The organism is Streptomyces sp. CB01249, from assembly GCF_001905735.1.
Lineage (GTDB): Bacteria > Actinomycetota > Actinomycetes > Streptomycetales > Streptomycetaceae > Streptomyces.
In genome coordinates, this window is record NZ_LISW01000011.1 from 1 (window position 1) to 48,508 (window position 48,508).

At 49.9% G+C, this 48,508-nt stretch carries 66 protein-coding genes and 1 pseudogene; 24 read left to right on the forward strand and 43 right to left on the reverse strand.

Features of this window, described 5'->3' with window-relative positions:
- The first annotated feature begins 209 nt into the window (after window positions 1-209).
- Window positions 210-404 (forward strand): YlcI/YnfO family protein, encoded by a 195-nt coding sequence (locus tag AMK18_RS33725; RefSeq protein ID WP_001421937.1) that lies wholly within the window; start codon window positions 210-212, stop codon window positions 402-404.
- 164 nt (window positions 405-568) lie between these two features.
- On the opposite strand, the gene ybcW is transcribed toward AMK18_RS33725, so the two are convergent.
- Complete coding sequence (gene ybcW, locus AMK18_RS33730; protein WP_001031427.1) at window positions 569-775, reverse strand: protein YbcW; 207 nt, start codon at window positions 773-775, stop codon at window positions 569-571.
- Window positions 776-1,060: 285 nt separating this feature from the next.
- Between ybcW and AMK18_RS33740 the strand changes: the two genes are divergently transcribed.
- Window positions 1,061-1,471, forward strand: a complete 411-nt coding sequence (locus AMK18_RS33740) for a DUF1398 domain-containing protein (protein ID WP_012775990.1) — start codon at window positions 1,061-1,063, stop codon at window positions 1,469-1,471.
- Window positions 1,472-1,760: 289 nt separating this feature from the next.
- Window positions 1,761-2,054 carry a serum resistance lipoprotein Bor gene (gene bor / locus AMK18_RS33745; protein WP_000738492.1) on the forward strand — a complete coding sequence of 98 codons (294 nt, stop codon included), beginning with the start codon at window positions 1,761-1,763 and terminating at the stop codon, window positions 2,052-2,054.
- Window positions 2,055-2,085: 31 nt separating this feature from the next.
- Here the strand turns inward: bor and rzpD are convergent, their stop codons facing one another.
- From rzpD to AMK18_RS33840, 17 genes and pseudogenes are all read right to left on the reverse strand, one after another.
- Window positions 2,086-2,547: a prophage endopeptidase RzpD gene (rzpD, locus tag AMK18_RS33750; RefSeq protein ID WP_000092275.1), complete on the reverse strand. Its 462-nt coding sequence runs from the start codon at window positions 2,545-2,547 to the stop codon at window positions 2,086-2,088.
- The gene (locus AMK18_RS33755) at window positions 2,544-3,020 is read right to left on the reverse strand and encodes a glycoside hydrolase family 24 protein (RefSeq protein ID WP_000229403.1); all 477 of its coding nucleotides are present in this window, start codon (window positions 3,018-3,020) and stop codon (window positions 2,544-2,546) included. The genes rzpD and AMK18_RS33755 overlap by 4 nt, the downstream gene beginning before the upstream one ends.
- A pseudogene (locus AMK18_RS35460) lies at window positions 3,004-3,327 on the reverse strand (phage holin, lambda family). The gene AMK18_RS33755 and the pseudogene AMK18_RS35460 overlap by 17 nt, the downstream one beginning before the upstream one ends.
- A gap of 676 nt (window positions 3,328-4,003) precedes the next feature.
- A complete protein-coding gene (locus AMK18_RS33770; protein ID WP_001235459.1) occupies window positions 4,004-4,627 on the reverse strand; it encodes an antitermination protein Q in 624 nt (207 codons plus the stop codon).
- Window positions 4,624-5,289: a serine/threonine protein phosphatase gene (locus AMK18_RS33775; RefSeq protein WP_001271136.1), complete on the reverse strand. Its 666-nt coding sequence runs from the start codon at window positions 5,287-5,289 to the stop codon at window positions 4,624-4,626. Before AMK18_RS33775 ends, AMK18_RS33770 begins: the two co-directional genes overlap by 4 nt.
- Window positions 5,267-5,473 carry a phage NinH family protein gene (locus AMK18_RS33780; RefSeq protein WP_002901791.1) on the reverse strand — a complete coding sequence of 69 codons (207 nt, stop codon included), beginning with the start codon at window positions 5,471-5,473 and terminating at the stop codon, window positions 5,267-5,269. Before AMK18_RS33780 ends, AMK18_RS33775 begins: the two co-directional genes overlap by 23 nt.
- Entirely contained in the window at window positions 5,470-6,084 is a 615-nt protein-coding gene (locus tag AMK18_RS33785) for a recombination protein NinG (RefSeq protein ID WP_015979261.1), read from the reverse strand. The genes AMK18_RS33780 and AMK18_RS33785 overlap by 4 nt, the downstream gene beginning before the upstream one ends.
- Window positions 6,074-6,286, reverse strand: a complete 213-nt coding sequence (locus AMK18_RS33790) for a protein NinF (RefSeq protein WP_306424353.1) — start codon at window positions 6,284-6,286, stop codon at window positions 6,074-6,076. Before AMK18_RS33790 ends, AMK18_RS33785 begins: the two co-directional genes overlap by 11 nt.
- Window positions 6,241-6,423 (reverse strand): NinE family protein, encoded by a 183-nt coding sequence (locus AMK18_RS33795; RefSeq protein ID WP_000113775.1) that lies wholly within the window; start codon window positions 6,421-6,423, stop codon window positions 6,241-6,243. The genes AMK18_RS33790 and AMK18_RS33795 overlap by 46 nt, the downstream gene beginning before the upstream one ends.
- Entirely contained in the window at window positions 6,390-6,563 is a 174-nt protein-coding gene (gene ninD, locus AMK18_RS33800) for a protein NinD (RefSeq protein WP_000984218.1), read from the reverse strand. Before ninD ends, AMK18_RS33795 begins: the two co-directional genes overlap by 34 nt.
- Window positions 6,560-7,432 carry a phosphoadenosine phosphosulfate reductase domain-containing protein gene (locus tag AMK18_RS33805; RefSeq protein ID WP_000611491.1) on the reverse strand — a complete coding sequence of 291 codons (873 nt, stop codon included), beginning with the start codon at window positions 7,430-7,432 and terminating at the stop codon, window positions 6,560-6,562. The genes ninD and AMK18_RS33805 overlap by 4 nt, the downstream gene beginning before the upstream one ends.
- Window positions 7,429-7,869, reverse strand: a complete 441-nt coding sequence (locus tag AMK18_RS33810) for a recombination protein NinB (RefSeq protein WP_000736903.1) — start codon at window positions 7,867-7,869, stop codon at window positions 7,429-7,431. Before AMK18_RS33810 ends, AMK18_RS33805 begins: the two co-directional genes overlap by 4 nt.
- 73 nt (window positions 7,870-7,942) lie before the next feature.
- Window positions 7,943-8,233, reverse strand: a complete 291-nt coding sequence (locus tag AMK18_RS33815) for a protein ren (protein ID WP_000145933.1) — start codon at window positions 8,231-8,233, stop codon at window positions 7,943-7,945.
- Window positions 8,230-8,931 carry a replication protein P gene (locus tag AMK18_RS33820; protein ID WP_000788910.1) on the reverse strand — a complete coding sequence of 234 codons (702 nt, stop codon included), beginning with the start codon at window positions 8,929-8,931 and terminating at the stop codon, window positions 8,230-8,232. Before AMK18_RS33820 ends, AMK18_RS33815 begins: the two co-directional genes overlap by 4 nt.
- Window positions 8,928-9,827: a replication protein gene (locus tag AMK18_RS34600; RefSeq protein ID WP_000185505.1), complete on the reverse strand. Its 900-nt coding sequence runs from the start codon at window positions 9,825-9,827 to the stop codon at window positions 8,928-8,930. The genes AMK18_RS33820 and AMK18_RS34600 overlap by 4 nt, the downstream gene beginning before the upstream one ends.
- Before the next feature lie 32 nt (window positions 9,828-9,859).
- The gene (locus AMK18_RS33835; RefSeq protein WP_000251069.1) at window positions 9,860-10,153 is read right to left on the reverse strand and encodes a lambda phage CII family protein; all 294 of its coding nucleotides are present in this window, start codon (window positions 10,151-10,153) and stop codon (window positions 9,860-9,862) included.
- A gap of 118 nt (window positions 10,154-10,271) precedes the next feature.
- Window positions 10,272-10,472 (reverse strand): Cro/CI family transcriptional regulator, encoded by a 201-nt coding sequence (locus AMK18_RS33840; protein ID WP_000437875.1) that lies wholly within the window; start codon window positions 10,470-10,472, stop codon window positions 10,272-10,274.
- A gap of 100 nt (window positions 10,473-10,572) precedes the next feature.
- Between AMK18_RS33840 and AMK18_RS33845 the strand changes: the two genes are divergently transcribed.
- The 4 genes from AMK18_RS33845 to AMK18_RS33860 all read left to right on the forward strand — a co-directional run bounded on the left by AMK18_RS33845 (window position 10,573) and on the right by AMK18_RS33860 (window position 13,476).
- Complete coding sequence (locus AMK18_RS33845; RefSeq protein WP_000104864.1) at window positions 10,573-11,286, forward strand: LexA family protein; 714 nt, start codon at window positions 10,573-10,575, stop codon at window positions 11,284-11,286.
- Between the two features lie 112 nt (window positions 11,287-11,398).
- Window positions 11,399-12,238 (forward strand): protein rexA, encoded by an 840-nt coding sequence (locus AMK18_RS33850; RefSeq protein ID WP_000788349.1) that lies wholly within the window; start codon window positions 11,399-11,401, stop codon window positions 12,236-12,238.
- Window positions 12,239-12,253: 15 nt separating this feature from the next.
- Window positions 12,254-12,688: a protein rexB gene (locus AMK18_RS33855; protein ID WP_001245922.1), complete on the forward strand. Its 435-nt coding sequence runs from the start codon at window positions 12,254-12,256 to the stop codon at window positions 12,686-12,688.
- A 464-nt stretch (window positions 12,689-13,152) separates the two neighbouring features.
- Window positions 13,153-13,476 (forward strand): antitermination protein N, encoded by a 324-nt coding sequence (locus tag AMK18_RS33860; protein ID WP_001564525.1) that lies wholly within the window; start codon window positions 13,153-13,155, stop codon window positions 13,474-13,476.
- On the opposite strand, the gene AMK18_RS33865 is transcribed toward AMK18_RS33860, so the two are convergent.
- Window positions 13,477-13,989, reverse strand: coding sequence for a superinfection exclusion B family protein (locus AMK18_RS33865; protein WP_231912168.1), 513 nt, complete (start codon window positions 13,987-13,989; stop codon window positions 13,477-13,479).
- Window positions 13,990-14,225: 236 nt separating this feature from the next.
- On the opposite strand from AMK18_RS33865, the gene AMK18_RS33870 reads away from it, so the two are divergent.
- The 17 genes from AMK18_RS33870 to AMK18_RS33950 all read left to right on the forward strand — a co-directional run bounded on the left by AMK18_RS33870 (window position 14,226) and on the right by AMK18_RS33950 (window position 25,827).
- The gene (locus AMK18_RS33870; RefSeq protein WP_000213975.1) at window positions 14,226-14,426 is read left to right on the forward strand and encodes an antirestriction Ral family protein; all 201 of its coding nucleotides are present in this window, start codon (window positions 14,226-14,228) and stop codon (window positions 14,424-14,426) included.
- Window positions 14,427-14,608: 182 nt separating this feature from the next.
- A complete protein-coding gene (locus tag AMK18_RS33875) occupies window positions 14,609-14,977 on the forward strand; it encodes a DUF2528 family protein (protein ID WP_000065374.1) in 369 nt (122 codons plus the stop codon).
- A gap of 72 nt (window positions 14,978-15,049) precedes the next feature.
- Window positions 15,050-15,214 (forward strand): protease FtsH-inhibitory lysogeny factor CIII, encoded by a 165-nt coding sequence (locus tag AMK18_RS34710; protein WP_001198861.1) that lies wholly within the window; start codon window positions 15,050-15,052, stop codon window positions 15,212-15,214.
- On the forward strand, window positions 15,198-15,326 hold the full coding sequence (gene kil, locus AMK18_RS34715) for a host cell division inhibitory peptide Kil (protein ID WP_001007579.1): 129 nt from the start codon (window positions 15,198-15,200) through the stop codon (window positions 15,324-15,326). The genes AMK18_RS34710 and kil overlap by 17 nt, the downstream gene beginning before the upstream one ends.
- A 74-nt stretch (window positions 15,327-15,400) precedes the next feature.
- The gene (locus AMK18_RS33885) at window positions 15,401-15,697 is read left to right on the forward strand and encodes a host-nuclease inhibitor Gam family protein (RefSeq protein WP_000995451.1); all 297 of its coding nucleotides are present in this window, start codon (window positions 15,401-15,403) and stop codon (window positions 15,695-15,697) included.
- A gap of 5 nt (window positions 15,698-15,702) precedes the next feature.
- Window positions 15,703-16,488 carry a phage recombination protein Bet gene (gene bet / locus AMK18_RS33890; protein WP_000100844.1) on the forward strand — a complete coding sequence of 262 codons (786 nt, stop codon included), beginning with the start codon at window positions 15,703-15,705 and terminating at the stop codon, window positions 16,486-16,488.
- Entirely contained in the window at window positions 16,485-17,165 is a 681-nt protein-coding gene (locus tag AMK18_RS33895; RefSeq protein ID WP_000186853.1) for a lambda exonuclease family protein, read from the forward strand. The genes bet and AMK18_RS33895 overlap by 4 nt, the downstream gene beginning before the upstream one ends.
- Window positions 17,162-17,344 carry a DUF1317 domain-containing protein gene (locus AMK18_RS33900; protein ID WP_000149542.1) on the forward strand — a complete coding sequence of 61 codons (183 nt, stop codon included), beginning with the start codon at window positions 17,162-17,164 and terminating at the stop codon, window positions 17,342-17,344. The genes AMK18_RS33895 and AMK18_RS33900 overlap by 4 nt, the downstream gene beginning before the upstream one ends.
- A complete protein-coding gene (locus AMK18_RS33905; RefSeq protein WP_015979260.1) occupies window positions 17,317-17,508 on the forward strand; it encodes a DUF1382 family protein in 192 nt (63 codons plus the stop codon). The genes AMK18_RS33900 and AMK18_RS33905 overlap by 28 nt, the downstream gene beginning before the upstream one ends.
- Before the next feature lie 391 nt (window positions 17,509-17,899).
- Window positions 17,900-18,121, forward strand: a complete 222-nt coding sequence (locus tag AMK18_RS33915) for a TraR/DksA family transcriptional regulator (protein WP_000763367.1) — start codon at window positions 17,900-17,902, stop codon at window positions 18,119-18,121.
- Window positions 18,118-18,666, forward strand: a complete 549-nt coding sequence (locus tag AMK18_RS33920; RefSeq protein ID WP_001289873.1) for an ead/Ea22-like family protein — start codon at window positions 18,118-18,120, stop codon at window positions 18,664-18,666. Before AMK18_RS33915 ends, AMK18_RS33920 begins: the two co-directional genes overlap by 4 nt.
- Window positions 18,667-18,857: 191 nt before the next feature.
- Entirely contained in the window at window positions 18,858-19,139 is a 282-nt protein-coding gene (locus AMK18_RS35635) for a hypothetical protein (RefSeq protein WP_000026224.1), read from the forward strand.
- A gap of 295 nt (window positions 19,140-19,434) precedes the next feature.
- A complete protein-coding gene (locus tag AMK18_RS33930) occupies window positions 19,435-19,653 on the forward strand; it encodes an excisionase (protein WP_002414258.1) in 219 nt (72 codons plus the stop codon).
- Window positions 19,631-20,701, forward strand: a complete 1,071-nt coding sequence (locus AMK18_RS33935) for a tyrosine-type recombinase/integrase (RefSeq protein WP_000533640.1) — start codon at window positions 19,631-19,633, stop codon at window positions 20,699-20,701. Before AMK18_RS33930 ends, AMK18_RS33935 begins: the two co-directional genes overlap by 23 nt.
- A gap of 838 nt (window positions 20,702-21,539) precedes the next feature.
- A complete protein-coding gene (locus AMK18_RS33940; RefSeq protein WP_015979259.1) occupies window positions 21,540-23,117 on the forward strand; it encodes an AAA family ATPase in 1,578 nt (525 codons plus the stop codon).
- On the forward strand, window positions 23,114-24,004 hold the full coding sequence (locus tag AMK18_RS33945) for an HNH endonuclease signature motif containing protein (RefSeq protein ID WP_000735931.1): 891 nt from the start codon (window positions 23,114-23,116) through the stop codon (window positions 24,002-24,004). The genes AMK18_RS33940 and AMK18_RS33945 overlap by 4 nt, the downstream gene beginning before the upstream one ends.
- Window positions 24,005-24,594: 590 nt before the next feature.
- The gene (locus AMK18_RS33950) at window positions 24,595-25,827 is read left to right on the forward strand and encodes a hypothetical protein (protein WP_000162952.1); all 1,233 of its coding nucleotides are present in this window, start codon (window positions 24,595-24,597) and stop codon (window positions 25,825-25,827) included.
- A 128-nt stretch (window positions 25,828-25,955) separates the two neighbouring features.
- On the opposite strand, the gene AMK18_RS33955 is transcribed toward AMK18_RS33950, so the two are convergent.
- The 24 genes from AMK18_RS33955 to AMK18_RS34070 form a co-directional block, all read right to left on the reverse strand.
- Window positions 25,956-26,540 (reverse strand): tail fiber assembly protein, encoded by a 585-nt coding sequence (locus tag AMK18_RS33955; RefSeq protein ID WP_015979258.1) that lies wholly within the window; start codon window positions 26,538-26,540, stop codon window positions 25,956-25,958.
- On the reverse strand, window positions 26,540-27,484 hold the full coding sequence (locus AMK18_RS33960) for a phage tail protein (RefSeq protein WP_015979257.1): 945 nt from the start codon (window positions 27,482-27,484) through the stop codon (window positions 26,540-26,542). The genes AMK18_RS33955 and AMK18_RS33960 overlap by 1 nt, the downstream gene beginning before the upstream one ends.
- A 173-nt stretch (window positions 27,485-27,657) precedes the next feature.
- Window positions 27,658-28,863, reverse strand: coding sequence for a prophage tail fiber N-terminal domain-containing protein (locus tag AMK18_RS33965; protein ID WP_015979255.1), 1,206 nt, complete (start codon window positions 28,861-28,863; stop codon window positions 27,658-27,660).
- A gap of 64 nt (window positions 28,864-28,927) precedes the next feature.
- On the reverse strand, window positions 28,928-29,548 hold the full coding sequence (gene lom, locus AMK18_RS33970; RefSeq protein WP_001246632.1) for an outer membrane beta-barrel protein Lom: 621 nt from the start codon (window positions 29,546-29,548) through the stop codon (window positions 28,928-28,930).
- A gap of 61 nt (window positions 29,549-29,609) precedes the next feature.
- Window positions 29,610-33,008 (reverse strand): phage attachment tail tip protein J, encoded by a 3,399-nt coding sequence (gene gpJ / locus AMK18_RS33975; protein ID WP_000515495.1) that lies wholly within the window; start codon window positions 33,006-33,008, stop codon window positions 29,610-29,612.
- A gap of 60 nt (window positions 33,009-33,068) precedes the next feature.
- Window positions 33,069-33,701, reverse strand: a complete 633-nt coding sequence (locus tag AMK18_RS33980; RefSeq protein ID WP_000090889.1) for a tail assembly protein — start codon at window positions 33,699-33,701, stop codon at window positions 33,069-33,071.
- Window positions 33,638-34,381 (reverse strand): C40 family peptidase, encoded by a 744-nt coding sequence (locus AMK18_RS33985; RefSeq protein ID WP_000194780.1) that lies wholly within the window; start codon window positions 34,379-34,381, stop codon window positions 33,638-33,640. The genes AMK18_RS33980 and AMK18_RS33985 overlap by 64 nt, the downstream gene beginning before the upstream one ends.
- Window positions 34,382-34,386: 5 nt before the next feature.
- Window positions 34,387-35,085, reverse strand: a complete 699-nt coding sequence (locus tag AMK18_RS33990) for a phage minor tail protein L (protein ID WP_001152639.1) — start codon at window positions 35,083-35,085, stop codon at window positions 34,387-34,389.
- Complete coding sequence (locus AMK18_RS33995) at window positions 35,085-35,414, reverse strand: phage tail protein (RefSeq protein ID WP_000847379.1); 330 nt, start codon at window positions 35,412-35,414, stop codon at window positions 35,085-35,087. Before AMK18_RS33995 ends, AMK18_RS33990 begins: the two co-directional genes overlap by 1 nt.
- Window positions 35,411-37,972, reverse strand: a complete 2,562-nt coding sequence (locus tag AMK18_RS34000; protein WP_000840207.1) for a phage tail tape measure protein — start codon at window positions 37,970-37,972, stop codon at window positions 35,411-35,413. Before AMK18_RS34000 ends, AMK18_RS33995 begins: the two co-directional genes overlap by 4 nt.
- Window positions 37,965-38,399, reverse strand: coding sequence for a phage tail assembly protein T (locus tag AMK18_RS34005; RefSeq protein WP_000459457.1), 435 nt, complete (start codon window positions 38,397-38,399; stop codon window positions 37,965-37,967). Before AMK18_RS34005 ends, AMK18_RS34000 begins: the two co-directional genes overlap by 8 nt.
- On the reverse strand, window positions 38,381-38,803 hold the full coding sequence (gene gpG / locus AMK18_RS34010; protein WP_000479153.1) for a phage tail assembly chaperone G: 423 nt from the start codon (window positions 38,801-38,803) through the stop codon (window positions 38,381-38,383). Before gpG ends, AMK18_RS34005 begins: the two co-directional genes overlap by 19 nt.
- 15 nt (window positions 38,804-38,818) lie before the next feature.
- Complete coding sequence (locus AMK18_RS34015; RefSeq protein WP_001297108.1) at window positions 38,819-39,538, reverse strand: phage tail protein; 720 nt, start codon at window positions 39,536-39,538, stop codon at window positions 38,819-38,821.
- Window positions 39,539-39,566: 28 nt separating this feature from the next.
- Window positions 39,567-39,962 carry a phage minor tail U family protein gene (locus AMK18_RS34020; RefSeq protein WP_000683105.1) on the reverse strand — a complete coding sequence of 132 codons (396 nt, stop codon included), beginning with the start codon at window positions 39,960-39,962 and terminating at the stop codon, window positions 39,567-39,569.
- Entirely contained in the window at window positions 39,959-40,537 is a 579-nt protein-coding gene (locus AMK18_RS34025; protein WP_000975070.1) for a phage tail protein, read from the reverse strand. Before AMK18_RS34025 ends, AMK18_RS34020 begins: the two co-directional genes overlap by 4 nt.
- Window positions 40,538-40,548: 11 nt before the next feature.
- Entirely contained in the window at window positions 40,549-40,902 is a 354-nt protein-coding gene (locus AMK18_RS34030; RefSeq protein WP_000752979.1) for a head-tail joining protein, read from the reverse strand.
- An 11-nt stretch (window positions 40,903-40,913) separates the two neighbouring features.
- Window positions 40,914-41,312, reverse strand: coding sequence for a DNA-packaging protein FI (locus AMK18_RS34035; RefSeq protein WP_000158919.1), 399 nt, complete (start codon window positions 41,310-41,312; stop codon window positions 40,914-40,916).
- A gap of 41 nt (window positions 41,313-41,353) precedes the next feature.
- Window positions 41,354-42,379, reverse strand: a complete 1,026-nt coding sequence (locus AMK18_RS34040) for a major capsid protein (protein ID WP_000063280.1) — start codon at window positions 42,377-42,379, stop codon at window positions 41,354-41,356.
- Between the two features lie 55 nt (window positions 42,380-42,434).
- Window positions 42,435-42,767 (reverse strand): head decoration protein, encoded by a 333-nt coding sequence (locus tag AMK18_RS34045; protein WP_001297109.1) that lies wholly within the window; start codon window positions 42,765-42,767, stop codon window positions 42,435-42,437.
- A 9-nt stretch (window positions 42,768-42,776) separates the two neighbouring features.
- Window positions 42,777-44,096, reverse strand: a complete 1,320-nt coding sequence (locus tag AMK18_RS34050) for a S49 family peptidase (protein ID WP_000123343.1) — start codon at window positions 44,094-44,096, stop codon at window positions 42,777-42,779.
- Window positions 44,077-45,678 (reverse strand): phage portal protein, encoded by a 1,602-nt coding sequence (locus AMK18_RS34055; RefSeq protein WP_001359455.1) that lies wholly within the window; start codon window positions 45,676-45,678, stop codon window positions 44,077-44,079. Before AMK18_RS34055 ends, AMK18_RS34050 begins: the two co-directional genes overlap by 20 nt.
- On the reverse strand, window positions 45,675-45,881 hold the full coding sequence (locus tag AMK18_RS34060) for a phage head-tail joining protein (protein WP_000198149.1): 207 nt from the start codon (window positions 45,879-45,881) through the stop codon (window positions 45,675-45,677). Before AMK18_RS34060 ends, AMK18_RS34055 begins: the two co-directional genes overlap by 4 nt.
- Window positions 45,878-47,803, reverse strand: coding sequence for a phage terminase large subunit family protein (locus AMK18_RS34065; RefSeq protein ID WP_001027292.1), 1,926 nt, complete (start codon window positions 47,801-47,803; stop codon window positions 45,878-45,880). Before AMK18_RS34065 ends, AMK18_RS34060 begins: the two co-directional genes overlap by 4 nt.
- Complete coding sequence (locus tag AMK18_RS34070) at window positions 47,778-48,323, reverse strand: DNA-packaging protein (RefSeq protein WP_000453580.1); 546 nt, start codon at window positions 48,321-48,323, stop codon at window positions 47,778-47,780. The genes AMK18_RS34065 and AMK18_RS34070 overlap by 26 nt, the downstream gene beginning before the upstream one ends.
- Window positions 48,324-48,508: the final 185 nt, after the last annotated feature.

The window sequence follows — 48,508 nt, forward strand, 5'->3', positions numbered from 1 at the left end:
GTCGCCGCCCCGTAACCTGTCGGATCACCGGAAAGGACCCGTAAAGTGATAATGATTATCATCTACATATCACAACGTGCGTGGAGGCCATCAAACCACGTCAAATAATCAATTATGACGCAGGTATCGTATTAATTGATCTGCATCAACTTAACGTAAAAACAACTTCAGACAATACAAATCAGCGACACTGAATACGGGGCAACCTCATGTCAACGAAGAACAGAACCCGCAGAACAACAACCCGCAACATCCGCTTTCCTAACCAAATGATTGAACAAATTAACATCGCTCTTGAGCAAAAAGGGTCCGGGAATTTCTCAGCCTGGGTCATTGAAGCCTGCCGTCGGAGACTAACGTCAGAAAAGAGAGCATATACATCAATTAAAAGTGATGAAGAATGAACATCCCGCGTTCTTCCCTCCGAACAGGACGATATTGTAAATTCACTTAATTACGAGGGCATTGCAGTAATTGAGTTGCAGTTTTACCACTTTCCTGACAGTGACAGACTGCGTGTTGGCTCTGTCACAGACTAAATAGTTTGAATGATTAGCAGTTATGGTGATCAGTCAACCACCAGGGAATAATCCTTCATATTATTATCGTGCTTCACCAACGCTGCCTCAATTGCTCTGAATGCTTCCAGAGACACCTTATGTTCTATACATGCAATTACAACATCAGGGTAACTCATAGAAATGGTGCTATTAAGCATATTTTTTACACGAATCAGATCCACGGAGGGATCATCAGCAGATTGTTCTTTATTCATTTTGTCGCTCCATGCGCTTGCTCTTCATCTAGCGGTTAAAATATTACTTCAAATCTTTCTGTATGAAGATTTGAGCACGTTGGCCTTACATACATCTGTCGGTTGTATTTCCCTCCAGAATGCCAGCAGGACCGCACTTTGTTACGCAACCAATACTATTAAGTGAAAACATTCCTAATATTTGACATAAATCATCAACAAAACACAAGGAGGTCAGACCAGATTGAAACGATAAAAACGATAATGCAAACTACGCGCCCTCGTATCACATGGAAGGTTTTACCAATGGCTCAGGTTGCCATTTTTAAAGAAATATTCGATCAAGTGCGAAAAGATTTAGACTGTGAATTGTTTTATTCTGAACTAAAACGTCACAACGTCTCACATTATATTTACTATCTAGCCACAGATAATATTCACATCGTGTTAGAAAACGATAACACCGTGTTAATAAAAGGACTTAAAAAGGTTGTAAATGTTAAATTCTCAAGAAACACGCATCTTATAGAAACGTCCTATGATAGGTTGAAATCAAGAGAAATCACATTTCAGCAATACAGGGAAAATCTTGCTAAAGCAGGAGTTTTCCGATGGGTTACAAATATCCATGAACATAAAAGATATTACTATACCTTTGATAATTCATTACTATTTACTGAGAGCATTCAGAACACTACACAAATCTTTCCACGCTAAATCATAACGTCCGGTTTCTTCCGTGTCAGCACCGGGGCGTTGGCATAATGCAATACGTGTACGCGCTAAACCCTGTGTGCATCGTTTTAATTATTCCCGGACACTCCCGCAGAGAAGTTCCCCGTCAGGGCTGTGGACATAGTTAATCCGGGAATACAATGACGATTCATCGCACCTGACATACATTAATAAATATTAACAATATGAAATTTCAACTCATTGTTTAGGGTTTGTTTAATTTTCTACACATACGATTCTGCGAACTTCAAAAAGCATCGGGAATAACACCATGAAAAAAATGCTACTCGCTACTGCGCTGGCCCTGCTTATTACAGGATGTGCTCAACAGACGTTTACTGTTCAAAACAAACCGGCAGCAGTAGCACCAAAGGAAACCATCACCCATCATTTCTTCGTTTCTGGAATTGGGCAGAAGAAAACTGTCGATGCAGCCAAAATTTGTGGCGGCGCAGAAAATGTTGTTAAAACAGAAACCCAGCAAACATTCGTAAATGGATTGCTCGGTTTTATTACTTTAGGCATTTATACTCCGCTGGAAGCGCGTGTGTATTGCTCACAATAATTGCATGAGTTGCCCATCGATATGGGCAACTCTATCTGCACTGCTCATTAATATACTTCTGGGTTCCTTCCAGTTGTTTTTGCATAGTGATCAGCCTCTCTCTGAGGGTGAAATAATCCCGTTCAGCGGTGTCTGCCAGTCGGGGGGAGGCTGCATTATCCACGCCGGAGGCGGTGGTGGCTTCACGCACTGACTGACAGACTGCTTTGATGTGCAACCGACGACGACCAGCGGCAACATCATCACGCAGAGCATCATTTTCAGCTTTAGCATCAGCTAACTCCTTCGTGTATTTTGCATCGAGCGCAGCAACATCACGCTGACGCATCTGCATGTCAGTAATTGCCGCGTTCGCCAGCTTCAGTTCTCTGGCATTTTTGTCGCGCTGGGCTTTGTAGGTAATGGCGTTATCACGGTAATGATTAACAGCCCATGACAGGCAGACGATGATGCAGATAACCAGAGCGGAGATAATCGCGGTGACTCTGCTCATACATCAATCTCTCTGACCGTTCCGCCCGCTTCTTTGAATTTTGCAATCAGGCTGTCAGCCTTATGCTCGAACTGACCATAACCAGCGCCCGGCAGTGAAGCCCAGATATTGCTGCAACGGTCGATTGCCTGACGGATATCACCACGATCAATCATAGGTAAAGCGCCACGCTCCTTAATCTGCTGCAATGCCACAGCGTCCTGACTTTTCGGAGAGAAGTCTTTCAGGCCAAGCTGCTTGCGGTAGGCATCCCACCAACGGGAAAGAAGCTGGTAGCGTCCGGCGCCTGTTGATTTGAGTTTTGGGTTTAGCGTGACAAGTTTGCGAGGGTGATCGGAGTAATCAGTAAATAGCTCTCCGCCTACAATGACGTCATAACCATGATTTCTGGTTTTCTGACGTCCGTTATCAGTTCCCTCCGACCACGCCAGCATATCGAGGAACGCCTTACGTTGATTATTGATTTCTACCATCTTCTACTCCGGCTTTTTTAGCAGCGAAGCGTTTGATAAGCGAACCAATCGAGTCAGTACCGATGTAGCCGATAAACACGCTCGTTATATAAGCGAGATTGCTACTTAGTCCGGCGAAGTCGAGAAGGTCACGAATGAACTAGGCGATAATGGCGCACATCGTTGCGTCGATTACTGTTTTTGTAAACGCACCGCCATTATATCTGCCGCGAAGGTACGCCATTGCAAACGCAAGGATTGCCCCGATGCCTTGTTCCTTTGCCGCGAGAATGGCGGCCAACAGGTCATGTTTTTCTGGCATCTTCATGTCTTACCCCCAATAAGGGGATTTGCTCTATTTAATTAGGAATAAGGTCGATTACTGATAGAACAAATCCAGGCTACTGTGTTTAGTAATCAGATTTGTTCGTGACCGATATGCACGGGCAAAACGGCAGGAGGTTGTTAGCGCGACCTCCTGCCACCCGCTTTCACGAAGGTCATGTGTAAAAGGCCGCAGCGTAACTATTACTAATGAATTCAGGACAGACAGTGGCTACGGCTCAGTTTGGGTTGTGCTGTTGCTGGGCGGCGATGACGCCTGTACGCATTTGGTGATCCGGTTCTGCTTCCGGTATTCGCTTAATTCAGCACAACGGAAAGAGCACTGGCTAACCAGGCTCGCCGACTCTTCACGATTATCGACTCAATGCTCTTACCTGTTGTGCAGATATAAAAAATCCCGAAACCGTTATGCAGGCTCTAACTATTACCTGCGAACTGTTTCGGGATTGCATTTTGCAGACCTCTCTGCCTGCGATGGTTGGAGTTCCAGACGATACGTCGAAGTGACCAACTAGGCGGAATCGGTAGTAAGCGCCGCCTCTTTTCATCTCACTACCACAACGAGCGAATTAACCCATCGTTGAGTCAAATTTACCCAATTTTATTCAATAAGTCAATATCATGCCGTTAATATGTTGCCATCCGTGGCAATCATGCTGCTAACGTGTGACCGCATTCAAAATGTTGTCTGCGATTGACTCTTCTTTGTGGCATTGCACCACCAGAGCGTCATACAGCGGCTTAACAGTGCGTGACCAGGTGGGTTGGGTAAGGTTTGGGATTAGCATCGTCACAGCGCGATATGCTGCGCTTGCTGGCATCCTTGAATAGCCGACGCCTTTGCATCTTCCGCACTCTTTCTCGACAACTCTCCCCCACAGCTCTGTTTTGGCAATATCAACCGCACGGCCTGTACCATGGCAATCTCTGCATCTTGCCCCCGGCGTCGCGGCACTACGGCAATAATCCGCATAAGCGAATGTTGCGAGCACTTGCAGTACCTTTGCCTTAGTATTTCCTTCAAGCTTTGCCACACCACGGTATTTCCCCGATACCTTGTGTGCAAATTGCATCAGATAGTTGATAGCCTTTTGTTTGTCGTTCTGGCTGAGTTCGTGCTTACCGCAGAATGCAGCCATACCGAATCCGGCTTGTGATTGCGCCATCCCCATAGCAGCCATCACATCAGTACCGGAAAGAGAGTCAGAAGCCGTGGCCCGTGGTGAGTCGCTCATCATCGGGCTTTTTGGCGAATGAAATTTAGCTACGCTTTCGAGTCTCATGCGCCTTCTCCCTGTACCTGAATCAATGTTAGGTTTCCGCAGAACACTGCGCCGGTATCGATATACATTTGGTTGGCAAACTTGAGTGGTTTCACTGCTGGCGTATGACCAAAGATGAACGTGTCCGCGCCTTTGATTTCTTTCACGATCCCGTTTTGTGAGTTGCTGATTCGTTCGCGGTTCCAGATTACCTGCTGATGATCAACTGGCTTTCCAAACTCGTATTCGTCAAAGGGATAATCGGCGTGGCAGATAACATATTTTTTATCTTTGCTCACCAGTTCGATGATTAACGGAAGTTCATCTGCTTTATGGGCAAGAGCTTTAGCCAGAATTTCTTTGTCGTAATCGAGATTAAAGAACCAGCCACCGCCATTAAGCAGCCAGTGATTAACGTTTCCACGCTCTGATAAGCCATCAATCATCATTTGCTCATGGTTTCCACGTACAGCTCTGAACCAGGGGAATGTGATTAATTCCAGGCATTCAACGTTCTCTGCACCACGATCAACCAAATCGCCCACCGAGATAAGCAGGTCTTTTTTGTTGTCGAATCCAATCGTATCCAGTTTGTTCATCAGGTTCGTGTAGCATCCGTGCAGATCGCCAACTACCCAAATATTTCGGTATTTGCTGCCATCAATTTTTTCGTAATAGCGCATCTCTTTCACTCCATCCGCGATGAACCATGAGAACGTCGTTGACGATGGCGTGCATTTTCCCGTCTTTATCATCAACGTATTTTCTGACCGTACCGCGACTACATTTCAGTCTGCGTGCTACTTCTGTCTGATTTCCGTATGTTTCAACGAGCATGTCTGGAATGGTTTTTACTGAGAACGTCATGCGGCCTCACTTCTGCTATTTCGCAGGTCTTTGAGTTTCTGTTGGTACTCTGCCTTGATCGCCTTGCACTCTTCGATAGTCCAGCGATGGCGGTTATGGTTTGATTCGATTTCGTCTACTGCTTCCTGCCCGATGCGGCTAATCAGTTCGACGCGATACGGAACGAGATTTCCGCTTTTGTGCTGGTTGCACACCACGCATTGCTTGTGAATATTGCGTTCATTAAATCGGAGTTGAGGTGCCGCAGCAGTTGTCCGGTAATGTCCGGCATCCCACTGAGCAGACGTGAGCGTTCCGCACGAGATACATGGTAAGTCGCGGTCTCTTTCTCTGATGAAGGCGTTTACGGCTTGTTGGGCTTGTTTAATCCAGTAACTGCGGGGCTTTAAGGCGAGTTTTCGAATCTTAAGTTTATCTTTCTGTTTCTGCTCCTCTCGTCGTCGTTTCTTCTCTGCTGCTTTTTCCGCTTTTTCGCGTTCTTTACTTCGTCGTTCGAGTGCTATCTTGGTTCCACACTCTGGAGAGCACCACCACTGATTAGCGAATGCAGGGTGAAACCATTCCCGGCATTCATCGTTTTTACATCGTCTTCGCGCTGGTTTAGCCATCATCTTCTTCCTCGTGCATCGAGCTATTCGGATCGCTCATCAGTTCTGCGCAGCAGTGCTCACACACGTGAACTTCCAGCACATGCAGCTTCTGACCGCAGTTAGCGCACGTTAAAGCTCGCTCGACGCTTTCTTGTTCGTAACTTCGATTTTGGTCAATCACCTTGTTTTCCTCGCACGACGTCTTAGCCACCGGATATCCCACAGGTGAGCCGTGTAGTTGAAGGTTTTTACGTCAGATTCTTTTGGGATTGGCTTGGGTTTATTTCTGGTGCGTTTCGTTGGAAGGTATTTGCAGTTTTCGCAGATTATGTCGGTGATACTTCGTCGCTGTCTCGCCACACGTCCTCCTTTTCCTGCGGTAGTGGTAACACCCCTGTTGGTGTTCTTTCACACCGGAGACACCATCGATTCCAGTAAGGTTGATTTGGTCGGAAGCGGTTATCTTCTTTGCATTCACCGCACCGATAACATCGCATCATGCAGCTTCCCTCCCGAAGTCGAAATCAAGCTGCCCTCCAAATATTTCGCATGACTCAGAACAAGAGCCGGTATCGAATCTTTTAGCTCGTACCATGTCCTGATACAGGGCTTGATAATCATTTTCTGAATACATTTTCGCGATACCGTCCAGCGACATTCTTCCTCGGTACATAATCTCCTTTGGCGTTTCCCGATGTCCGTCACGCACATGGGATCCCGTGATGACCTCATTAAAAACACGCTGCAATCCCTCCTCATCTTTGCAGGCAAGTCCGATTTTTTGCGTTGATTTTTTAATGCAGAATATGCAGTTACCGAGATGTTCCGGTATTTGCAAATCGAATGGTTGTTGCTTCCACCATGCGAGGATATCTTCCTTCTCAAAGTCTGACAGTTCAGCAAGATATCTGATTCCAGGCTTTGGCTTTAGCCGCTTCGGTTCATCAGCTCTGATGCCAATCCACGTGGTGTAATTCCCTCGCCCGAAATGGTCATCACAGTATTTGGTGAAGGGAACGAGTTTTAATCTGTCAGTGCAGAACGCGCCGCCGACGTATGGAGTGCCATATTTCTTTACCATATCGATAAATGGCTTCAGAACAGGCATTCGCGTCTGAATATCCTTTGGTTCCCATACCGTATAACCATTTGGCTGTCCAAGCTCCGGGTTGATATCAACCTGCAATACGGTGAGCGGTATATCCCAGAACTTCACAACTTCCCTGACAAACCGATATGTCATTGGATGTTCACAACCTGTATCCATGAAAACGTAATGCACGTCTTTACCTGCCCGTCGCTTTTGCTCCATTAGCCAGAGCAAATATGCTGACGTCCTGCCACCGGAGAAACTAACGACATTTATCATGCAGCCCTGTCTCCCCATCTCGCTTTCCACTCCAGAGCCAGTCTCGCTTCGTCTGACCACTTAACGCCACGCTCTGTACCGAATGCCTGTATAAGCTCTAATAGCTCCGCAAATTCGCCTACACGCATCCTGCTGGTTGACTGGCCTATTACCACAAAGCCATTCCCGGCAAGGTTAGGAACAACATCCTGCTGCTTTAATGCTGCGGTAAACACACACTTCCAGCTTTCTGCATCCAGCCAGCGACCATGCCATTCAACCTGACGAGAGACGTCACCTAAGCAGGCCCATAGCTTCCTGTTTTGGTCTAAGCTGCGGTTGCGTTCCTGAATGGTTACTACGATTGGTTTGGTTGGGTCTGGAAGGATTTGCTGTACTGCGTGAATAGCGTTTTGCTGATGTGCTGGAGATCGAATTTCAAAGGTTAGTTTTTTCATGACTTCCCTCTCCCCCAAATAAAAAGGCCTGCGATTACCAGCAGGCCTGTTATTAGCTCAGTAATGTAGATGGTCATCTTTTAACTCCATATACCGCCAATACCCGTTTCATCGCGGCACTCTGGCGACACTCCTTAAAAACCAGGTTCGTGCTCATCTTTCCTTCCCGTTCTTCCCTGGTAGCAAACCGGTAATACACCGTTCGCCAGACCTTACCTTCGATAACCAGAAGACCTGCCCGTGCCATTTTAGCCGCGGCCTGATTTATGCTGGTTACTGTTGCGCCTGTTAGCGCGGCAACGTCCGGCGCACAGAAGCTATTATGCGTCCCCAGGTAATGAATAATTGCCTCTTTGCCCGTCATACACTTGCTCCTTTCAGTCCGAACTTAGCTTTGATTTCTGCGATCTTCGCCAGAGCCTGTGCACGATTTAGAGGTCTACCGCCCATGACAGGAAGTTGTTTTACTGGTTCAGGGATCGCCTCACCACGGTTAATTCTCGCAGTCATATGGACAAGCTCATCTGCGGCCTTACGGCGTAATTCCGCATCAGTAAGCGCATTGGCCCGCATGTTCTGATACAGGTTGGTAACCAGCCAGTAGTGCGCGTTTGATTTCCACGGATAAGACTCCGCATCCGGATACAGGCCTCGCTTCCGGCAATACTCGTAAACCATATCAACCAGCTCGCTGACGTTTGGCAGTCCGGCGGTAACGGATGCTTCTTCCCGGCACCATGCAACAAACTGCCCGGGTGATGGCAGAAATGGTCGATTCTGCCGACGGGCTACGCGCATTCCTGCGTTAACCTGTTCCATCGTGGTGATCCCGTTTTCCCGAAAAGCCAGAACCCACTGGCGACGGATTTCGTTCACTTCGTTCTGGTCACGGTTAGCCAGGCTCGCCGGGAAAGTTGCCAGTAACTGGCTGAACACACCGTTGATGATCTGCGCTACCTGCTGTACCTGCGGCTTTTCGTCGTACTGTTCCGGCATGTTGTTGGCGATCCGACGCATCTGCTCACGGTCAAAGTTAACCATCTGTGCGGCGATGTTTTTCATAGATCCACCCCGTAAATCCAGTCTGTGTTTGTCAGGTCGAGTTTTGGTTTGCTGGCTGTCACGCCTGCCTGTTGCTTGTTACGGTTGATTTCGAGTTGGGTCCACTTATCGCGGAGTTTGGCCGGGCTCAGCACGTTACCGGACCAGAAGTTGTCCTGGCATGCCCAGCGGAACAGCACACACATGTCGCGGTGGTTACGTCCGTCACGTTCACGCATCAGGCGGATATCGTTAGCCCACCCAGCAAAATTCGGTTTTCTGGCTGATGGTGCGATAGTCTTCACCATGTCAAACATCCACTCTGCGGCGGTCAGGTCTTCTGCTGTCCCCCACTTGCTGCCGCTCTGAATTGCAGCATCCGGTTTCACCACAGAAAGGTCGTTTTCTGGCTGGTCAGAGGATTCGCCAGAATTCTCTGACGAATAATCTTTTCTTTTTTCTTTTGTAATAGTGTCTTTTGTGTCCCCCTGTTTTGAGGGATAGCAATCCCCCAATTTGAGGGATGTTTTATCCCTCGTTTTAGGGGATTTTCCCTCGTTTTGAGGGATGCACCATTCTGAGATGTTTTTATTTGGTCCAAACATGCCGCCTTGCTGCTTGATAATATTCATTCTGACGAGTTCTAACTTGGCTTCATTGCACCGTTTGACAGGTAACTTTGTAATCTCGCTAAGTTGAGAATCGGTGATTCTGTCCATTGGTTTATTCCACCCATAGGTTTTACGCAGAATGGCAAGCAGCACTTTAAACTGTCGCTTGGTCAGATCTGCGCCCGAATAAGCCTCAAGCAGCATATTTGATAGTCTGGCGTAACCATCATCGAGATCTGCCACATTACGCTCCTGTCCGGCAAAGTTACCTCTGCCGAAGTTGAGTATTTTTGCTGTATTTGTCATAATGACTCCTGTTGATAGATCCAGTAATGACCTCAGAACTCCATCTGGATTTGTTCAGAACGCTCGGTTGCCGCCGGGCGTTTTTTATTGGTGAGAATCGCAGCAACTTGTCGCGCCAATCGAGCCATGTCGTCGTCAACGACCCCCCATTCAAGAACAGCAAGCAGCATTGAGAACTTTGGAATCCAGTCCCTCTTCCACCTGCTGATCTGCGACTTATCAACGCCCACAGCTTCCGCTGTCTTCTCAGTTCCAAGCATTGCGATTTTGTTAAGCAACGCACTCTCGATTCGTAGAGCCTCGTTGCGTTTGTTTGCACGAACCATATGTAAGTATTTCCTTAGATAACAATTGATTGAATGTATGCAAATAAATGCATACACCATAGGTGTGGTTTAATTTGATGCCCTTTTTCAGGGCTGGAATGTGTAAGAGCGGGGTTATTTATGCTGTTGTTTTTTTGTTACTCGGGAAGGGCTTTACCTCTTCCGCATAAACGCTTCCATCAGCGTTTATAGTTAAAAAAATCTTTCGGCCTGCATGAATGGCCTTGTTGATCGCGCTTTGATATACGCCGAGATCTTTAGCTGTCTTGGTTTGCCCAAAGCGCATTGCATAATCTTTCAGGGTTATGCGTTGTTCCATACAACCTCCTTAGTACATGCAACCATTATCACCGCCAGAGGTAAAATAGTCAACACGCACGGTGTTAGATATTTATCCCTTGCGGTGATAGATTTAACGTATGAGCACAAAAAAGAAACCATTAACACAAGAGCAGCTTGAGGACGCACGTCGCCTTAAAGCAATTTATGAAAAAAAGAAAAATGAACTTGGCTTATCCCAGGAATCTGTCGCAGACAAGATGGGGATGGGGCAGTCAGGCGTTGGTGCTTTATTTAATGGCATCAATGCATTAAATGCTTATAACGCCGCATTGCTTACAAAAATTCTCAAAGTTAGCGTTGAAGAATTTAGCCCTTCAATCGCCAGAGAAATCTACGAGATGTATGAAGCGGTTAGTATGCAGCCGTCACTTAGAAGTGAGTATGAGTACCCTGTTTTTTCTCATGTTCAGGCAGGGATGTTCTCACCTAAGCTTAGAACCTTTACCAAAGGTGATGCGGAGAGATGGGTAAGCACAACCAAAAAAGCCAGTGATTCTGCATTCTGGCTTGAGGTTGAAGGTAATTCCATGACCGCACCAACAGGCTCCAAGCCAAGCTTTCCTGACGGAATGTTAATTCTCGTTGACCCTGAGCAGGCTGTTGAGCCAGGTGATTTCTGCATAGCCAGACTTGGGGGTGATGAGTTTACCTTCAAGAAACTGATCAGGGATAGCGGTCAGGTGTTTTTACAACCACTAAACCCACAGTACCCAATGATCCCATGCAATGAGAGTTGTTCCGTTGTGGGGAAAGTTATCGCTAGTCAGTGGCCTGAAGAGACGTTTGGCTGATCGGCAAGGTGTTCTGGTCGGCGCATAGCTGATAACAATTGAGCAAGAATCTTCATCGAATTAGGGGAATTTTCACTCCCCTCAGAACATAACATAGTAAATGGATTGAATTATGAAGAATGGTTTTTATGCGACTTACCGCAGCAAAAATAAAGGGAAAGATAAGCGCTCAATAAACCTGTCTGTTTTCCTTAATTCTCTGCTGGCTGATAATCATCACCTGCAGGTTGGCTCCAATTATTTGTATATTCATAAAATCGATGGAAAAACTTTTCTCTTTACCAAAACAAATGACAAGAGTCTGGTTCAGAAGATAAATCGCTCTAAAGCTTCAGTTGAAGATATTAAGAACAGCCTCGCAGATGACGAATCATTGGGATTCCCATCTTTTTTGTTTGTTGAAGGCGACACCATTGGTTTTGCCAGAACTGTTTTCGGGCCGACCACATCCGATCTGACAGATTTTTTAATCGGGAAAGGAATGTCATTAAGCAGTGGAGAGCGCGTTCAGATAGAGCCACTGATGAGGGGAACCACCAAAGACGATGTTATGCATATGCATTTCATCGGCCGAACAACGGTGAAGGTAGAAGCCAAGCTACCTGTATTTGGCGATATATTAAAGGTCTTAGGGGCAACAGATATTGAAGGGGAGCTTTTTGACTCATTGGATATAGTCATTAAGCCAAAATTTAAAAGGGATATAAAAAAGGTTGCCAAGGATATTATTTTTAACCCGTCACCTCAATTTTCAGACATTAGCCTGCGGGCAAAAGATGAGGCCGGAGATATTTTAACAGAACATTATCTATCAGAAAAAGGCCATCTCTCAGCGCCTCTGAACAAGGTCACCAATGCTGAGATAGCTGAAGAGATGGCATATTGCTACGCAAGAATGAAAAGTGATATACTGGAATGTTTTAAAAGGCAGGTGGGCAAAGTTAAGGATTAATTATCAGGAGTAATTATGCGGAACAGAATCATGCCTGGTGTTTACATAGTAATAATTCCTTACGTTATCGTAAGCATTTGCTATCTCCTTTTCCGCCACTACATTCCTGGTGTTTCTTTTTCAGCTCATAGAGATGGTCTTGGGGCGACATTGTCATCATATGCAGGAACCATGATTGCAATCCTGATTGCTGCCTTGACGTTTCTAATCGGAAGCAGAACGCGCCGACTGGCCAAGATTAGAGAGTATGGGTATATGACATCGGTAGTTATTGTCTATGCCCTTAGTTTTGTTGAGCTTGGAGCTTTGTTTTTCTGCGGGTTATTGCTTCTTTCCAGCATAAGCGGCTACATGATACCCACTATCGCCATCGGCATTGCCTCTGCATCGTTCATTCATATATGCATCCTTGTTTTCCAACTATATAATTTGACCAGAGAACAAGAATAACCCGGCCTCAGCGCCGGGTTTTCTTTGCCTCACGATCGCCCCCAAAACACATAACCAATTGTATTTATTGAAAAATAAATAGATACAACTCACTAAACATAGCAATTCAGATCTCTCACCTACCAAACAATGCCCCCCTGCAAAAAATAAATTCATATAAAAAACATACAGATAACCATCTGCGGTGATAAATTATCTCTGGCGGTGTTGACATAAATACCACTGGCGGTGATACTGAGCACATCAGCAGGACGCACTGACCACCATGAAGGTGACGCTCTTAAAAATTAAGCCCTGAAGAAGGGCAGCATTCAAAGCAGAAGGCTTTGGGGTGTGTGATACGAAACGAAGCATTGGCCGTAAGTGCGATTCCGGATTAGCTGCCAATGTGCCAATCGCGGGGGGTTTTCGTTCAGGACTACAACTGCCACACACCACCAAAGCTAACTGACAGGAGAATCCAGATGGATGCACAAACACGCCGCCGCGAACGTCGCGCAGAGAAACAGGCTCAATGGAAAGCAGCAAATCCCCTGTTGGTTGGGGTAAGCGCAAAACCAGTTAACCGCCCTATTCTCTCGCTGAATCGCAAACCGAAATCACGAGTAGAAAGCGCACTAAATCCGATAGACCTTACAGTGCTGGCTGAATACCACAAACAGATTGAAAGCAACCTGCAACGTATTGAGCGCAAGAATCAGCGCACATGGTACAGCAAGCCTGGCGAACGCGGCATAACATGCAGTGGACGCCAGAAAATTAAGGGAAAATCGATTCCTCTTATCTAGTTACTTAGATATTGGCCTTGGCTTTATCTCAATATTATATGGATCATAGCTGGCAACTAATTCAGTCCAGTAAATATCCTCAATAGGGAATAATATATGCTTTCCATTCCATCGGGAAAAAGTTTTGTTCAACACACCAAGCTCAATCAACTCACTAATGTATGGGAATTGTTTTGATGTAACCACATACTTCCTGCCTTCATTAAGGGCTGCGCACAAAACCATAGATTGCTCTTCTGTAAGGTTTTGAATTACTGATCGCACTTTATCGTTTTGCATCTTAATGCGTTTTCTTAGCTTAAATCGCTTATATCTGGCGCTGGCAATAGCTGATAATCGATGCACATTAATTGCTAGCGAAAATGCAAGAGCAAAGACGAAAACATGCCACACATGAGGAATACCGATTCTCTCATTAACATATTCAGGCCAGTTATCTGGGCTTAAAAGCAGAAGTCCAACCCAGATAACGATCATATACATGGTTCTCTCCAGAGGTTCATTACTGAACACTCGTCCGAGAATAACGAGTGGATCCATTTCTATACTCATCAAACTGTAGGGGTTGTAATAGTTTATCCGATTTCTCGCTGTAGGGGTACACGAGAACCACCGAGCCTGATGTGGTTAAAAGACAGGCACAATCTTTACTACCGCAATCCACTATTTAAGGTGATATATGGAAGAAGAATTTGAAGAGTTCGAAGAGCATCCTCAGGATGTGATGGAACAATACCAGGACTATCCGTATGACTACGACTATTGATAAAAATCAATGGTGTGGACAATTCAAGCGATGCAATGGATGCAAGCTGCAATCGGAATGCATGGTTAAGCCTGAAGAAATGTTTCCTGTAATGGAAGATGGGAAATATGTCGATAAATGGGCAATACGAACGACGGCAATGATTGCCAGAGAACTTGGTAAACAGAACAACAAAGCTGCCTGATAGTGGCCTTTATTTTTGGCATAAATAACAGAATAAACACTGCACTGTGTATTCATTCCAACGAGTGAATACACGGAGCAATGTCGCTCGTAACTAAACAGGAGCCGACTTGTTCTGATTATTGGAAATCTTCTTTGCCCTCCAGTGTGAGGGCGATTTTTTATCTGTGAGGATATGAACAGATGTCAAACATCAAAAAATACATCATTGATTACGACTGGAAAGCATCAATAGAAATTGAAATCGACCATGACGTAATGACAGAGGAAAAACTTCACCAGATTAATAATTTCTGGTCAGACTCTGAATACCGACTCAATAAACACGGCTCTGTATTAAATGCTGTATTAATCATGCTGGCGCAACATGCTCTGCTTATAGCAATTTCAAGCGACTTAAATGCATATGGTGTTGTGTGTGAGTTCGACTGGAATGATGGAAATGGTCAGGAAGGATGGCCTCCAATGGATGGTAGCGAAGGAATAAGAATTACCGATATCGATACATCAGGAATATTTGATTCAGATGATATGACTATCAAGGCCGCCTGAGTGCGGTTTTACCGCATACCAATAACGCTTCACTCGAGGCGTTTTTCGTTATGTATAAATAAGGAGCACACCATGCAATATGCCATTGCAGGGTGGCCTGTTGCTGGCTGCCCTTCCGAATCTTTACTTGAACGAATCACCCGTAAATTACGTGACGGATGGAAACGCCTTATCGACATACTTAATCAGCCAGGAGTCCCAAAGAATGGATCAAACACTTATGGCTATCCAGACTAAATTCACTATCGCCACTTTTATTGGCGATGAAAAGATGTTTCGTGAAGCCGTCGACGCTTATAAAAAATGGATATTAATACTGAAACTGAGATCAAGCAAAAGCATTCACTAACCCCCTTTCCTGTTTTCCTAATCAGCCCGGCATTTCGCGGGCGATATTTTCACAGCTATTTCAGGAGTTCAGCCATGAACGCTTATTACATTCAGGATCGTCTTGAGGCTCAGAGCTGGGCGCGTCACTACCAGCAGCTCGCCCGTGAAGAGAAAGAGGCAGAACTGGCAGACGACATGGAAAAAGGCCTGCCCCAGCACCTGTTTGAATCGCTATGCATCGATCATTTGCAACGCCACGGGGCCAGCAAAAAATCCATTACCCGTGCGTTTGATGACGATGTTGAGTTTCAGGAGCGCATGGCAGAACACATCCGGTACATGGTTGAAACCATTGCTCACCACCAGGTTGATATTGATTCAGAGGTATAAAACGAATGAGTACTGCACTCGCAACGCTGGCTGGGAAGCTGGCTGAACGTGTCGGCATGGATTCTGTCGACCCACAGGAACTGATCACCACTCTTCGCCAGACGGCATTTAAAGGTGATGCCAGCGATGCGCAGTTCATCGCATTACTGATCGTTGCCAACCAGTACGGCCTTAATCCGTGGACGAAAGAAATTTACGCCTTTCCTGATAAGCAGAATGGCATCGTTCCGGTGGTGGGCGTTGATGGCTGGTCCCGCATCATCAATGAAAACCAGCAGTTTGATGGCATGGACTTTGAGCAGGACAATGAATCCTGTACATGCCGGATTTACCGCAAGGACCGTAATCATCCGATCTGCGTTACCGAATGGATGGATGAATGCCGCCGCGAACCATTCAAAACTCGCGAAGGCAGAGAAATCACGGGGCCGTGGCAGTCGCATCCCAAACGGATGTTACGTCATAAAGCCATGATTCAGTGTGCCCGTCTGGCCTTCGGATTTGCTGGTATCTATGACAAGGATGAAGCCGAGCGCATTGTCGAAAATACTGCATACACTGCAGAACGTCAGCCGGAACGCGACATCACTCCGGTTAACGATGAAACCATGCAGGAGATTAACACTCTGCTGATCGCCCTGGATAAAACATGGGATGACGACTTATTGCCGCTCTGTTCCCAGATATTTCGCCGCGACATTCGTGCATCGTCAGAACTGACACAGGCCGAAGCAGTAAAAGCTCTTGGATTCCTGAAACAGAAAGCCGCAGAGCAGAAGGTGGCAGCATGACACCGGACATTATCCTGCAGCGTACCGGGATCGATGTGAGAGCTGTCGAACAGGGGGATGATGCGTGGCACAAATTACGGCTCGGCGTCATCACCGCTTCAGAAGTTCACAACGTGATAGCAAAACCCCGCTCCGGAAAGAAGTGGCCTGACATGAAAATGTCCTACTTCCACACCCTGCTTGCTGAGGTTTGCACCGGTGTGGCTCCGGAAGTTAACGCTAAAGCACTGGCCTGGGGAAAACAGTACGAGAACGACGCCAGAACCCTGTTTGAATTCACTTCCGGCGTGAATGTTACTGAATCCCCGATCATCTATCGCGACGAAAGTATGCGTACCGCCTGCTCTCCCGATGGTTTATGCAGTGACGGCAACGGCCTTGAACTGAAATGCCCGTTTACCTCCCGGGATTTCATGAAGTTCCGGCTCGGTGGTTTCGAGGCCATAAAGTCAGCTTACATGGCCCAGGTGCAGTACAGCATGTGGGTGACGCGAAAAAATGCCTGGTACTTTGCCAACTATGACCCGCGTATGAAGCGTGAAGGCCTGCATTATGTCGTGATTGAGCGGGATGAAAAGTACATGGCGAGTTTTGACGAGATCGTGCCGGAGTTCATCGAAAAAATGGACGAGGCACTGGCTGAAATTGGTTTTGTATTTGGGGAGCAATGGCGATGACGCATCCTCACGATAATATCCGGGTAGGCGCAATCACTTTCGTCTACTCCGTTACAAAGCGAGGCTGGGTATTTCCCGGCCTTTCTGTTATCCGAAATCCACTGAAAGCACAGCGGCTGGCTGAGGAGATAAATAATAAACGAGGGGCTGTATGCACAAAGCATCTTCTGTTGAGTTAAGAACGAGTATCGAGATGGCACATAGCCTTGCTCAAATTGGAATCAGGTTTGTGCCAATACCAGTAGAAACAGACGAAGAATTTCATACGTTAGCCGCATCCCTTTCACAAAAGCTGGAAATGATGGTGGCGAAAGCAGAAGCAGATGAGAGAAACCAGGTATGACAACCACGGAATGCATTTTTCTGGCAGCGGGCTTCATATTCTGTGTGCTTATGCTTGCCGACATGGGACTTGTTCAATGACACCTCAGCAGGAAAACGCCCTTCGCAGCATTGCCCGTCAGGCTAATTCTGAAATCAAAAAAAGCCAGACAGCAGTTTCCGGATAAAAACGTCGATGACATTTGCCGTAGCGTACTGAAGAAGCACCGCGAAACGGTAACGCTGATGGGATTCACACCGACTCATTTAAGCCTGGCAATCGGCATGTTAAACGGCGTCTTTAAGGAACGATGAACATGAAAAGCAAAATCATCAGGGAGCTACAGGCTCCTTTTTTATTATTCGCATTCACCCTCAAGCGTATTAACCAACAGTTCAGGGATTAATGAAAGATGGCAGACATCATTGATTCAGCATCAGAAATAGAAGAATTACAGCGCAACACAGCAATAAAAATGCGCCGCCTGAACCACCAGGCTATATCTGCCACTCATTGTTGTGAGTGTGGCGATCCGATAGATGAACGAAGACGCCTGGTCGTTCAGGGTTGTCGGACTTGTGCAAGTTGCCAGGAGGATCTGGAACTTATCAGTAAACAGAGAGGTTCGAAGTGAGCGAAATTAACTCTCAGGCACTGCGTGAAGCGGCAGAGCAGGCAATGCATGACGACTGGGGATTTGACGCAGACCTTTTCCATGAATTGGTAACACCATCGATTGTGCTGGAACTGCTGGATGAACGGGAAAGAAACCAGCAATACATCAAACGCCGCGACCAGGAGAACGAGGATATTGCGCTAACAGTAGGGAAACTGCGTGTTGAGCTTGAAACAGCAAAATCAAAACTCAACGAGCAGCGTGAGTATTACGAAGGTGTTATCTCGGATGGGAGTAAGCGTATTGCTAAACTGGAAAGCAACGAAGTCCGTGAAGACGGAAACCAGTTTCTTGTTGTTCGCCATCCTGGGAAGACTCCTGTTATCAAGCACTGCACTGGTGACCTGGAAGAGTTTCTGCGGCAGTTAATCGAACAAGACCCGTTAGTAACTATCGACATCATTACGCATCGCTATTACGGGGTTGGAGGTCAATGGGTTCAGGATGCAGGTGAGTATCTGCATATGATGTCTGACGCTGGCATTCGCATCAAAGGAGAGTGAGATCGGTTTTGTAAAAGATAACGCTTGTGAAAATGCTGAATTTCGCGTCGTCTTCACAGCGATGCCAGAGTCTGTAGTGTCAGATGATGACCGTACTCAAACATCGGGTTGAGTATTATCTTACTGTTTCTTTACATAAACATTGCTGATACCGTTTAGCTGAAACGACATACATTGCAAGGAGTTTATAAATGAGTATCAATGAGTTAGAGTCTGAGCAAAAAGATTGGGCGTTATCAATGTTGTGCAGATCCGGTGTCTTGTCTCCATGCAGACATCACGAAGGTGTTTATGTAGATGAAGGTATAGATATAGAGTCGGCATACAAATATTCCATGAAGGTTTATAAGTCTAATGAAGACAAATCCCCATTCTGCAATGTGCGAGAAATGACTGATACCGTGCAAAATTATTATCACGAGTACGGTGGAAACGATACTTGCCCTCTCTGTACAAAACATATAGATGATTAAACCCAATATTACATAACAATCCTCGCACTCGCGGGGATTTATTTTATCTGAACTCGCTACGGCGGGTTTTGTTTTATGGAGATGATAAATGCACTTCCGAGTCACAGGAGAATGGAATGGAGAGCCATTCAACAGAGTTATCGAAGCGGAGAACATCAACGACTGCTACGACCACTGGATGATATGGGCGCAGATAGCACATGCAGACGTAACCAATATTCGAATTGAAGAACTGAAAGAACACCAAGCCGCCTGATGGCGGTTTTTTCTTGCGTGTAATTGCGGAGACTTTGCGATGTACTTGACACTTCAGGAGTGGAACGCACGCCAGCGACGTCCAAGAAGCCTTGAAACAGTTCGTCGATGGGTTCGGGAATGCAGGATATTCCCACCTCCGGTTAAGGATGGAAGAGAGTATCTGTTCCACGAATCAGCGGTAAAGGTTGACTTAAATCGACCAGTAACAGGTGGCCTTTTGAAGAGGATCAGAAATGGGAAGAAGGCGAAGTCATGAGCGCCGGGATTTACCCCCTAACCTTTATATAAGAAACAATGGATATTACTGCTACAGGGACCCAAGGACGGGTAAAGAGTTTGGATTAGGCAGAGACAGGCGAATCGCAATCACTGAAGCTATACAGGCCAACATTGAGTTATTTTCAGGACACAAACACAAGCCTCTGACAGCGAGAATCAACAGTGATAATTCCGTTACGTTACATTCATGGCTTGATCGCTACGAAAAAATCCTGGCCAGCAGAGGAATCAAGCAGAAGACACTCATAAATTACATGAGCAAAATTAAAGCAATAAGGAGGGGTCTGCCTGATGCTCCACTTGAAGACATCACCACAAAAGAAATTGCGGCAATGCTCAATGGATACATAGACGAGGGCAAGGCGGCGTCAGCCAAGTTAATCAGATCAACACTGAGCGATGCATTCCGAGAGGCAATAGCTGAAGGCCATATAACAACAAACCATGTCGCTGCCACTCGCGCAGCAAAATCAGAGGTAAGGAGATCAAGACTTACGGCTGACGAATACCTGAAAATTTATCAAGCAGCAGAATCATCACCATGTTGGCTCAGACTTGCAATGGAACTGGCTGTTGTTACCGGGCAACGAGTTGGTGATTTATGCGAAATGAAGTGGTCTGATATCGTAGATGGATATCTTTATGTCGAGCAAAGCAAAACAGGCGTAAAAATTGCCATCCCAACAGCATTGCATATTGATGCTCTCGGAATATCAATGAAGGAAACACTTGATAAATGCAAAGAGATTCTTGGCGGAGAAACCATAATTGCATCTACTCGTCGCGAACCGCTTTCATCCGGCACAGTATCAAGGTATTTTATGCGCGCACGAAAAGCATCAGGTCTTTCCTTCGAAGGGGATCCGCCTACCTTTCACGAGTTGCGCAGTTTGTCTGCAAGACTCTATGAGAAGCAGATAAGCGATAAGTTTGCTCAACATCTTCTCGGGCATAAGTCGGACACCATGGCATCACAGTATCGTGATGACAGAGGCAGGGAGTGGGACAAAATTGAAATCAAATAATGATTTTATTTTGACTGATAGTGACCTGTTCGTTGCAACAAATTGATAAGCAATGCTTTTTTATAATGCCAACTTAGTATAAAAAAGCTGAACGAGAAACGTAAAATGATATAAATATCAATATATTAAATTAGATTTTGCATAAAAAACAGACTACATAATACTGTAAAACACAACATATGCAGTCACTATGAATCAACTACTTAGATGGTATTAGTGACCTGTAACAGAGCATTAGCGCAAGGTGATTTTTGTCTTCTTGCGCTAATTTTTTGTCATCAAACCTGTCGCACTCCAGAGAAGCACAAAGCCTCGCAATCCAGTGCAAAGCTTTGTGTGCCACCCACTACGACCTGCATAACCAGTAAGAAGATAGCAGTGATGTCAAACGACGCAGCTGACTTCTTTTCTTTCACGACTTCCCCACACCCAGCATGCATACCTTTCCGCCATAACTGTAGTGAATGTCTGTTATGAGCGAGGAGCGGAAGTTAACACTTATGAAAAATGGCTACGAAGTCCGTGGCTATCTATCGGCTTATTAGTACTTGAAACGCTTCTTCAGAAGCCTGAAGAGCTAATCGTTCGGCGATACTATATATGCATTAATAGACTATATCGTTGGTATAAACAGTGCACCATGCAACATGAATAACAGTGGGTTATCCAAAAGGAAGCAGAAAGCTAAATATGGAAAACTACAATACGATGCCCCGTTAAGTTCAATACTACTAATTTTTAGATGGAAAACGTATGTAATAGAGAGTAACTTAAAAGAGAGATCCTGTGTTGCCGCCAAATAAATTGCGGTTATTTTAATAAAATTAAGGGTTACTATATGTTGGAGTTTAGTGTTATTGAAAGAGGCGGGTATATTCCTGCAGTAGAAAAAAATAAGGCATTCCTACGAGCAGATGGTTGGAATGACTATTCCTTTGTTACAATGTTTTATCTTACTGTCTTTGATGAGCATGGTGAAAAATGCGATATCGGAAATGTTAAAATTGGTTTTGTAGGTCAAAAAGAAGAAGTAAGCACTTATTCATTAATAGATAAAAAATTCAGTCAACTCCCTGAAATGTTTTTTTCCTTAGGTGAAAGCATTGACTACTATGTTAATCTCAGCAAATTAAGCGATGGTTTTAAACATAACCTTCTTAAAGCTATTCAGGATTTAGTAGTATGGCCAAATCGATTAGCCGACATTGAAAATGAAAGCGTCCTTAACACCTCATTACTTAGAGGGGTAACTCTTTCAGAAATTCATGGACAGTTCGCACGTGTGTTAAATGGTTTGCCAGAATTGTCAGATTTCCACTTTTCATTTAATAGAAAAAGTGCTCCCGGATTCAGTGATTTAACTATACCTTTTGAGGTGACGGTTAATTCTATGCCCAGCACGAACATTCATGCTTTTATCGGGCGGAATGGGTGTGGTAAAACAACAATTTTGAATGGAATGATTGGTGCAATCACCAACCCAGAAAACAATGAATATTTTTTCTCTGAAAATAATAGACTTATCGAGTCAAGAATCCCAAAGGGATATTTTCGATCGCTTGTTTCAGTTTCGTTTAGTGCATTTGATCCTTTTACTCCTCCTAAAGAACAACCTGACCCAGCAAAAGGTACACAATACTTTTATATTGGACTCAAGAATGCTGCCAGCAATAGTTTAAAATCACTAGGCGATCTCCGCTTAGAATTCATTTCAGCATTTATTGGTTGTATGAGAGTAGATAGAAAAAGACAACTCTGGCTTGAAGCTATCAAAAAACTAAGTAGTGATGAAAACTTTTCAAATATGGAACTCATCAGCCTCATTTCTAAATATGAAGAGTTAAGACGTAATGAACCACAGATTCAAGTGGACGATGATAAATTCACTAAATTGTTTTATGACAATATCCAGAAATATCTGCTTCGAATGAGCTCTGGACATGCAATTGTTTTATTTACTATCACAAGATTAGTAGATGTCGTTGGCGAAAAGTCATTAGTTTTATTCGATGAACCAGAGGTTCATCTGCATCCACCTTTGCTCTCTGCTTTTTTACGAACATTAAGCGACTTACTCGATGCACGCAATGGTGTAGCAATAATTGCAACTCATTCCCCAGTAGTACTGCAAGAGGTTCCAAAATCCTGCATGTGGAAAGTCCTACGGTCAAGAGAAGCAATAAATATTATCCGTCCGGATATTGAGACATTCGGTGAGAACTTAGGTGTTTTAACTCGTGAGGTGTTTTTACTTGAAGTGACAAATTCTGGATACCACCACTTATTATCGCAGTCCGTTGATTCAGAGCTTTCTTATGAAACCATTCTAAAAAATTATAATGGTCAGATAGGATTAGAAGGTCGAACCGTTTTAAAAGCGATGATAATGAACAGAGATGAAGGTAAAGTACAATGAAAAAACTACCTCTTCCAGCGAGAACTTATAGCGAAATGCTTAATAAATGCTCGGAAGGTATGATGCAGATAAATGTTAGAAATAATTTCATTACTCACTTCCCCACTTTTTTGCAGAAAGAACAACAATATAGAATATTAAGCTCGACAGGTCAGTTATTTACCTACGACAGGACACACCCTCTTGAGCCTACAACCTTAGTAGTTGGTAACCTGACAAAGGTTAAATTAGAAAAGCTTTATGAAAATAATCTCCGAGATAAAAACAAACCCGCTAGAACATATTACGATGACATGCTTGTTTCATCAGGTGAAAAATGTCCATTTTGTGGTGATATAGGACAGACAAAAAATATAGATCATTTTCTTCCTATTGCACATTATCCTGAATTTTCGGTGATGCCTATTAATTTAGTTCCATCGTGCCGCGACTGCAATATGGGAGAGAAAGGTCAAGTTTTCGCAGTAGATGAGGTACACCAAGCGATTCATCCCTATATCGACAAGGACATTTTTTTTCGTGAGCAATGGGTATATGCAAATTTCGTTTCCGGAACTCCGGGTGCTATCAGTTTTTATGTTGAATGCCCGGCGAACTGGAGGCAGGAAGACAAACACAGAGCTCTTCATCATTTCAAGCTATTAAATATTGCTAACAGGTATCGTTTGGAGGCAGGGAAGCACTTGAGTGAAGTGATTACTCAAAGAAACTCTTTCGTAAAAGTTATAAGGAAATATAGTTCAACCGCAACGTTTCAGCAGCTACAGTCAGAATTTATTGAAGCAAATCTGAAACCTATTATAGATTTGAATGACTTCCCCAATTATTGGAAAAGAGTTATGTATCAGTGCCTAGCAAACTCGGAAGATTTTTTCAGAGGGATCTAGAATATGATGAAAGATAGAAAATTACGACGCTTATCGGAAGTGAACGAATACTTTTTATATGAGGAGGGCTGTTTTTACAAAATCCGGTAGTAACTTGCTAACCAATTCCTAGGCAGGTCATTGGCAACAGTGGCATGCACCGAGAAGGACGTTTGTAATGTCCGCTCCGGCACATAGCAGTCCTAGGGACAGTGGCGTACAGTCATAGATGGTCGGTGGGAGGTGGTACAAATTCTCTCATGCAAAAAATATGTAAAATCGGTAGCAACTGGAAATCATTCAACACCCGCACTATCGGAAGTTCACCAGCCAGCCGCAGCACGTTCCTGCATACGACGTGTCTGCGGCTCTACCATATCTCCTATGAGCAACGTGTTAGCAGAGCCAAGCCACAACTCTAATTTTAATACATAATGAATGATAATAATAATATTAAAAATTTCCTGTGTAACTAATTTACTATATGGTTTCTGATAAGAATCATTGCAAAGATCAAACAACTTGTATTACATTGACAGTTAAGCAGTTAATTTTATCACCTCTAAAATATATCAGCATCTAGCATGCAACCTATCAAAATGGAGAGTTTTATGACTAAAAAACCATGGGAAAGAAGACTTAAAGATTTATCGCACTTGCTCAAATGCTGCATTGATACATATTTTGACCCTGAATTATTTCGCTTGAATTTGAATCAATTCCTCCAAACCGCAAGAACAGTAACATTTATTATTCAAAAAAACAAAAACCAGATTATAGGATATGACATTTGGTATAACAATAATGTTATTGAAAAATGGAAAAATGATCCATTAATGGCTTGGGCTAAAAATTCTCGCAATACGATAGAAAAACAAGGCGATTTAGAAATGTATAGCGAGGCAAAGGCTACTCTTATTTCATCTTACATTGAAGAAAATGACATTGAGTTTATTACAAATGAAAGTATGTTAAACATTGGTATAAAAAAGTTAGTCAGACTTGCACAAAAGAAATTACCTTCATATTTAACTGAATCATCTATTATTAAATCAGAAAGACGATGGGTCGCTAATACGCTAAAAGATTACGAATTATTACATGCCTTAGCTATAATCTATGGCAGAATGTATAACTGCTGTAACTCTCTTGGCATACAAATAAACAATCCAATGGGTGACGATGTGATTTCGCCAACATCATTCGACTCTTTATTTGATGAAGCCAGGAGAATAACTTATTTAAAATTAAAAGATTACTCCATAAGCAAATTGTCATTTAGCATGATACAATATGACAATAAAATAATTCCTGAAGATATTAAAGAGCGTCTAAAACTGGTAGATAAGCCTAAAAATATCACTTCGACAGAAGAGTTAGTTGACTATACAGCCAAGCTTGCAGAAACGACTTTTTTAAAGGACGGTTATCACATTCAAACATTAATTTTTTATGATAAACAATTCCATCCAATTGATTTAATCAATACAACATTTGAAGATCAAGCAGATAAATATATTTTTTGGCGTTATGCAGCTGACAGAGCCAAAATAACAAATGCCTATGGCTTCATTTGGATATCAGAGCTATGGCTCAGAAAAGCAAGCATCTACTCCAATAAACCAATACATACAATGCCAATTATAGATGAAAGACTTCAGGTAATTGGAATTGATTCAAATAATAATCAAAAATGTATTTCATGGAAAATAGTTAGAGAAAACGAAGAAAAAAAACCGACTTTAGAAATATCAACAGCAGACTCAAAACATGACGAAAAACCATATTTCATGCGTTCAGTCTTAAAAGCAATTGGCGGTGATGTAAACACTATGAACAATTGAGTCATAGAACTTCCATTATTCTCCTGAAGATAATAATCGCCAAATAAACCAATACTCAGCTTTACAATATACTAACTAACCGCAGAACGTTATTTCATACAACGTTTCTGCGGCATATCACAAAACGATTACTCCATAACAGGGACAGCAGGCCACTCAATATCAGGTGCAGTTGATGTATCAACACGGTTCAGCAACACCCGATACTTCTTCCAGGCTTCCAGCAACGAGGTTTCTTCCTTCGTTGCAATTTCCAGATCTGCAGCATCCTGAAGCGGCGCAATATGCTCACTGGCTACCTGCATCAGGCTTTTTTTTGTTTCTTCCGCCTCCCGGATCCGGAACAGTTTTTCTGCTTCCGTATCCTTCACCCAGGCTGTGCCGTTCCACTTCTGATATTCCCCTCCCGGCGATAACCAGGTAAAATTTTCCGGTAACGGACCGAGTTCAGAAATAAATAACGCGTCGCCGGAAGCCACGTCATAGACGGTTTTACCCCGATGGTCTTCAACGAGATGCCACGATGCCTCATCACTGTTGAAAACAGCCACAAAGCCAGCCGGAATATCTGGCGGTGCAATATCGGTACTGTTTGCAGGCAGACCGGTATGAGGCGGAATATATGCGTCACCTTCACCAATAAATTCATTAGTTCCGGCCAGCAGATTATAAATTTTTATGGTCCGTGGTTGTTCACTCATTCTGAATGCCATTATGCAAGCCTCACAATATAGTTAAATGCAATGTTTTTGACGGTGTTTTCCGCGTTACCCGCAGCGTTAACGGTGATGGTGTGTCCGTGTGAACCAATACTGAAAGAATGGGCATGAGCACCGATAACAACCGGATGCTGGTGCGCACCAATACCAACTGTATGCGCATGTGCACCGGCACTCACGGCTGTACCGGACAATGAGTGACTGTGGCTGCCCTGACTGTCCGTTTTCGATAAATAAGCAATACCCTGTGTGCTGGTTCCTTTAACTGTGGATAAACTTCCTGTAATGGTTGCTGTTCCATACTGACTCCAGCCAGAACTGTTCATCCTTAAACCACTTGTGTGGGCATGAGCACCCGCGGCCCCTGTTGAACCGCTCAGACTGTGAGCATGAGCCCCCGTGTTATTCGTCGATTTGGTGCCGTAATCGAAACTGCCTGTTGTTTTCGTCCCGTAATCAAACGACGATGTGGTTTTCGTCCCCAAATCCGTACCGGATGCACTGGCACTGTGGGTGTGCGACTTAATTCCATCCTGTTCCTGAGACAATACAGCACGACCGCTGGCGGGTTTCCCCTTGATTGTCCAGCCTCGCATATCAGGAAGCACACCCGATGGATACGCGACAGCAAGTTTTGGGTAGGCTGATTTGTCAAACGCCTGCCCCTGCATCAGGACGTAGCCAGACGGAACGATATCTGATGGCCACGGGATCGGCGCACCTGCCGGAAAGGCCGAATTCTCACCGGCCCCAAGGTATTCAAGAACATCTGCAACGGAATTTTTTGCCAGAATATCCCTGCCAACCTGAGTCAGTTCAGTCAGGCTGGCGGCATCATTTTCCGCAAAATACGGTAATTTATTTTTCGCCGTGGAAAGCCCTGCCAGCGCCGTCAGTGTCGCATTCTTCGGTTGTTTACCCGCAAGCGCGTTAGTCATGGTGGTAGCAAAATCTGGATCATTCCCGAGCGCTGCGGCCAGTTCATTCAGCGTATTCAGTGCGTCAGGTGACGCGTCGATAACATCTGCAATCGCGGCCAGTACAAAAGCGGTGTTCGCAATCTGGGTATTGTTTGTTCCCCTGAGCGCGGTTGGTGCTGTTGGCGTTCCGGTCAGTGCCGGACTGTCCAGTGGGCTTTTCTGTTCGTTTCATCCATTACCACCTTAACCGCCTTTGGCGTTGCAGCAAGCGTTTCAGACGTGCTGTTGGTTGCACTGCTGAGCTGCACTATCCCCTTTCTCGTTGTGTCCGCATCCTCAAGCGCGACAGCTGAAGCTATATCTTCTGCACGTTTTGCCGAATTTTTTGCACGTATTGCCGCCGCTTCTGCCGCACTTTTGCTCTGCGATGCTGATACCGCACTTCCCGCAGCCTCTGTCGCCTTCGTGGATGCCGTTGACGCACTCCCCGCCGCCGCTGTTTTTGCGTCTGCCGCGGCAGAGGCGCTCCGTTCCGCTGCTGTTTCAGATGACCTGGCATTCGTCTCGGACGTTTTTGCCGCCCTGGCAGAATTTTCTGCCGCCGTTGCCGAGGAAGCTGCACGACCGGCACTTGATGATGCGTTCGTTTCTGATGATTTTGCTGCCTCTTTTGAGGCCACCGCATCTCGTGCTGAAGTGGCGGCCTCTGACGCTTTCGTGGCCGCGGTGGAGGCAGACGTGGCGGCTGATTGTTGTGACGCTGCAGCATTCGTTTCTGACGTTTTCGCCGCACCGGCACTGGTGGCCGCCGCGTTTTTTGAGGACTCTGCGGCTGCGGCACTTTTTTCCGCTTCAGTGGCCTTTGCTGATGCCGCTTCTGCGCCGGAGGACGCTTCCTGAGCTGACGATGCAGCCTGTCCGGCGGACGTGCTGGCGGCGCGTGCTGAGTCAGTTGCATCAGTCACAAGGGCCGCGACCTGAGCAGCTGATGCACTGGCATCGCCGGCTGATTTCTTCGCGTCTGCCGTACTCTGTGCCACCACGGACGCGTTACGCGCCACCTCTTCCACCATCAGTTCAAGACGACGCAGCACCTCCGGCCGGGCATCATCCTCCGTCATGGCACAGAGAAAATCATTCAGCGTCCCCGGTTGTGAATCTTCATACACGGTGATGGTCCCGGCGTGCGATGGTGGAAAACCGTCAACCTGCAGGATGACACTGTACTGACCGTACTCCACATCCATGCTGTAACGCCCGGCTTCATCCGGATTCTCTGAGCCCACCGTGTTCACCACCACCGTGGTGCTGTTACGTCTGGCTTTCAGCTGAATGGTGCAGTTCTGTACCGGTTTTCCTGTGCCGTCTTTCAGGACTCCTGAAATCTTTACTGCCATATTCACCCCACAAAAAAGCCCACCGGTTCCGGCGGGCTGTCATAACACTGTGTTACCTGGCTAATCAGAATTTATAACCGACCCCAACGATGAATCCGTCAGTACGCCAGTCGCCACTGCCGGAGCCTTCATAAGCAATATCAACAACGACGGACGCTGCCGGATTAATCTGTATACCTGCACTCCACGCCACTGAGGTATGCCGCATTGCACTTTCGTCCCTGGCAGTGGTCGTCTCTTTCATATACCCGGGAGTGATTTCCGTCTTACGGTAATCCATTGTACTGCCGGACCACCGACTGTGAGCCACTCCGGCCATGGCGTACGCACTGACCTGCTTACTGATTTGTAAAACCGGTCCGGCCATCACGCTCACATAACGTCCACGCAGGCTCTCATAGTGAAACGTATCCTCCCCGGTCATCACTGTGCTGCTCTTTTTCGACGCGGCGAACCCCAGGGAAGCCATCACCCCCACACTGTCCGTCAGCTCATAACGGTACTTCACGTTAATCCCTTTCAGATGACTCACACCGGTATCCCCGCCCGACAACGACGGCAATGTACCCGGTTTCACTTGAAAATAGCCCACCGTAAACGTACCATGTCCACCTTCCGCACGGGCCGGAGTGACTGTCACCGCAAGTGCGGCAAAGACAGCAACGGCAATACACACATTACGCATCGTTCACCTCTCACTGTTTTATAATAAAACGCCCGTTCCCGGACGAACCTCTGTAACACACTCAGACCACGCTGATGCCCAGCGCCTGTTTCTTAATCACCATAACCTGCACATCGCTGGCAAACGTATACGGCGGAATATCTGCCGAATGCCGTGTGGACGTAAGCGTGAACGTCAGGATCACGTTTCCCCGACCCGCTGGCATGTCAACAATACGGGAGAACACCTGTACCGCCTCGTTCGCCGCGCCATCATAAATCACCGCACCGTTCATCAGTACTTTCAGATAACACATCGAATACGTTGTCCTGCCGCTGACAGTACGCTTACTTCCGCGAAACGTCAGCGGAAGCACCACTATCTGGCGATCAAAAGGATGGTCATCGGTCACGGTGACAGTACGGGTACCTGACGGCCAGTCCACACTGCTTTCACGCTGGCGCGGAAAAGCCGCGCTCGCCGCCTTTACAATGTCCCCGACGATTTTTTCCGCCCTCAGCGTACCGTTTATCGTACAGTTTTCAGCTATCGTCACATTACTGAGCGTCCCGGAGTTCGCATTCACACTGCCACTGATATCCGCATTTTTAGCGGTCAGCTTTCCGTCCGGTGTCAGGGAAAAGGCCGGAGGATTGCCGCCGCTGGTAATGGTGGGGGCCGTCAGGCGCTTCAGGAACACGTCGTTCATGAATATCTGGTTGCCCTGCGCCACAAACATCGGCGTTTCATTCCCGTTTGCCGGGTCAATAAATGCGATACGATTGGCGGCAACCAGAAACTGGCTCAGTTTGCCTTCCTCCGTGTCCTCCATGCTGAGGCCAATACCCGCGACATAATGTTTGCCGTCTTTGGTCTGCTCAATTTTGACAGCCCACATGGCATTCCACTTATCACTGGCATCCTTCCACTCTTTCGAAAACTCCTCCAGTCTGCTGGCGTTATCCTCCGTCAGCTCGACTTTTTCCAGCAGCTCCTTGCCGAGATGGGATTCGGTTATCTTGCCTTTGAAAAAATCCAGGTAACCTTCCGCATCATCGCTCGCCCGACCGACGGCCTCCACGAATGCCGATTTGCCAACGGTGTTCACACTGCGGATATAAAAGTAATAATCATGGCCCGGTTTGATATTGATACTGGCGGCTATCCAGTACAGCGCCGTACCAAGATAACGCGTGCTGGTTTCAACCTGTCTGATATCCGCAATCTGCTTTTCCGAGAACCAGAACTCAAACTGTACCGTCGGGTCATAAACGGCAAGATGCGGCGTGGCGGTTATCTGAAAATAGCCCGGCGTCAGCTCAATCCTCGACGGTGCTGCCGGTGCGGCAATCCGGAACGATACCGACGCCGGATCGCCCTGCTGCCCCCACGCATTTACCGCCCGGACTGTCAGCCTGTAGTTCCCCAGCGCCAGTTGCGTGAAGCGGTATGTGGTTTCCGTCGTCCGGGCCGTGCTGACCAGCCGCTCACTGCCGTCGTCCGCTGTTACGGTCAGACGGAGCAGGAAACTCACGCCCTTCACCACCTTCGGTGTGTCCCATCGCGCCAGCACCTGATATTCCCCGCTGTCTGCAGTGACTTCTGCGGTCAGGTGCTGCACCGCTGGCGGCGTGACACCATTCACCGTGCCACTCTGTTCGCCGTCAAAGTGCGCCCCGTTATCCACGATGGCCTCTTTTTCCGGCACATGCTGCACGGCGGTGATGGCATACGTGCCGTCGTCGTTCTCACGGATACTCACGCAGCGGAACAGTCGCTGGCGCAGCGTCGGCAGCTTCAGCTCCCATACGCTGTATTCAGCAACACCGTCAGGAACACGGCTCACTTTTACCTTCACGCCGTCGGTGACGGACTGAACCTCCACGCTGACCGGATTGCCACTTCCGTCAACCAGGCTTATCAGCGCGGTACCGGAGGATGGCAGCGTGATTTCACGGTCGAGCGTCAGCGTCCGGGTCTGGCTGTTCACCGCCAGCACACGACCACCGGTGCTGATACCGGCATAGTCATCATCGCAGATTTCAATAACATCGCCCGGTACATGGCGAAGCCCTTCTGCGCCGACGCTGAAATCCACGGTCTGCGTTTCCAGCAGTTCTGTTTTAATCAGCCACAGCCCGGCGCGGTGTGCCTGCCCCCGGCTGGTACAGCCAAAGGCATCCATCTTCGTAACATTACGACCGTAACGGGCAATGGCCTGCGTATCTTCAACAAGCTCTGTCGCCGTCTCCCAGCCGTTGTTCGGGTCAATCCAGTTCACCTCAACGGCATTATGGCGGTCCTTCAGGGCGCTGAAGCTGTAGCGGAACGGCGCGCCATCATCCGGCATCACCACATTACTGCGGTTATAGGTCCACGTCTTATCCGACGGTCGGTCCTGCACGAACGTCAGCGTCTGCCCGTTCCATACCGGCATACAGCGCATCGCCGAGCAGAAATCGCTGAGCACATCCCACGCCTTACGCTGTGTGGTCAGGTACGCATTACAGGTGATGCGCGGCTCCGTGCCGCCAAAGCCGTCCGGCACTGACTGGTCGCAGTACTGGCCGATGACATACAGCGCCCATTTATCCACATCCGCCGCACCAAGACGTTTCCCCATGCCGTAGCGCGGATGGGTCAGCATATCCCACAGACACCAGGCCATGTTGTTGCTGTATGCCGGTTTAAACGTTCCGTCCCAGATACCGCTGTATTGCCGCGTCTGCGGGTTATAGTTCGACGGCACCTGCAGAATACGCCCGCGCAGATGATAATTACGGCTCACCTGCTGGCTGCCGAACTGCTCCGAGTCCACCTGCACGCCGACCAGTGCCGTGTTCGGGTAGCACTGTTTCACATCGATGATTTCAGTGTATGACGACCAGAGCGTTTTGTTCTGCAGCTGGTCTGTGGTGCTGTCCGGCGTCATCCTGCGCATCCGGATATTAAACGGGCGCGGCGGCAGGTTACCCATCACCACCGAGGCCAGATACTGCGAGGTGGTTTTGCCCTTAATGGTGATGTCTTTTTCCGTCACCCAGCCACCGTTACGTTGTATCTGAACCAGCAGGCGGACTTCCGACGGATTCCTGTCACCCTTTGAGGTGGTTTCCACCAGTGCCTGTACACCGAAGGTAAAGCGCAGACGGTCGATGTTTGCAGACGTAATGGTGCGGGTGATCGGCGTGTCATATTTCACTTCCGTACCCAGCACCGTCTCGGAGCCGGAGGATTCAAATCCCTCCGGCGGAGTCTGCTCCTGCTCACCAGCCCGGAACACCACCGTGACACCGGATATGTTGGTATTCCCCTCAGTGTCCAGCACCGGCGTACTGTTCAGCAGCACGCTTTTTAAGCCATCCACCGGACCTTCAATCGGCCCTTCGCTGATGGCATCGATCACACTCAGCAACTGCGTGGACTTCAGGTTGTCCTTCGCTTCGCGCGGGGTATGCCCCTTACTGCTTCCTTTACCCATTCCTCACGCTCCATAAATGACAAAACCGCCCGCAGGCGGTTTCACATAAAACATTTTGCATCAGCGACCAATCACCACAACCTGACCACCGTCCCCTTCGTCTGCCGTGCTGATCTCCTGAGAAACCACGCGTGACCCCACGCGCATTTCCCCGTACAGAACAGGCAGAACATTGCCCTGGGCAACCATGTTATCCAGTGAGGAGAAATAGGTGTTCTGCTTACCGTTATCCGTTGTCTGTATACGGGGAGTTCTGGCTTTCGGTGCCAGCATCTGCGCCACACCACCGAGCACCATACTGGCACCGAGAGAAAACAGGATGCCGGTCATACCACCGGCCCCAATGGCTGCCCCCCATGCTGCAAGGGTGGCTCCGGCGGTAAAGAATGATCCGGCAATGGCGGCAGCCCCCAGGACAATCTGGAATACGCCACCTGACTTGGCCCCGGCGACTCTGGGAACAATATGAATTACAGCGCCATCAGGCAGAGTCTCATGTAACTGCGCCGTTAACCCGGACGTGCTGACGTCCCGCCCGGCAATCCGTACCTGATACCAGCCGTCGCTCAGTTTCTGACGAAACGCCGGGAGCTGTGTGGCCAGTGCCCGGATGGCTTCAGCCCCCGTTTTCACACGAAGGTCGATGCGGCGACCAAATCGTTGTAAATCCCCGTAAAGGCAGATGCGCGCCATGCCCGGTGACGCCAGAGGGAGTGTGTGCGTCGCTGCCATTTGTCGGTGTACCTCTCTCGTTTGCTCAGTTGTTCAGGAATATGGTGCAGCAGCTCGCCGTCGCCGCAGTAAATTGCGGCGTGATTCGGCACTGATGAACCAAAACAGCACAGCAGCACATCGCCCGGCTGTGCCGCTGACAACGGCACCTGATACAGCCCCGTCGCCTCCAGATTATCCAGATAGAGATTCTGGCCGTTACGCCACCAGTCATCCTCACGATGAAAGTCCGGCATCTCAATCCCCGCCAGATGATAAGCATCCCGGAACAGTGTGTAACAGTCCGTCACACCGTGCTCAAAGCGCCGCCCGGTGAGATGCGGCACACAGCGGAACTTATGAATCGTCCCCCGGCAGACCAGCCACCACGGCAAATCACTCTGCACCTGCAGCCGCCGGTCGGCCTCACTCAGCCAGGGCAGACCACCGGGGTGGCTGTGGACCAGCGCCACAATCTCACCCTGCATTTCTGCCTGCAGCCAGTCTTCCGGCGACATACGGAAATACGCCTCCGGCTCACCGGAGATATTCACGCAGGGGAAATATCTTTCCCCCTCCGGCGTGCTTACCACGAAGCCGCACGACTCCGCTGGCGCACATCGCCGGGCGTGCGCCAGAATCGCTGATTCTGTCTGTGTCATGGGATTTACTGCGAAAGTTTGTTAATGGAAAGGAAGCCGCCAAAGTTGCCGACGTTATTGCGGAACTTACAACCGCTCAGGCATTTGCTGCATTTATCCTTCGTGATATCGGACGTTGGCTGGTCATATTCATCCGCGACAGCCGGACCGCTATAACCGCACTCGTCACCGCGATAGGTCCAGGTGCAGGTGTTGGCCAGCATGATACGTCCCGGAAAAACAGCGCCATCCGTTTCCGTCGGCGTGGACAGTACAAAGGAGGCACTCACCGCGCTCAGTTCGCTGCACTGCTCAATGCGCCAGCGGCTGATCACCTCCTGCTCCGGATCGGCGTAACTGTTTCCGTTGACGAAGTTCACCGCATCCAGAAAACGGGCGTAAACCTTACGCCGGACCACCGTTCCGCCGACCAGACTCTGCATATCTTCCGCCATCCCGGTGACCATACCGTACAGGTTAGAAACCGTCAGCGTGGGGCGCGTACTGGTGCCTTTGCCATTCAGTTCAAAACCGCTCCCCTGAATGGGATACGGCTGATACTGTCGCCCCTGCCAGGTGACCGGCTCACCTTTTTCGTTCTGCTCATTACAGAAAAAATAACGTTCTCCACCGACCTCTGTCAGGTCGATTTCCCAGAGCACCACGCTGGCCGACTGCTCCGCACGGGTGCATTCATTCAGTGTTTCCTGCCGGATATCCTGCATCAGTTCACCACCTGTTCAAACTCTGCGCTGAACTCAACACGCAGCATACTGACCCGCGACGACCATTTTGCGCAGGTCACCTTTATCTGCCGCCACTCATAAGGCGGCGTCCACAGAAAGGATTTCCAGCCCCCGTGCTCTTCCAGAAACGACTCCAGTACCGTGGCCTCCTCACGGGGGACAGAAAGCGTCACGCTGTACGTTTTCAGGTTGGCATTCAGCCCGGCAGGCGCTCGCTGAGAATAGCCATCACCAAAGCGCACCTTTCTTACAGAAGGGACCGAAGCCACATCCATACCGGGTTTCACTTTCCAGCGGAAGGTCTTCATCGTCCACCTCCGGAGAACAGGCCACCATCACGCATCTGTGTCTGAATTTCATCACGGGCACCCTTGCGGGCCATGTCATACACCGCCTTCAGAGCAGCCGGACCTATCTGCCCGTTCGTGCCGTCGTTGTTAATCACCACATGGTTATTCTGCTCAAACGTCCCGGACGCCTGCGACCGGCTGTCTGCCATGCTGCCCGGTGTACCGACATAACCGCCGGTGGCATAGCCGCGCATCAGCCGGTAAAGATTCCCCACGCCAATCCGGCTGGTTGCCTCCTTCGTGAAGACAAACTCACCACGGTGAACAATCCCCGCTGGCTCATATTTGCCGCCGGTTCCCGTAAATCCTCCGGTTGCAAAATGGAATTTCGCCGCAGCGGCCTGAATGGCTGTACCGCCTGACGCGGATGCGCCGCCACCAACAGCCCCGCCAATGGCGCTGCCGATACTCCCGACAATCCCCACCATTGCCTGCTTAAGCAGAATTTCTGTCATCATGGACAGCACGGAACGGGTGAAGCTGCGCCAGTTCTGCTCACTGCCGGTCAGCATCGCCGCCATATTCTGTGCAATACCATCAAAGGTCTGCGTGGCTGCACTTTTTACCTGCGACATACTGTCCGTGGCGCTCTCTTCCCACTCACTCCAGCCGGACTTCAGGCCTGCCATCCAGTTCCCGCGAAGCTGGTCTTCAGCCGCCCAGGTCTTTTTCTGCTCTGACATGACGTTATTCAGCGCCAGCGGATTATCGCCATACTGTTCCTTCAGGCGCTGTTCCGTGGCTTCCCGTTCTGCCTGCCGGTCAGTCAGCCCCCGGCTTTTCGCATCAATGGCGGCCCGTTTTGCCCGTTGCTGCTGTGCGAATTTATCCGCCTGCTGCGCCAGCGCGTTCAGGCGCTCCTGATACGTAACCTTGTCGCCAAGTGCAGCCAGCTGGCGTTTGTACTCCAGCGTCTCATCTTTATGCGCCAGCAGGGATTTCTCCTGTGCAGACAGCTGGCGACGTTGCGCCGCCTCCTCCAGTACCGCGAACTGACTCTCCGCCTTCCACAAATCCCGGCGCTGCTGGCTGATTTTCTCATTTGCTCCGGCATGCTTCTCCAGCGTCCGGAGTTCTGCCTGAAGCGTCAGCAGGGCAGCATGAGCACTGTCTTCCTGACGATCGCCCGCAGACACCTTCACGCTGGACTGTTTCGGCTTTTTCAGCGTCGCTTCATAATCCTTTTTCGCCGCCGCCATCAGCGTGTTGTAATCCGCCTGCAGGATTTTCCCGTCTTTCAGTGCCTTGTTCAGTTCTTCCTGACGGGCGGTATATTTCTCCAGCGGCGTCTGCAGCCGTTCGTAAGCCTTCTGCGCCTCTTCGGTATATTTCAGCCGTGACGCTTCGGTATCGCTCTGCTGCTGCGCATTTTTGTCCTGTTGAGTCTGCTGCTCAGCCTTCTTTCGGGCGGCTTCAAGCGCAAGACGGGCCTTTTCACGATCATCCCAGTAACGCGCCCGCGCTTCATCGTTAACAAAATAATCATCCTTGCGCAGATTCCAGATGTCGTCTGCTTTCTTATACGCAGCCTCTGCCTTAATCAGCATCTCCTGCGCGGTATCAGGACGACCAATATCCAGCACCGCATCCCACATGGATTTGAATGCCCGCGCAGTCCTGTCTGCCCAGGTCTCCAGCGTGCCCATGTTCTCTTTCAGGCGGCGGGTCTGGTCATCAAACCCTTTCGTTGCGGCCTCGTTCGCCGCCTGCAATGCCCCGGCTTCATCGCCGGAACGCTGCAACTGAGCAACATACGCAATCTGCTCCGCCGACACGTTATGGAACTGGCGAGCCATCGCCGTCAGCCCCGACGTCGGGTCTGTGGTCAGCTTCCCGAAGGCTTCAGCGACCTTGTCCACCTCCACGCCGGATGCAGAGGAGAAACGCGCCACACTCTGGCTGATGGACGCAATCTGAGCCTCACCGCTTACCCCCGCCTTAACCAGTGCGCTGAGTGACTCGCTGGTCTGGTTAAACGTCAGCCCTGCCGCCTGCCCGGCTCTGGACAGGACCAGCATACGATCTGCCGTCAGTCCCGCCTGATTGCCGGAAAGGACCAGCGTTTTGTTGAAATCGGACAGGGTTGAGTTGCCCTGATACCAGGCATACGCCAGCGCACCGGTCGCCACCGCCAGCGAGGTGGCCCCCACCATCGGCAGGGTGATCGCACCGGCAAGCCCCCTGAACATGGGGATCATCCCGCCGAAGGAGTCCTTCACCTGCCCCCCCTGTTGCAGCAGGATCAGCCACGGACTTTGCCCGCCTGCAAGCTGCGTGGCCACGTCGGTGAACTGTGCAGGCAGCATACGCATGGCGGCTTTATACTGCCCGACGGAAATCCCCGCTTTCTGTGCAGCCAGCGCCTGTCGGCTCAGCGACTGTTCAACGACTGCCGCTGTTTTTTTCGCATCACTTTCCGTACCAGAAAAATGACGCCTGACTCTGGCCATCTGCTCGTCAAATCTGGCCGCATCCAGACTCAAATCAACGACCAGATCGCCTACCGGTTCAGCCATACCGGACTCCTCCTGCGATCCCTTCTGATACTGTCATCAGCATTACGTCATCCTCCGTCATGTCCGCCACATCCGGGGAAGCGGGGATAACTTCATTCCCGTCCGGGCCAAAGCGGACACCTCCGGCAAGCCCTGCCGCTTTCTGCATCAGCACATCATCTTCAGGCTCTTCGTCAGCCTCGCGCCGGTTCAGCAGACTGAAATCCAGCGGATGCATATCCGGATCGCTGAAAAACAGGCTGAGCACGGTGTACGTCAGCCCGGAAAAGTGCATATCCAGCAGAACATCATGAAAATAATGGGTACTGTAAAAGCGGTGCCAGTCGGCATACTCCGTGGATGACATCCCGGCAAGCATGGCACGCCAGTCGGGTCGCCCCATCTCACGCGCCAGTTTCAGGGCAAAACTCAGCTCACCGTCGAACACTTTCCCGCAGAAACAGGCTCTGCGGGCCCGGCGTCCTCTGTCTGTTCAGGGGCATTATTCACCACAAACTCATACATACCAGACAGCCGGTACACCACGTTTTCAGCATGAGAAATTGCCTCCGTGGGCCAGGTGGTAAGCACTTCCTGCTCAATCTGTTTAACGGCTTCATTCATGGACGGCATCTGCGTCTTCTGCGGATGGTTATGCCACAGGGACATCGCCACCAGAAACGCGCCGGTTCTGATGGCGTCTTCCACAGTAAACTTCCGGTTGCTGTCTGACTCCGCCTGTTCTGCCTGCCGTTTCATCAGGGCGAGATGCTCAATGCGCTGCAGGGCTGACAGTTCAGAAAGCGTGACGGTCACACCGTTATGTTCAAATGATTCGGTTTTCAGGAACATCGCTGACTCTCCGGATTAACTGGCGGTGACGGTAATTTCTGCAACCGCAGCAAACTCACCATTACCGGATACAACCGGAATGTTGACCTTGCCTGCAGCAACGCCGTTCACGGTGATGGTCATACCACTGACCGACACGGTGGCTTTTGTTTTATCCGCAGACACCGCACGAAAGCTCTTGTCGGTTACGCCCTCCGGCTGGAAGGCCACGGTCAGCGTGGTGCTCTGCCCTTTCACCACCGAGGTGCTGGCAGGCGTCACGGTCATGCCGGTTGCCGCTGTTACCGTGCTGCGATCTTCTGCCATCGACGGACGTCCCACATTGGTGACTTTCACCGTGCGGGTGATCACTTCCTTCGCCGTCACCGCCTTACCGATACTGCTGACCCAGCCACGGAACACATCGACCGTGCCGTTCGGGAAGCGGATTTTATAGGCACGGGTATCGCCTTCATTAAACCACGCCAGCAGCGCCTGCTGCCCCTGCTCTCCGGGCATCCACGCCAGCGTGAAGCTGGTATCTCCGGCAGATTTCTGCCCCTGCCCGGTCGCAGTCCAGTCTGCATCTTCATCATCGAGATAGCTGTCGTCATAGGACTCAGCGGTCAGTTCGCCGGGCGTCAGGTCTTTAACTTTTGCCAGACGCGACCAGTCAACGTCTGAAAGCGGATTCGCGTAAGGGTCACCGCTCCCCTTATAAACCCACAGGGTGGTCCCGGCACCTTTCACCGGCATTGTAGGATTTGGTACAGGCATAGCGTCCTCACATTTCATAGGTAATGACATAAGTCAGATCGGCTGAACTCCACAAGCCCGCATCATCGTCGCGCCGGTAGTCATAGCCGCTGGCCACCATACTGGTGATCAAATCTGACAGTGCCGGGATATCGCTCATCACCGGATAAATCCGGGACTCCATCCACGCATCCAGCTCTGAATCCGGCACCTGAGCAGGCAGGAAAACTTCGATATGCAGCTCCGCCTGCCAGGTATCGCTGTCCAGCTCTTCGCCCGTGTATTCAGCGCCGGTGAGATAAACGGCAACTGCCGGAAAATCCGCCTCATCAAAAACAGCGGGGCGACCATCAAAAAACGTCGCCCCGGTGTCATGCTTCTCCAGTGCATCCAGTACGGCTGCACGGAGTTCAGTATGTTTCATCGCTTTATTACCATCCTCAGTTGATGCTGCAGCGCATAGCCCAGCTCTTTCGGAAGACGTTCACGCCGTATCCGCTCAATATTTTGTTTAAACGCCGTGGTCAGCGGCACCGCCATCGGGATTTTCACCACATCAATGGGGTAACGGTTTTTCCCAGCCACACGCTGCATGACATGCCACCGGCCATTTTTCAGTTGCTGAATAAACGCGCCGGGAATACGACGGTTACCCACCACAAGCACGCTGCCGCCACCTTTCAGGGATGAACGCTGCCCCTTTTTACGACGCCTGCGGCGCGAAAGGACAACCCGCGCATTACCCAGCTTGATTACGGGCAAATCCCCCCGGTTAACTTTGATTCTGGCCTGCGGATTTTTGACCGTGGCCCTTTTCAGCCTGGCCCTTTCCTTTACCAGTTTCCGGCGTACCTTTGTCTCACGGGCAACCTGTGACGCCGACTGCGATATCGCGGATGAAGCAACGCGGTTAATGGCCATTGCGGCGGCACCAGGCACCGCCGTTTTGCTGATACGGCTGAGGTTTTCAACGGCCTGCTCAAGACCTTTTATGGCCATACATCCCCCTTTCAGCGGCGACGGTTAACGGCAGGCGGTACGCCCCGTCCAAGCCAGAGATGACAACTTCCGCCATCATCCGGCGAAACCCGATCTACCCAGAAATTTTCCTCACCGATGGTCAGCGTGTCTCCACGCCGCAGCTGCCGCACCTCATCAGTCCGGACAAACAGGGACGGGCTGGAGCCTTCAACGCGCACGCCCTGTCCGGCATAGCTGATATTTTCAGGGTCATCAAAAACACCACGTATCACCGCACCTGACTGCTCACCGGATGTAATGGTGGCTGACGTTCCCATGTACCCGCGTATCGTTTCATCGGCGCGGGCAATGGCAGCATCGAACAGGTTATCGAAATCAGCCACAGCGCCTCCCGTTATTGCATTCTGGCCAGGCCGCGCTCTGTCATTTCGGCTGCCACACCGGCAGAGACACGAAACGCCGTTCCCGGCAGCACAAATGCCACAGGTTCATCCCGCGTGGCGTGAAGTGCATCAGTATGCAGCTTCACCAGTGCCACGACCGTGACCAGTTCAGACGTATCCAGAATCACGGTATCCGGCTGCGCTGATCCCACCTCATTTTCATGTCCGGTCAGCACATTTTCCCGGCTGAGAGGGGTGTCCTGACCGGCAGTTTCATCCGTGTCATCAAGCTCCTCTTTCAGCTCTGCCACACGGAGCGCCAGTTCTTCTTTCGTCCCCGTCAGGCTGACATCACGGTTCAGTTGTTCACCCAGCGAGCGGAGACGGGCAATCAGTTCATCTTTCGTCATGGACTCCTCCACAGAGAAACAATGGCCCCGAAGGGCCATGATTACGCCAGTTGTACGGACACGAACTCATCAGGGTCAGCCAGCAGCATCAGCGGTGCTGACTGAATCATGGTGAACTCACGCGCCGGATCGCCGGTGGTCACCCAGTTTTTCGGGTAACGGGCAGAGGCGTTAATGCCTTCGCGCTGTGCGTCCGCATCCTGAATGCAGCCATAGGTGCGCAGACCGCGTGCCTGAGTGTTCCCCAGCACCATCGTGTTGTCCGGCAGGAAGTTCTTTTTGACGCCGTTTTCCACGTACTGTCCGGAATACACGACGATGGCCACATCGCCATACATCCCCTTATAGGACACCGCTTTGCCCAGGTCTTTCACCGCTGTCTCCAGCTCGGAATTAGAGCCACGACGGGTATCCAGCTTCTCCTTGACGGCTTTGAAGGAACGGAACAGCGCCCAGCCTTTCGGATCGAACACGATGATATTCACCACACCGCTGGCGTTCAGCGCGTAGGCTTCGATATCGTCGGTCGGGTCATACGTGGACTTGTCACGCTTGCTCCACTCCGTGCCGCCGGACTGCGTGATGTTATTCTCCTCACTGCGGCCCATATCCACCTCAACCGGATCGAAGGCTTCACCGGTCATGGTGTATTTGCCCTTAAGCACGGCAGAAACTGCCTGCATCTCTTCGACCTGAGCAATGGCCAGCTCTTCGTCACGCATGTTCTGCATGATGATGCGACGGCGGCGGTAAGCCGGGTCCGCCAGATTCTGCGGATCTTCATCCGGCAGGCGACGCAGGGTCATCTGCGGATTCACTTCATGCTTCGGCTTGACATATCCCGGCGTAAATTCAGAGGTGGAGCCGCCACGGGAACGGATAACCTCACCGGAAACAATCGGCGAAACGTACAGCGCCATGTTTACCAGTCCCGGAATTTGTGAGAGATAGACTTTCTCCGTGGTGAAGGGATAGCTCTCACGGAAAAAGAGACGCAGAAACAGCGGATCAAACTTAAATTTCTGCTCATTTGCCGCCAGCAGTTGGGCGGTTGTGTACATCGACATAAAAAAATCCCGTAAAAAAAGCCGCACAGGCGGCCTTTAGTGATGAAGGGTAAAGTTAAACGATGCTGATTGCCGTTCCGGCAAACGCGGTCCGTTTTTTCGTCTCGTCGCTGGCAGCCTCCGGCCAGAGCACATCCTCATAACGGAACGTGCCGGACTTGTAGAACGTCAGCGTGGTGCTGGTCTGGTCAGCAGCAACCGCAAGAATGCCAACGGCAGCACCGTCGGTGGTGCCATCCCACGCAACCAGCTTACGGCTGGAGGTGTCCAGCATCAGCGGGGTCATTGCAGGCGCTTTCGCACTCAATCCGCCGGGCGCGGTTGCGGTATGAGCCGGGTCACTGTTGCCCTGCGGCTGGTAATGGGTAAAGGTTTCTTTGCTCGTCATAAACATCCCTTACACTGGTGTGTTCAGCAAATCGTTAACGGCATCAGATGCCGGGTTACCTGCAGCCAGCGGTGCCGGTGCCCCCTGCATCAGACGATCCAGCGCAGTGTCACTGCGCGCCTGTGCACTCTGTGGTGCTGCGGCCAGAATGCGGCGGGCCGTTTTCACGGTCATACCGGGGGTTTCTGCCAGCACGCGTGCCTGTTCTTCGCGTCCGTGAGCCTCCTCACAGTTGAGGATCCCCATAATGCGGCTGTTTTCTGCCGCAACCGCTGCGGTGATCTGCGCGTTCACGTCCGGCTGCGCCGCGCTGGCGTTCTCGCCCTCCGTCGCTGGCACCACGTCAGTAACGTCAGCCTGCGAAGCAGTGGCTGAAACAGTTGTTGATTGAGTCTCTTTGGTCATTCGCCCTCCTGAGAGACGGGATTTACGTGCATCCAGTGCATCACGCATGACGGTGATCGCATCGGTGCTGTTAACAAGTTCATCAGCCAGTCCGGCATCAATGGCCTCCTGACCGCTGTACACTGCAGCCTCGGTATCCAGCACAACCTGCACGGACAGGCCGGTATATGCCGACACCTTCTGCGCAAACATCTGGCGGGTTGCGTCCATCCGGGACTGCAGTGTCTCCCGGACGTCATCCGGAAGATGGCTGTAGGGGTTGCCATCCACCTTATGGCTGCCGCTGTAAATCAGCGTGATTTCCACACCCTGTTTCTCCAGCGCAGCACCGTAATTACTGTGAGCCATCATGACGCCGATGGAGCCTGTCCGGGCGGTCTGCGTGACCAGACGCCGGGAGGCGGCACTGGCAAGCAACTGACCTGCACTGCAGTTCATGTCGTTGGCAAGCGCCCATACCGGTTTTATGTCACGCACACGGGCGATGATGTCAGCGCAGTCAAATGCCCCCGCCACCATCCCGCCGGGCGTGTCCATATCGAGCAGAATGCCGTCCACCATCGGATCGCTGGCAGCCTGTTGCAGACGGGCGATAATGCCGTTGTAACCGGTCATCCCCGAGTACGGCTGCAGCGCCCGCGTCCGGCTGACCAGCGTGCCGGACACCGGCAGCACGGCGATGCCGTTCATGACCTGATAACTGCGGGCCTGTCGTGGTCCGTCATCATCACCGGATAATGCCAGCGTCGCGAGTGCCTCCTGGGCAGTCAGGCTGTCGCCGGACACCGCATCCGTCAGGCTGCTGATCCCAAGCTGGCCTGCAAGCGCACAAAAGAAAACCCGCGCATAGGCGGGTTCAAGCATCAGCGGCTCATTAAAGGCCATGCTGGCAATATGCGGGAGATTACGCAGCTCTGCTGTCACTCTTCTCCTCCTCTGTTGATTGTCGCAGCCCGGATTCAAATGCTGCAGCCGCCCAGGCGGGCGGTTTAAGACCGGCTGCACGGCGCTCCATCGTTTCACGGACCTGCTGGGCAAAAATTTCCTGATAGTCGTCACCGCGTTTTGCGCACTCTTTCTCGTAGGTACTCAGTCCGGCTTCTATCAGCATCACCGCTTCCTGAACTTCTTTCAGACCATCGATGGCCATACGACCGGAGCCTATCCAGTCGCAGTTCCCCCAGGCACTGCGGGCTTCCTGAAAACTGAAGCGCGCTTTTGAAGGTAACGTCACCACGCGGCGAACGATGGCCTCTTCCAGCCAGCACAGAAACATCTGGCTCGCCTGACGGGATGCGACGAATTTTCGCCGCCCCATAAAGTACGCCCACGACTCGTTCGCACTGGCCCGTGCCGTGGAGTAGCTCATCTGGGCGTAATTCCGGGAAAGCTGCTCATACGAGACACCCAGCCCGGCAGCGATATACCGCAGCAGTGACTGCTCAAACACGGAGTAGCCGTTATCCGTATCCTGAGCCGTCTGCAGGTTCAGTGAGTCACCCGGCATCAGGTGCGGTACTTTTGCGCCTCCCAGCCGGACCGGCGCTGCGGCGTAATACGCGGCAATTTCACCAATCCAGCCGGTCAGCCTTTCCCGCTGCTCCTGACTGTTCGCGCCCAGAATAAAATCCATCGCTGACTGCGTATCCAGCTCACTCTCAATGGTGGCGGCATACATCGCCTTCACAATGGCGCTCTGCAGCTGCGTGTTCTGCAGCGTGTCGAGCATCTTCATCTGCTCCATCACGCTGTAAAACACATTTGCACCGCGAGTCTGCCCGTCCTCCACGGGTTCAAAAACGTGAATGAACGAGGCGCGCCCGCCGGGTAACTCACGGGGTATCCATGTCCATTTCTGCGGCATCCAGCCAGGATACCCGTCCTCGCTGACGTAATATCCCAGCGCCGCACCGCTGTCATTAATCTGCACACCGGCACGGCAGTTCCGGCTGTCGCCGGTATTGTTCGGGTTGCTGATGCGCTTCGGGCTGACCATCCGGAACTGTGTCCGGAAAAGCCGCGACGAACTGGTATCCCAGGTGGCCTGAACGAACAGTTCACCGTTAAAGGCGTGCATGGCCACACCTTCCCGAATCATCATGGTAAACGTGCGTTTTCGCTCAACGTCAATGCAGCAGCAGTCATCCTCGGCAAACTCTTTCCATGCCGCTTCAACCTCGCGGGAAAAGGCACGGGCTTCTTCCTCCCCGATGCCCAGATAGCGCCAGCTTGGGCGATGACTGAGCCGGAAAAAAGACCCGACGATATGATCCTGATGCAGCTGGATGGCGTTGGCGGCATAGCCGTTATTGCGTACCAGATCGTCTGCGCGGGCATTGCCACGGGTAAAGTTGGGCAACAGGGCTGCATCCACACTTTCACTCGGTGGGTTCCACGACCGCAACTGCCCTCCAAATCCGCTGCCACCGCCGTGATAACCGGCATATTCGCGCAGCGATGTCATGCCGTCCGGCCCCAGAAGGGTGGGAATGGTGGGCGTTTTCATACATAAAATCCTGCAGGTCCCCTGCGTCGCTGTGTCATGCCGGTCTGCACTTCCAGCTCTGCAATATATTTTTTCAGGTCAGACACGGAAGTGGCCGTAAACTCCACCCTTCGTCCGTCTTTCTGTACTGTTGCCACCCGTTTACCTGTCATCAGGTCATGCAGTGCCGCACGGGCAGCGGCAAGTTCTTCCTGTCGCGTCATTCATCCTCTCCGGATAAGGCACGGGCGTAATCTGCCAGTGTTTTCTTGTTGGTTGCTGCACCATCCTCTTCCTGCAGGCTCGCCAGCAGCGCACTGAGATCCAGCTGCCAGCGGGAAATACTGATGCGCAGCGCCGCCAGCGCATAAACGAAGCAGTCGAGTGCCTCATTGCGTCGCTTTTTGCTGTCCCACAGTATTTTTTTCCTGCCATCCACCCATTTTTCGACCTGCTCTTCAGCAGTCAGCTGCTGCGCTTCGGTCAGATCAAAAATATCCGGGTTATTCGGGAAGTGAACGGCACCGGGAAGCGGTTCATCCCCTTCCGGCGTCAGTGTGAAGCGGTTATAAATCTGCTCTTTCGCGGTATCCGTACCGATTTCGGTAAGGTAAACCCCGTTTTTGTTTCGCTTACGTGGCATGCTGGCCACCGGCTTTCCGTAGACGGATGCCCCTTTAATGGGGATCACCCGGAACAGCCCATGTTTTTTCGAGCGTTCATACACAATGGTCGGGTCAATCCCGCCAGTATCCCAGCAGATACGGGATATCGACATTTCTGCACCATTCCGGCGGGTATAGGTTTTATTGATGGCCTCATCCACACGCAGCAGCGTCTGTTCATCGTCGTGGCGGCCCATAATAATCTGCCGGTCAATCAGCCAGCTTTCCTCACCCGGCCCCCATCCCCATACGCGCATTTCGTAGCGGTCCAGCTGGGAGTCGATACCGGCGGTCAGGTAAGCCACACGGTCAGGAACGGGCGCTGAATAATGCTCTTTCCGCTCTGCCATCACTTCAGCATCCGGACGTTCGCCAATTTTCGCCTCCCACGTCTCACCGAGCGTGGTGTTTACGAAGGTTTTACGTTTTCCCGTATCCCCTTTCGTTTTCATCCAGTCTTTGACAATCTGCACCCAGGTGGTGAACGGGCTGTACGCTGTCCAGATGTGAAAGGTCACACTGTCAGGTGGCTCAATCTCTTCACCGGATGACGAAAACCAGAGAATGCCATCACGGGTCCAGATCCCGGTCTTTTCGCAGATATAACGGGCATCAGTAAAGTCCAGCTCCTGCTGGCGGATGACGCAGGCATTATGCTCGCAGAGATAAAACACGCTGGAGGGGTCATCCGGCGTCCATTTGAGGCCAAACGGCGTCTCTTTGTCGCCAAATTTAAGATACTGCTCCTCCCCGCAATGCGGGCAGGCAACATGAAAACGCATAAAATGCGGGGATTCACTGGCTGCACGCTCAATCTGACAGGTGCCTCTCACTTTTGGCGTGGAGCCACGGATGGACTTTGGCCAGACCGAGCCTTCAATACGCTTGTCACCCAGGAACGTCGGAGAGCCTTCCTGTTCAATATCATCATCAAAAGCAGCAAGTTCATCATAACCCGCCACATCCACCGACTTTTCACGGTAGTTTTTTGCCGCTTTACCGCCCAGGCACCAGAAGCCACGCCCATTAGTGAAACGCTTCATGGTGAGCGTGTTATCCCGGTGCTTTTTGCCATACCACGGGGCCAGCGCCAGCAGCGACGGAATATCACGAATAGTCGGCTCAACGTGGGTTTTCATAAAGTTCTCGGCATCACCATCCGTCGGCAACCAGATAAGGGTGTTGCGCTGCTTATGCTCTATAAAGTAGGCATAAACACCCAGCAGCATTTTGGAATAACCGACACGGGCAGACTTCACCACATTCACCTCACGGATGTAGTCGCTGCCCATCGCATTCATGATGGCCCGCTGAAAGGGCAGTGTTTCCCAGCGCCCTTCCTGGTATGCGGATTCTTTCGGGAGATAGTAATTAGCATCCGCCCATTCAACGGCGGTCTGTGGCTCCGGCCTGAACAGTGAGCGAAGCCCGGCGCGGACAAAATGCCGCAGCCTGTTAACCTGACTGTTCGATATATTCACTCAGCAACCCCGGTATCAGTTCATCCAGCGCGGCTGCTTTGTTCATGGCTTTGATGATATCCCGTTTCAGGAAATCAACATGTCGGTTTTCCAGTTCCGGAAAACGCCGCTGCACCGACAGGGGGAGCCCGTCGAGAATACTGGCAATTTCACCTGCGATCCGCGACAGCACGAAAGTACAGAATGCGGTTTCCACCACTTCAGCGGAGTCTCTGGCATTCTTCAGTTCCTGTGCGTCGGCCTGCGCACGCGTAAGTCGATGGCGTTCGTACTCAATAGTTCCTGGCTGGAGATCTGCCTCGCTGGCCTGCCGCAGTTCTTCAACCTCCCGGCGCAGCTTTTCGTTCTCAATTTCAGCATCCCTTTCGGCATACCATTTTATGACGGCGGCAGAGTCATAAAGCACCTCATTACCCTTGCCACCGCCTCGCAGAACGGGCATTCCCTGTTCCTGCCAGTTCTGAATGGTACGGATACTCGCACCGAAAATGTCAGCCAGCTGCTTTTTGTTGACTTCCATTGTTCATTCCACGGACAAAAACAGAGAAAGGAAACGACAGAGGCCAAAAAGCTCGCTTTCAGCACCTGTCGTTTCCTTTCTTTTCAGAGGGTATTTTAAATAAAAACATTAAGTTATGACGAAGAAGAACGGAAACGCCTTAAACCGGAAAATTTTCATAAATAGCGAAAACCCGCGAGGTCGCC

Excerpts from the sequence above, each read along its gene's own strand:
- AMK18_RS33725 (WP_001421937.1), top strand. The coding sequence starts at position 210 with ATGTCAACGAAGAACAGAACCCGCAGAACAACAACCCGCAACATCCGC.
- ybcW (WP_001031427.1), bottom strand. The coding sequence starts at position 775 with ATGAATAAAGAACAATCTGCTGATGATCCCTCCGTGGATCTGATTCGT.
- AMK18_RS33740 (WP_012775990.1), top strand. The coding sequence starts at position 1,061 with ATGGCTCAGGTTGCCATTTTTAAAGAAATATTCGATCAAGTGCGAAAA.
- bor (WP_000738492.1), top strand. The coding sequence starts at position 1,761 with ATGAAAAAAATGCTACTCGCTACTGCGCTGGCCCTGCTTATTACAGGA.
- rzpD (WP_000092275.1), bottom strand. The coding sequence starts at position 2,547 with ATGAGCAGAGTCACCGCGATTATCTCCGCTCTGGTTATCTGCATCATC.
- AMK18_RS33755 (WP_000229403.1), bottom strand. The coding sequence starts at position 3,020 with ATGGTAGAAATCAATAATCAACGTAAGGCGTTCCTCGATATGCTGGCG.
- AMK18_RS33770 (WP_001235459.1), bottom strand. The coding sequence starts at position 4,627 with ATGAGACTCGAAAGCGTAGCTAAATTTCATTCGCCAAAAAGCCCGATG.
- AMK18_RS33775 (WP_001271136.1), bottom strand. The coding sequence starts at position 5,289 with ATGCGCTATTACGAAAAAATTGATGGCAGCAAATACCGAAATATTTGG.
- AMK18_RS33780 (WP_002901791.1), bottom strand. The coding sequence starts at position 5,473 with ATGACGTTCTCAGTAAAAACCATTCCAGACATGCTCGTTGAAACATAC.
- AMK18_RS33785 (WP_015979261.1), bottom strand. The coding sequence starts at position 6,084 with ATGATGGCTAAACCAGCGCGAAGACGATGTAAAAACGATGAATGCCGG.
- ninD (WP_000984218.1), bottom strand. The coding sequence starts at position 6,563 with ATGATGCGATGTTATCGGTGCGGTGAATGCAAAGAAGATAACCGCTTC.
- AMK18_RS33805 (WP_000611491.1), bottom strand. The coding sequence starts at position 7,432 with ATGATAAATGTCGTTAGTTTCTCCGGTGGCAGGACGTCAGCATATTTG.
- AMK18_RS33810 (WP_000736903.1), bottom strand. The coding sequence starts at position 7,869 with ATGAAAAAACTAACCTTTGAAATTCGATCTCCAGCACATCAGCAAAAC.
- AMK18_RS33815 (WP_000145933.1), bottom strand. The coding sequence starts at position 8,233 with ATGACGGGCAAAGAGGCAATTATTCATTACCTGGGGACGCATAATAGC.
- AMK18_RS33820 (WP_000788910.1), bottom strand. The coding sequence starts at position 8,931 with ATGAAAAACATCGCCGCACAGATGGTTAACTTTGACCGTGAGCAGATG.
- AMK18_RS34600 (WP_000185505.1), bottom strand. The coding sequence starts at position 9,827 with ATGACAAATACAGCAAAAATACTCAACTTCGGCAGAGGTAACTTTGCC.
- AMK18_RS33835 (WP_000251069.1), bottom strand. The coding sequence starts at position 10,153 with ATGGTTCGTGCAAACAAACGCAACGAGGCTCTACGAATCGAGAGTGCG.
- AMK18_RS33840 (WP_000437875.1), bottom strand. The coding sequence starts at position 10,472 with ATGGAACAACGCATAACCCTGAAAGATTATGCAATGCGCTTTGGGCAA.
- AMK18_RS33845 (WP_000104864.1), top strand. The coding sequence starts at position 10,573 with ATGAGCACAAAAAAGAAACCATTAACACAAGAGCAGCTTGAGGACGCA.
- AMK18_RS33850 (WP_000788349.1), top strand. The coding sequence starts at position 11,399 with ATGAAGAATGGTTTTTATGCGACTTACCGCAGCAAAAATAAAGGGAAA.
- AMK18_RS33855 (WP_001245922.1), top strand. The coding sequence starts at position 12,254 with ATGCGGAACAGAATCATGCCTGGTGTTTACATAGTAATAATTCCTTAC.
- AMK18_RS33860 (WP_001564525.1), top strand. The coding sequence starts at position 13,153 with ATGGATGCACAAACACGCCGCCGCGAACGTCGCGCAGAGAAACAGGCT.
- AMK18_RS33870 (WP_000213975.1), top strand. The coding sequence starts at position 14,226 with ATGACTACGACTATTGATAAAAATCAATGGTGTGGACAATTCAAGCGA.
- AMK18_RS33875 (WP_000065374.1), top strand. The coding sequence starts at position 14,609 with ATGTCAAACATCAAAAAATACATCATTGATTACGACTGGAAAGCATCA.
- AMK18_RS34710 (WP_001198861.1), top strand. The coding sequence starts at position 15,050 with ATGCAATATGCCATTGCAGGGTGGCCTGTTGCTGGCTGCCCTTCCGAA.
- kil (WP_001007579.1), top strand. The coding sequence starts at position 15,198 with ATGGCTATCCAGACTAAATTCACTATCGCCACTTTTATTGGCGATGAA.
- AMK18_RS33885 (WP_000995451.1), top strand. The coding sequence starts at position 15,401 with ATGAACGCTTATTACATTCAGGATCGTCTTGAGGCTCAGAGCTGGGCG.
- bet (WP_000100844.1), top strand. The coding sequence starts at position 15,703 with ATGAGTACTGCACTCGCAACGCTGGCTGGGAAGCTGGCTGAACGTGTC.
- AMK18_RS33895 (WP_000186853.1), top strand. The coding sequence starts at position 16,485 with ATGACACCGGACATTATCCTGCAGCGTACCGGGATCGATGTGAGAGCT.
- AMK18_RS33900 (WP_000149542.1), top strand. The coding sequence starts at position 17,162 with ATGACGCATCCTCACGATAATATCCGGGTAGGCGCAATCACTTTCGTC.
- AMK18_RS33905 (WP_015979260.1), top strand. The coding sequence starts at position 17,317 with ATGCACAAAGCATCTTCTGTTGAGTTAAGAACGAGTATCGAGATGGCA.
- AMK18_RS33915 (WP_000763367.1), top strand. The coding sequence starts at position 17,900 with ATGGCAGACATCATTGATTCAGCATCAGAAATAGAAGAATTACAGCGC.
- AMK18_RS35635 (WP_000026224.1), top strand. The coding sequence starts at position 18,858 with ATGAGTATCAATGAGTTAGAGTCTGAGCAAAAAGATTGGGCGTTATCA.
- AMK18_RS33930 (WP_002414258.1), top strand. The coding sequence starts at position 19,435 with ATGTACTTGACACTTCAGGAGTGGAACGCACGCCAGCGACGTCCAAGA.
- AMK18_RS33935 (WP_000533640.1), top strand. The coding sequence starts at position 19,631 with ATGGGAAGAAGGCGAAGTCATGAGCGCCGGGATTTACCCCCTAACCTT.
- AMK18_RS33940 (WP_015979259.1), top strand. The coding sequence starts at position 21,540 with ATGTTGGAGTTTAGTGTTATTGAAAGAGGCGGGTATATTCCTGCAGTA.
- AMK18_RS33945 (WP_000735931.1), top strand. The coding sequence starts at position 23,114 with ATGAAAAAACTACCTCTTCCAGCGAGAACTTATAGCGAAATGCTTAAT.
- AMK18_RS33950 (WP_000162952.1), top strand. The coding sequence starts at position 24,595 with ATGACTAAAAAACCATGGGAAAGAAGACTTAAAGATTTATCGCACTTG.
- AMK18_RS33955 (WP_015979258.1), bottom strand. The coding sequence starts at position 26,540 with ATGGCATTCAGAATGAGTGAACAACCACGGACCATAAAAATTTATAAT.
- AMK18_RS33960 (WP_015979257.1), bottom strand. The coding sequence starts at position 27,484 with ATGACTAACGCGCTTGCGGGTAAACAACCGAAGAATGCGACACTGACG.
- AMK18_RS33965 (WP_015979255.1), bottom strand. The coding sequence starts at position 28,863 with ATGGCAGTAAAGATTTCAGGAGTCCTGAAAGACGGCACAGGAAAACCG.
- lom (WP_001246632.1), bottom strand. The coding sequence starts at position 29,548 with ATGCGTAATGTGTGTATTGCCGTTGCTGTCTTTGCCGCACTTGCGGTG.
- gpJ (WP_000515495.1), bottom strand. The coding sequence starts at position 33,008 with ATGGGTAAAGGAAGCAGTAAGGGGCATACCCCGCGCGAAGCGAAGGAC.
- AMK18_RS33980 (WP_000090889.1), bottom strand. The coding sequence starts at position 33,701 with ATGGCGCGCATCTGCCTTTACGGGGATTTACAACGATTTGGTCGCCGC.
- AMK18_RS33985 (WP_000194780.1), bottom strand. The coding sequence starts at position 34,381 with ATGACACAGACAGAATCAGCGATTCTGGCGCACGCCCGGCGATGTGCG.
- AMK18_RS33990 (WP_001152639.1), bottom strand. The coding sequence starts at position 35,085 with ATGCAGGATATCCGGCAGGAAACACTGAATGAATGCACCCGTGCGGAG.
- AMK18_RS33995 (WP_000847379.1), bottom strand. The coding sequence starts at position 35,414 with ATGAAGACCTTCCGCTGGAAAGTGAAACCCGGTATGGATGTGGCTTCG.
- AMK18_RS34000 (WP_000840207.1), bottom strand. The coding sequence starts at position 37,972 with ATGGCTGAACCGGTAGGCGATCTGGTCGTTGATTTGAGTCTGGATGCG.
- gpG (WP_000479153.1), bottom strand. The coding sequence starts at position 38,803 with ATGTTCCTGAAAACCGAATCATTTGAACATAACGGTGTGACCGTCACG.
- AMK18_RS34015 (WP_001297108.1), bottom strand. The coding sequence starts at position 39,538 with ATGCCGGTGAAAGGTGCCGGGACCACCCTGTGGGTTTATAAGGGGAGC.
- AMK18_RS34020 (WP_000683105.1), bottom strand. The coding sequence starts at position 39,962 with ATGAAACATACTGAACTCCGTGCAGCCGTACTGGATGCACTGGAGAAG.
- AMK18_RS34025 (WP_000975070.1), bottom strand. The coding sequence starts at position 40,537 with ATGGCCATAAAAGGTCTTGAGCAGGCCGTTGAAAACCTCAGCCGTATC.
- AMK18_RS34035 (WP_000158919.1), bottom strand. The coding sequence starts at position 41,312 with ATGACGAAAGATGAACTGATTGCCCGTCTCCGCTCGCTGGGTGAACAA.
- AMK18_RS34040 (WP_000063280.1), bottom strand. The coding sequence starts at position 42,379 with ATGTCGATGTACACAACCGCCCAACTGCTGGCGGCAAATGAGCAGAAA.
- AMK18_RS34045 (WP_001297109.1), bottom strand. The coding sequence starts at position 42,767 with ATGACGAGCAAAGAAACCTTTACCCATTACCAGCCGCAGGGCAACAGT.
- AMK18_RS34055 (WP_001359455.1), bottom strand. The coding sequence starts at position 45,678 with ATGAAAACGCCCACCATTCCCACCCTTCTGGGGCCGGACGGCATGACA.
- AMK18_RS34060 (WP_000198149.1), bottom strand. The coding sequence starts at position 45,881 with ATGACGCGACAGGAAGAACTTGCCGCTGCCCGTGCGGCACTGCATGAC.
- AMK18_RS34070 (WP_000453580.1), bottom strand. The coding sequence starts at position 48,323 with ATGGAAGTCAACAAAAAGCAGCTGGCTGACATTTTCGGTGCGAGTATC.